Source organism: uncultured Marinobacter sp. (assembly GCF_913055835.1).
Classification (GTDB): Bacteria; Pseudomonadota; Gammaproteobacteria; order Pseudomonadales; family Oleiphilaceae; genus Marinobacter.
This window is the reverse complement of the sequence record NZ_CAJXKQ010000034.1, coordinates 1-50,051: the sequence shown is the minus strand read 5'-3', so window position 1 is coordinate 50,051 and position 50,051 is coordinate 1. Positions and strand designations below refer to the sequence as shown.

45 protein-coding genes, 1 tRNA gene and 1 pseudogene are annotated in these 50,051 nt (G+C 60.5%); 16 read left to right on the top strand and 31 right to left on the bottom strand.

Annotated features, from left to right (window positions below; translation table 11 throughout):
• Positions 1-398: TetR/AcrR family transcriptional regulator (locus QZ534_RS15825; protein WP_296935772.1), on the top strand; the 398-nt coding region annotated here is incomplete at its 5' end.
• Between the two features lie 240 nt (positions 399-638).
• On the top strand, positions 639-1,949 hold the full coding sequence (locus QZ534_RS15820) for an NAD(P)/FAD-dependent oxidoreductase (RefSeq protein ID WP_296935770.1): 1,311 nt from the start codon (positions 639-641) through the stop codon (positions 1,947-1,949).
• Here QZ534_RS15820 and nuoN read toward each other — a convergent pair.
• From nuoN to QZ534_RS15750, 14 genes are all read right to left on the bottom strand, one after another.
• Positions 1,912-3,369: an NADH-quinone oxidoreductase subunit NuoN gene (gene nuoN, locus QZ534_RS15815; RefSeq protein WP_296935768.1), complete on the bottom strand. Its 1,458-nt coding sequence runs from the start codon at positions 3,367-3,369 to the stop codon at positions 1,912-1,914. The genes QZ534_RS15820 and nuoN overlap by 38 nt on opposite strands.
• Complete coding sequence (gene nuoM, locus QZ534_RS15810; protein ID WP_296935767.1) at positions 3,369-4,904, bottom strand: NADH-quinone oxidoreductase subunit M; 1,536 nt, start codon at positions 4,902-4,904, stop codon at positions 3,369-3,371. Before nuoM ends, nuoN begins: the two co-directional genes overlap by 1 nt.
• Positions 4,901-6,772, bottom strand: a complete 1,872-nt coding sequence (nuoL, locus tag QZ534_RS15805; RefSeq protein ID WP_296935777.1) for an NADH-quinone oxidoreductase subunit L — start codon at positions 6,770-6,772, stop codon at positions 4,901-4,903. The genes nuoM and nuoL overlap by 4 nt, the downstream gene beginning before the upstream one ends.
• On the bottom strand, positions 6,772-7,080 hold the full coding sequence (gene nuoK / locus QZ534_RS15800; protein ID WP_296935765.1) for an NADH-quinone oxidoreductase subunit NuoK: 309 nt from the start codon (positions 7,078-7,080) through the stop codon (positions 6,772-6,774). The genes nuoL and nuoK overlap by 1 nt, the downstream gene beginning before the upstream one ends.
• Positions 7,080-7,598, bottom strand: coding sequence for an NADH-quinone oxidoreductase subunit J (gene nuoJ, locus QZ534_RS15795; RefSeq protein WP_296935763.1), 519 nt, complete (start codon positions 7,596-7,598; stop codon positions 7,080-7,082). Before nuoJ ends, nuoK begins: the two co-directional genes overlap by 1 nt.
• 18 nt (positions 7,599-7,616) lie before the next feature.
• The gene (gene nuoI / locus QZ534_RS15790; protein ID WP_296935761.1) at positions 7,617-8,186 is read right to left on the bottom strand and encodes an NADH-quinone oxidoreductase subunit NuoI; all 570 of its coding nucleotides are present in this window, start codon (positions 8,184-8,186) and stop codon (positions 7,617-7,619) included.
• 13 nt (positions 8,187-8,199) lie between these two features.
• On the bottom strand, positions 8,200-9,183 hold the full coding sequence (gene nuoH, locus QZ534_RS15785; RefSeq protein WP_296935760.1) for an NADH-quinone oxidoreductase subunit NuoH: 984 nt from the start codon (positions 9,181-9,183) through the stop codon (positions 8,200-8,202).
• On the bottom strand, positions 9,180-11,942 hold the full coding sequence (nuoG, locus tag QZ534_RS15780) for an NADH-quinone oxidoreductase subunit NuoG (protein WP_296935759.1): 2,763 nt from the start codon (positions 11,940-11,942) through the stop codon (positions 9,180-9,182). The genes nuoH and nuoG overlap by 4 nt, the downstream gene beginning before the upstream one ends.
• Before the next feature lie 38 nt (positions 11,943-11,980).
• The gene (gene nuoF / locus QZ534_RS15775; RefSeq protein WP_296935758.1) at positions 11,981-13,351 is read right to left on the bottom strand and encodes an NADH-quinone oxidoreductase subunit NuoF; all 1,371 of its coding nucleotides are present in this window, start codon (positions 13,349-13,351) and stop codon (positions 11,981-11,983) included.
• Complete coding sequence (nuoE, locus tag QZ534_RS15770; RefSeq protein ID WP_296935756.1) at positions 13,348-13,857, bottom strand: NADH-quinone oxidoreductase subunit NuoE; 510 nt, start codon at positions 13,855-13,857, stop codon at positions 13,348-13,350. The genes nuoF and nuoE overlap by 4 nt, the downstream gene beginning before the upstream one ends.
• Before the next feature lie 2 nt (positions 13,858-13,859).
• The gene (gene nuoC, locus QZ534_RS15765) at positions 13,860-15,620 is read right to left on the bottom strand and encodes an NADH-quinone oxidoreductase subunit C/D (RefSeq protein ID WP_296935754.1); all 1,761 of its coding nucleotides are present in this window, start codon (positions 15,618-15,620) and stop codon (positions 13,860-13,862) included.
• A 49-nt stretch (positions 15,621-15,669) separates the two neighbouring features.
• A complete protein-coding gene (locus QZ534_RS15760; RefSeq protein ID WP_296935752.1) occupies positions 15,670-16,347 on the bottom strand; it encodes an NADH-quinone oxidoreductase subunit B family protein in 678 nt (225 codons plus the stop codon).
• 77 nt (positions 16,348-16,424) lie between these two features.
• Positions 16,425-16,835, bottom strand: a complete 411-nt coding sequence (ndhC, locus tag QZ534_RS15755) for an NADH-quinone oxidoreductase subunit A (protein WP_296935751.1) — start codon at positions 16,833-16,835, stop codon at positions 16,425-16,427.
• Between the two features lie 168 nt (positions 16,836-17,003).
• Positions 17,004-17,077, bottom strand: a tRNA-Gly gene (locus QZ534_RS15750).
• 70 nt (positions 17,078-17,147) lie between these two features.
• Between QZ534_RS15750 and QZ534_RS15745 the strand changes: the two genes are divergently transcribed.
• From QZ534_RS15745 to QZ534_RS15735, 3 genes are all read left to right on the top strand, one after another.
• On the top strand, positions 17,148-18,872 hold the full coding sequence (locus tag QZ534_RS15745) for a potassium/proton antiporter (RefSeq protein WP_296935749.1): 1,725 nt from the start codon (positions 17,148-17,150) through the stop codon (positions 18,870-18,872).
• A 108-nt stretch (positions 18,873-18,980) separates the two neighbouring features.
• A complete protein-coding gene (locus QZ534_RS15740) occupies positions 18,981-19,544 on the top strand; it encodes a L,D-transpeptidase family protein (protein WP_296935746.1) in 564 nt (187 codons plus the stop codon).
• Between the two features lie 206 nt (positions 19,545-19,750).
• Positions 19,751-20,032: an Lpp/OprI family alanine-zipper lipoprotein gene (locus QZ534_RS15735; protein ID WP_064229359.1), complete on the top strand. Its 282-nt coding sequence runs from the start codon at positions 19,751-19,753 to the stop codon at positions 20,030-20,032.
• Between the two features lie 41 nt (positions 20,033-20,073).
• Here the strand turns inward: QZ534_RS15735 and QZ534_RS15730 are convergent, their stop codons facing one another.
• From QZ534_RS15730 to QZ534_RS15700, 7 genes are all read right to left on the bottom strand, one after another.
• Positions 20,074-20,877, bottom strand: coding sequence for a slipin family protein (locus tag QZ534_RS15730; protein ID WP_296935743.1), 804 nt, complete (start codon positions 20,875-20,877; stop codon positions 20,074-20,076).
• Between the two features lie 37 nt (positions 20,878-20,914).
• Entirely contained in the window at positions 20,915-22,402 is a 1,488-nt protein-coding gene (locus QZ534_RS15725) for a nodulation protein NfeD (protein WP_296935741.1), read from the bottom strand.
• A gap of 105 nt (positions 22,403-22,507) precedes the next feature.
• Entirely contained in the window at positions 22,508-23,554 is a 1,047-nt protein-coding gene (locus QZ534_RS15720; protein WP_296935739.1) for a L,D-transpeptidase family protein, read from the bottom strand.
• A gap of 52 nt (positions 23,555-23,606) precedes the next feature.
• Positions 23,607-24,176: a TMEM165/GDT1 family protein gene (locus tag QZ534_RS15715; RefSeq protein ID WP_296935736.1), complete on the bottom strand. Its 570-nt coding sequence runs from the start codon at positions 24,174-24,176 to the stop codon at positions 23,607-23,609.
• A 227-nt stretch (positions 24,177-24,403) separates the two neighbouring features.
• Positions 24,404-25,795 carry an MDR family MFS transporter gene (locus QZ534_RS15710; RefSeq protein ID WP_296935734.1) on the bottom strand — a complete coding sequence of 464 codons (1,392 nt, stop codon included), beginning with the start codon at positions 25,793-25,795 and terminating at the stop codon, positions 24,404-24,406.
• 3 nt (positions 25,796-25,798) lie between these two features.
• Positions 25,799-26,224, bottom strand: a complete 426-nt coding sequence (locus QZ534_RS15705) for a MarR family transcriptional regulator (protein ID WP_296935732.1) — start codon at positions 26,222-26,224, stop codon at positions 25,799-25,801.
• A 162-nt stretch (positions 26,225-26,386) separates the two neighbouring features.
• A complete protein-coding gene (locus QZ534_RS15700; RefSeq protein ID WP_296935730.1) occupies positions 26,387-27,670 on the bottom strand; it encodes an MFS transporter in 1,284 nt (427 codons plus the stop codon).
• A 272-nt stretch (positions 27,671-27,942) separates the two neighbouring features.
• On the opposite strand from QZ534_RS15700, the gene QZ534_RS15695 reads away from it, so the two are divergent.
• From QZ534_RS15695 to QZ534_RS15680, 4 genes are all read left to right on the top strand, one after another.
• Positions 27,943-28,845, top strand: a complete 903-nt coding sequence (locus QZ534_RS15695) for a WYL domain-containing protein (RefSeq protein WP_296935775.1) — start codon at positions 27,943-27,945, stop codon at positions 28,843-28,845.
• A gap of 9 nt (positions 28,846-28,854) precedes the next feature.
• Positions 28,855-30,618 carry an ExeM/NucH family extracellular endonuclease gene (locus QZ534_RS15690; RefSeq protein ID WP_296935728.1) on the top strand — a complete coding sequence of 588 codons (1,764 nt, stop codon included), beginning with the start codon at positions 28,855-28,857 and terminating at the stop codon, positions 30,616-30,618.
• Between the two features lie 128 nt (positions 30,619-30,746).
• Positions 30,747-31,631: an alpha/beta fold hydrolase gene (locus QZ534_RS15685; protein ID WP_296935726.1), complete on the top strand. Its 885-nt coding sequence runs from the start codon at positions 30,747-30,749 to the stop codon at positions 31,629-31,631.
• A 160-nt stretch (positions 31,632-31,791) separates the two neighbouring features.
• The gene (locus QZ534_RS15680; protein ID WP_296935724.1) at positions 31,792-32,859 is read left to right on the top strand and encodes an AraC family transcriptional regulator; all 1,068 of its coding nucleotides are present in this window, start codon (positions 31,792-31,794) and stop codon (positions 32,857-32,859) included.
• On the opposite strand, the gene queE is transcribed toward QZ534_RS15680, so the two are convergent.
• Both queE and queC read right to left on the bottom strand, forming a co-directional pair.
• Positions 32,860-33,516 (bottom strand): 7-carboxy-7-deazaguanine synthase, encoded by a 657-nt coding sequence (gene queE / locus QZ534_RS15675; RefSeq protein WP_296935720.1) that lies wholly within the window; start codon positions 33,514-33,516, stop codon positions 32,860-32,862.
• Complete coding sequence (queC, locus tag QZ534_RS15670) at positions 33,516-34,181, bottom strand: 7-cyano-7-deazaguanine synthase QueC (protein WP_296935718.1); 666 nt, start codon at positions 34,179-34,181, stop codon at positions 33,516-33,518. The genes queE and queC overlap by 1 nt, the downstream gene beginning before the upstream one ends.
• A gap of 185 nt (positions 34,182-34,366) precedes the next feature.
• On the opposite strand from queC, the gene QZ534_RS15665 reads away from it, so the two are divergent.
• A complete protein-coding gene (locus QZ534_RS15665; RefSeq protein ID WP_296935716.1) occupies positions 34,367-34,900 on the top strand; it encodes a hypothetical protein in 534 nt (177 codons plus the stop codon).
• 15 nt (positions 34,901-34,915) lie between these two features.
• Here the strand turns inward: QZ534_RS15665 and QZ534_RS15660 are convergent, their stop codons facing one another.
• Positions 34,916-35,170, bottom strand: a complete 255-nt coding sequence (locus tag QZ534_RS15660) for a hypothetical protein (RefSeq protein ID WP_296935713.1) — start codon at positions 35,168-35,170, stop codon at positions 34,916-34,918.
• 532 nt (positions 35,171-35,702) lie between these two features.
• Here QZ534_RS15660 and QZ534_RS15655 point away from each other — a divergent pair.
• Complete coding sequence (locus QZ534_RS15655; RefSeq protein WP_296935711.1) at positions 35,703-35,975, top strand: hypothetical protein; 273 nt, start codon at positions 35,703-35,705, stop codon at positions 35,973-35,975.
• A gap of 25 nt (positions 35,976-36,000) precedes the next feature.
• On the opposite strand, the gene QZ534_RS15650 is transcribed toward QZ534_RS15655, so the two are convergent.
• Genes QZ534_RS15650 through QZ534_RS15640 form a run of 3 tightly spaced genes read right to left on the bottom strand, consistent with a single transcriptional unit; the run spans position 36,001 to position 40,507 of the window.
• Positions 36,001-36,414 (bottom strand): response regulator, encoded by a 414-nt coding sequence (locus tag QZ534_RS15650; protein ID WP_296935709.1) that lies wholly within the window; start codon positions 36,412-36,414, stop codon positions 36,001-36,003.
• A 14-nt stretch (positions 36,415-36,428) separates the two neighbouring features.
• Positions 36,429-36,986 carry a hypothetical protein gene (locus tag QZ534_RS15645; protein WP_296935708.1) on the bottom strand — a complete coding sequence of 186 codons (558 nt, stop codon included), beginning with the start codon at positions 36,984-36,986 and terminating at the stop codon, positions 36,429-36,431.
• Between the two features lie 32 nt (positions 36,987-37,018).
• Positions 37,019-40,507, bottom strand: coding sequence for a response regulator (locus QZ534_RS15640; RefSeq protein WP_296935773.1), 3,489 nt, complete (start codon positions 40,505-40,507; stop codon positions 37,019-37,021).
• Positions 40,508-40,679: 172 nt separating this feature from the next.
• On the opposite strand from QZ534_RS15640, the gene QZ534_RS15635 reads away from it, so the two are divergent.
• On the top strand, positions 40,680-41,750 hold the full coding sequence (locus tag QZ534_RS15635; protein WP_296935706.1) for a hypothetical protein: 1,071 nt from the start codon (positions 40,680-40,682) through the stop codon (positions 41,748-41,750).
• Here QZ534_RS15635 and QZ534_RS15630 read toward each other — a convergent pair.
• Complete coding sequence (locus QZ534_RS15630; protein WP_296935704.1) at positions 41,747-41,998, bottom strand: hypothetical protein; 252 nt, start codon at positions 41,996-41,998, stop codon at positions 41,747-41,749. The two genes, QZ534_RS15635 and QZ534_RS15630, sit on opposite strands and share 4 nt — an antisense overlap.
• A gap of 196 nt (positions 41,999-42,194) precedes the next feature.
• Here QZ534_RS15630 and QZ534_RS15625 point away from each other — a divergent pair, with 196 nt between their 5' ends.
• The gene (locus QZ534_RS15625) at positions 42,195-42,539 is read left to right on the top strand and encodes a hypothetical protein (RefSeq protein ID WP_296935702.1); all 345 of its coding nucleotides are present in this window, start codon (positions 42,195-42,197) and stop codon (positions 42,537-42,539) included.
• Between the two features lie 10 nt (positions 42,540-42,549).
• On the opposite strand, the gene QZ534_RS15620 is transcribed toward QZ534_RS15625, so the two are convergent.
• Together QZ534_RS15620 and QZ534_RS15615 are read right to left on the bottom strand one after the other, a co-directional pair.
• Positions 42,550-43,836: a serine hydrolase gene (locus QZ534_RS15620; RefSeq protein ID WP_296935699.1), complete on the bottom strand. Its 1,287-nt coding sequence runs from the start codon at positions 43,834-43,836 to the stop codon at positions 42,550-42,552.
• Positions 43,837-43,962: 126 nt separating this feature from the next.
• Positions 43,963-45,150 (bottom strand): sensor domain-containing diguanylate cyclase, encoded by a 1,188-nt coding sequence (locus tag QZ534_RS15615; RefSeq protein WP_296935697.1) that lies wholly within the window; start codon positions 45,148-45,150, stop codon positions 43,963-43,965.
• A 215-nt stretch (positions 45,151-45,365) separates the two neighbouring features.
• Between QZ534_RS15615 and ybaK the strand changes: the two genes are divergently transcribed.
• Both ybaK and QZ534_RS15605 read left to right on the top strand, forming a co-directional pair.
• Positions 45,366-45,836, top strand: a complete 471-nt coding sequence (gene ybaK, locus QZ534_RS15610) for a Cys-tRNA(Pro) deacylase (protein ID WP_296935694.1) — start codon at positions 45,366-45,368, stop codon at positions 45,834-45,836.
• A gap of 3 nt (positions 45,837-45,839) precedes the next feature.
• Entirely contained in the window at positions 45,840-47,033 is a 1,194-nt protein-coding gene (locus tag QZ534_RS15605; protein ID WP_296935691.1) for a cation:proton antiporter, read from the top strand.
• Between the two features lie 96 nt (positions 47,034-47,129).
• On the opposite strand, the gene QZ534_RS15600 is transcribed toward QZ534_RS15605, so the two are convergent.
• Complete coding sequence (locus QZ534_RS15600; protein ID WP_296935688.1) at positions 47,130-49,373, bottom strand: NADP-dependent isocitrate dehydrogenase; 2,244 nt, start codon at positions 49,371-49,373, stop codon at positions 47,130-47,132.
• A gap of 406 nt (positions 49,374-49,779) precedes the next feature.
• Between QZ534_RS15600 and QZ534_RS15595 the strand changes: the two are divergent.
• A pseudogene (locus tag QZ534_RS15595) lies at positions 49,780-50,051 on the top strand (copper-binding protein); the annotation flags it as partial.

Genomic DNA, 50,051 nt, shown 5'->3' with positions numbered 1-50,051 from the left:
TGGCCGCTCACCTCAAGGGTTTTGATTCAATTGTTGACGGTCTTCAGGACTATCTGCGCGGCATCGCCTGCAGTTGCGGCGATGAAAACGCAGCGCCCTCCAGAGCCTGTATGATCGTGAAAACGCTGCTGGAATCCAGCAATACCCACCCGGCTCTGGCTGACCAGGCCAACAGCATTCTTGCCGCGATTGAGGAATCCATTGCCGGCCTGGTCGAGCAGGCAAAGATGAAAGGCGAGCTGGTACAGTCCGCAGACAGCCGGCGGCTTGCCCGGCTCCTTCAGGCGCAGATCATGGGCCTGAGATCCATGGGTGAACGCCACCTGGACCCGCAAGCCATGAAGGCCCTGGGTGACGATATGGCCGCCATTCTGGACGGATACCGCACCCAGCATTGAACCTCCGTCCCGGGGACCGGCGAACGTGCCACCCCCGGGGTGGCTGATGCCGGGGCTAAAGGAAGCAGCACTTCCGTAGAATTGTACCCACAGGCCCCGCCACGTTAACATTGGCGCCCGGTTCAGAACCTGCCCTGTTTCCTGACCGAATTCTGGCTGCACGTCTGGCTCCCAGTGAGGACAGCCAAGCATTCTTGCCTGAAGAGTGTTTGGCTCTCTTCACTTACAGGTCTGATTGTCATGGAAAACCTTCATCACATTGTTGTGGTCGGCGGAGGCGCCGGCGGTCTCGAACTGGTTACCAGCCTCGGCAACAAACTGGGTAAAAAACGAAAAGCCAGAATCACGCTGGTGGATGCCGGCCTGACCCACGTCTGGAAACCCCTGCTGCACGAAGTGGCCTCCGGCTCCCTGGATGCCAGCGCGAATGAGATCAACTACCGCGCTCACGCCCGCAAACACCATTACGAATTCCAGCTGGGCCGCATGAGTGGCCTGGACCGCCACAACAAACACGTGGTCATTGCCCCGTTTCACGATGTCGATGGCACGGAAGTGGTCCCCGAGCGCCACATCCAGTACGACACCCTGGTGATTGCCGTGGGCAGCACCGCCAACGATTTCGGCACCCCCGGCGCCCAGGACAACTGCCTGTTCCTGGACAGCCTCAAGCAGGCCCGGCGCTTCCACAACCTGATGCTCAATGCCTTTCTGCGCAAGAATCACGAGGCTTTTCAGGGGGCTGAACACACCCTCAATATCAGTATTATCGGGGCCGGTGCCACCGGCGTGGAGTTGGCGGCGGAACTGCGCCTGGCGTCCCGCGAGTTGCCGGTTTACGGCATGAACCATCTCCAGCCCTCGGACGTTTCGATTACCGTGATCGAGGCGGCCGACCGCATTCTTCCTGCGTTGCCCGGCCGGCTGTCCGCGGCGGCCACGAGGGAACTGGAACACCAACGGGTGAAAGTAATGACCGGCCAGCCGGTCAGTGAAGTGCGTCAGAATACCGTCGTGATGAAAGACGGCACCGAACTACCCTCGGAGATGACCATCTGGGCAGCGGGTATCAAGGCCCCTGCGTTCCTGGCCAAGCTTGAGGGTCTGGAGGTCAACCGGAGTAATCAGCTGGTGGTGGAACAGACCCTGCAAACCACCCAGGATGCGGACATCTTTGCCTTTGGCGACTGCGCCGCCTGCCCGCAGCCGGATTCCGACCGGCCGGTTCCACCCCGGGCCCAGGCCGCGCATCAGCAGGCAGACACCCTGTTCAAGACCCTTTGCAACCGCCTGGAAAATGGCGAGGCCGTGCCCTTCGTCTACAACGACCACGGGTCGCTGATCAATTTCAGCCGCTACACCACCGTCGGCAATCTGATGGGCAACCTGTCCGGTCGCAGCATGTACATCGAGGGCAAGGTGGCCCGCATGTTCTATCTGTCTCTCTACCGGATGCATCAGGTGGCACTGCACGGCATGTTCCGCACCGGCATCATCTGGCTGATGGACCGGATCAGCCGCGCCATGCACCCGAGACTGAAGCTGCACTGACGCTCAGCTCCTGCACCCAGTCGATCATCGGGGCGGGGTAGATGCCCAATACCAGAATAACGACCGCCAGGGTGACCAGGGTTATGCCGCCAAGGCGGCTGCCCCAGTCATTGGTGACATCCCGGCGCCGCATCCCCGGTTCGGGCAGATACAGGGTTACCATCACCCGCAGGTAGTAATACAGACCAATGGCACTGCCGGCGACAACACCGCCAACCAGCCACCAGCGACTGTCGGCAACACCCAGGGCAATCACATAGAACTTGCCGATGAACCCGGCGGTCAGGGGAATCCCGGCCAGCGACAGAAAGCTGACCGTCATCACTGCCGCCAGATAGGGACGCCGCCAGAACAGGCCGCGATAGAGCGGCAACCCATCGGCGTCCTCGCCGCCGAACGGGCTGGAGACAAGAGTCACCACGCCGAACGCCGCCAGCGTCGTCACCAGATAGGTCACCAGGTATACTCCGGTGGTCTCGATGGCCAGCGCGTTACCAACGGCAATGGCCACCAGCAGATAGCCGAAGTGGGCAATGGACGAGTAACCCAGCAGCCGCTTGAGGTTTGCCTGGAACAGGGCCAGCAGATTACCGCCCAACATGGTTAACAGCGCCAGCACCGTGACCAACGTCTGCAGCCAGTCGGCCTGGAAAACCGGCGCCGCCAGCACCAGCCGCAACAACACCACGAACACTGCCAGTTTGCTGACCGTCGCCAGGTAGATCGTCGCCGGCGCCGGGCCACCCTGATAGACATCCGGCGTCCACAGATGAAACGGCACCACCGACAGTTTGAAACCAAGCCCCACGATCATCAGTGCGGCACCTGCGAGCATCCAGGCGTCCGGAGATTCAGCCAGAGCGACTGCGATTCCCGTCAGGTCCAGGTGGCCGGTGCGGGCATAGATCAGCGCCATGCCAAACAGCAGGAAGGCAGTGGCGGCGGCTGACAACAGCAAATATTTGATGCCCGCTTCCAGGGAGCGCTCGGCCCTGAAGCTGTAGGCAAGCATGCCGTACAGGGGCATCGACAATAGCTCCAGACTGATGAACAGCATGGCCAGATGGTCACTGGCCACCAGCCCCAGTGCGCCTGCGGTAGCGCACAGTAGCAGCAGGTAGAACTCTTCCCGGGGGCCGATATAACCGGTCAGGTAGTGATGGCTCAGGATCACGGTAACCAGCGCTGACAGCAGAACCAGTGTCGACGCCATTTGAGCCAGCCCATCCACTTGCATGAGTGGAGGGGAACCCGTAGATGCCACCGGCAGCAACAGCAGTGCGAGCACCAGGCCCGCTCCGGCGATCAGGGCTGTACCCGCATGGTGGCGCCGCCAGGCAATAACCAGCATGGCGACCACCGCCGTGGAGCCCACGACGATCAGCGGCAGCAGTGTGTACAAATCCGCCAGGGTCATCATCAGCGCACCTCCCCGGCCGTTTCCGCCAGATTCTGGGCACCACTGGCAAACAGTTCGACCACCCTGCCGGACATGCTGGCCGTGGTATCCAGCAGCGGCTGCGGGTAGAGACCGACAACCAGCACCAGCGCCAGCAGGGCCAGCATCATGCCATATTCCCGCCAGTCCGGGCCGGCGAGCGCGCCGTCACGATAAGCCGGGCCGAAATGGACCCGCTGCATCAGGATCAGCGAATAAATCGCGGCCATGACCAGCCCCGTGCTGGCAATAACCACCACCACCGGCGCACTCGGGAAGGTGCCGAACAGAATCATGAACTCGCCAACGAAGTTGGCCGTGGCCGGCATCCCCAGGGACGCAGCGACAAAACACAGCGTGAACCCCGGCAACGTCGGTATCCGACCCCAGAGCCCGCCCATGATGCGCATGTCACGGGTATGGATGCGTTCATACAGCTGGCCGCTGAGAATGAACAGGCCAGCGGAGGAAAAGGCGTGCGCCACCATCAGCACCACCGCGCCCTGGATGGCCAGCTCCGAACCGGAATAGATCGCGATCAGGACAAAGCCCATGTGGGAGATGCTGGTGTATGCAATCAGCCGCTTGATGTCCTGCTGGCCACAGGCCAGCACGGCGCCGTAAACGATGCCCACCAGCCCGAGCACCATCGCCACGGGTGCGAAGGCGGCGGACTCTTCCGGGAACAATGGCAGTGCAAAGCGCAGCATGCCGTAGGCGGCCGTTTTCAGCAGGATACCCGCCAGATCCACACTGCCCGCCGTCGGCGCCTGGGCATGGGCATCGGGCAGCCAGCCGTGGAAGGGCACCACCGGCAGTTTCACCGCAAAGGCCACGAAAAAGCCCAGCATCAGCCAGGGGGCGATGGCCTCCGGCACCTGGGTATCGAGCAGAACCTCATAGCTGAAGGACAGCTCGCCCGTGTTGCCAAAATGGATAAACACCAGCGCCAGAATCGCCACCAGCATCAGCAGACCACTGGCCTGCGTGTAGATGAAGAACCGGGTGGCGGCCCGAATGCGGGTCTGGCCGGCCGAGCCGCTGTGGCCCCAGAGCGCAATCAGGAAATACATGGGCACCAGCATCATTTCCCAGAACAGGAAGAACAGGAACAGATCCAGGGCCAGGAACACACCGACCACACCGCCGAGGATCCACAGCAGGTTGAGGTGAAAAAAGCCGATGCGGTGGCCGATTTCATGCCAGGAGCAGAGCACTGCAAGCGCGCCGAGGAAGCCTGTGAGCGCGACCAGAATGAGCGAGAGCCCGTCCATCGCCAGATGGATTTCAATGCCGAACCGGGGAATCCAGTCGGCCCGCCATTCCAGCAGCCAGGGCGTATCCGCCCCCGAGTGCAGGGCAAAATCTCCGGTTACCCAGAGCCAGAGGCTGATCACCAGGACAAACAGCATGGTGCCCAGGGCAATCCAGCGCGGTGCCTGCTCACCCCAGCGATCGGCCTGCCAGCACAGCAGACCACCCAGAAACGGAATCACGATCAGCCACACCAGGATCACGCGACACCTCCCGGGCCGATGGCCAGCGCCAGCAGAATCAAAGTTGCCCCCAGGATCATGGCCGTGGCATAGCTCCGAATCCGGCCATTCTGGGCCCGCACCAGACCGCTGTTGAGCAAACGCGCGAGCACTGCCACCAGGTTGATGGTGAGATTGATCAGGTCATGGCGCAGCATGCGCACCAGCAACTGCCAGGGCCGGACCAGCAGCCGGTCATACAGCGCATCGAACCCCCAGGCCCGGTGCCAGAGAGTCCAGAGGAAGGCACCCGGGCCACCGCGGACCTGCTCCCGTAGCCATTCGCGCCGCTTCACGAACAGCCAGCCCGCCACCGCAAGACCGGCAATCACGGTGCCACTGGCCAGCAGCTGCAACAGGGTATGGCCCGCGTCCGTGCGCTCACCGGGTGCCACCGGGAACAGGCCGCCAAGGTGGGGATAGAGCATGGCGCCCACAAAGGTGGACAGCACCGCCAGCACGGCCAGAGGCAGGTGGTGGGTCAGAACATGGCTACCCGGTTCGACGTTCCGGGCCTTGTCGCTGCCGCAGTCTCCGTGGAACGTGCCGAGAATCAGTCGAACCGTGTACAGGCAGGTCAGGAATGCGCCCAGAAGACCCGCCAGAAGGAGCCCCTGCTGGTCTGCCGCCATGGCCTGCCAGAGAATCTCATCCTTGCTGTAGAAACCGGCCGTTACCAGCGGCAAGGCCACCAGCGCGGAACCGCCCACTAGGAAACCGGCATAAGCCACGGGCAGGCGCTTTCTCAGCCCGCCAAGATTCGCCATGTCCTGTTCGTGGTGGCAACTGGTAATCACCGCCCCGGCGGACAGGAACAACAGCGCCTTGAAAAACGCATGGGTGACCAGGTGAAAGATGGCGGCATCGAAGGCGCCCACACCGAGGGCCAGGAACATGTAGCCGATCTGGCTCATGGTGGAGTAGGCCAGCACCCGCTTGATATCGGTCTGGGCCAGGGCCGCGAACGCGGCCAGGAGCAGCGAGACAGCACCGATCATCCCGACCAGCCACAAGACCTCGGGCGCCAGCAGGAACACGCCATTGAGCCTGGCGATCAGGTAAACGCCGGCAGTGACCATGGTGGCAGCATGGATCAGCGCCGAGACCGGGGTCGGCCCCGCCATGGCGTCCGGCAGCCAGGTATGCAGCGGCACCTGGGCGGATTTACCCAGGGCGCCGCCCAGCACCAGCAGGGCTACGAGAGTCGCCGTCGGGTCGCCCGCTGACCAGACCTCGCCCGCCCGGACCATCACCTGCTGGATATCCAGGGTGCCCAGGTCCCGGAAGATCAGGAACAGCCCCAGGGCCAGGAACACGTCGCCGATCCGGGTAACCACAAAGGCCTTGAACGCCGCCCGGCCGTTGGCGCTGTCCCGGTAGTAGTAGCCGATGAGCAGATAACTGCACAGACCAACCCCTTCCCAGCCGAGGAACAGCAGCAGCAGGTTGTCTCCGAGTACCAGCATGAGCATGCTGAATACGAACAGGTTCATCCAGGCAAAGAAGCGGGTAACACCGGCCTCGCCGCCCATGTACCAGACCGCAAACAGATGGATGAAGAAACCGACGCCGGTGATCACGGCCATCATCACCAGTGCCAGGGCATCCACCGCCAGACCGATCGTTGGCTGGAAGGCCCCCACCTGGATCCAGGTCCAGAGCGTGAAACGGACCGCGCCATCGCCGCCCGCATAGAGCGCGATGGCCCAGGCCGTCGCCAGGGCAGCGATGCCGACACTGCCGACACCGATGGCAGCGCCGGCCCGCGGCCCCAGGCGACCGCCGGACAACGCGAGCACCAGGGTGCCAACCAGGGGCATGACAAACGACAGGGTGACCGCCAGCTCCATCATCCGCGCATCCTGCTTACCAGATCGAGATTAAGGGACCTGACCCGCTGAAAGAGCTGGATCATCAGCGCCAGCCCTACCGCCGCCTCGGCGGCCGCCAGGGTAATTACCAGCAGGAACATCGCCTGGCCGTCGGGTTGATTCCAGGCCGTGGCGCCAACCACGAACGCCAGTGCCGAAGCGTTCAGCATCACCTCAAGGCTCATCAGAACAAACAACATGTTGCGGCGCAGCATCAGGCCGACCAGGCCCAGCACGAACAGAATGGCCGCCAGAATCAGGCCGTGCTCCATGGGAATACCCGTCATCAGGGCCGCCTCCTCTGTCGTAACGGATTCGACCGCCGCCCCACATGGGAAGCGGACACCAGCGCGCCAAGCAAGAGCAGGCCCGCCAGCTCCACCACCATCAGCCAGGGACCGAACAGGGTCAGCCCCACCGCCCGTGCGGTCAGCAGTTCGCCATCAATGACCCTGGCCATGTCGCCCCCGGTGATCAGGTGGAACAGTACACCCAGAAGCACCAGGGCAAGTGCCGAGGGGCCTAGCCAGTGCCGGGGGTGGCGCCAGCCTGCTTCCTCGCCATCCTGGTCCGGTCGGAGGTTAAGCATCATCACCACAAACACGAACAGCACCATGATGGCACCGGCGTACACGATGATTTCCAGGGCGCCAGCGAAGGGCGCACCCAGTGCAAAGAAAACCAGGGCGACGGCTATCAGCGAGACAATCAGGTACACCACGGCATGCACCGGGTTGCTGCCGGTAATCACACCGACCGTCGCCAGTACCGCCACCAGGCCACTCAGATAAAACGCCAGCTCCATGGGTCTTTACCTCCCGCTCTAGGGCAACAGGGAACGCACGTCCACAGGCTCCTCCTCGTTCAGAGCCTGACCCTTGTCCTTGCCGCCGATGGCCATACCGGCCACCTTGTAGAAGTGATAATCGTGATCCTTGCCCGGGCCGTTGATCAGCAGGTCTTCCTTCTCGTAGACAAGCTGTTGTCGGTCGTACTCGCCCATCTCGAAGTCCGGCGTCAGCTGGATCGCCGACGTTGGGCAGGCCTCCTCACACATGCCGCAGAATATGCAGCGGGAGAAGTTGATCCGGAAAAACTCCGGGTACCAGCGACCATCCTCCTGCTCCCCCTTCTGCAGGGAAATGCAGTCCACCGGGCAGGCCACCGCACACAGGTTGCAGGCTACGCAGCGCTCTTCGCCGTCCGGATCGCGGGTCAGCACGATGCGGCCCCGGTAACGGGGCGGCAGGTAGACCTCCTCATCCGGGTAGTTGACCGTCTCCCGCTTGCGAAAACTGTGCATGAACACCATGCCCAGGGTGCGCAGCTGGCTCCAGGTGGCCGGCACCAGCCAGAGCACGGACTTTATGAACGGGACCTTTTCTTTCTCCATTACCTGGTCCTCCTCAGCCTTCCGGGCTAACCAGCAAAATCACCGCGCCGGTTGCCAGCAGATTGATCAGTGTCAGGGGCAGGCATACCTTCCAGCCGAAGCTCATCACCCGGTCATAGCGGGGCCGCGGCAGCGAGGCCCGCAGCAGGATGAACAGCAACAGGAAGAAGCCGGTCTTGATCGCGAACCATAGGATTGGCGGCAACCAGGGGCCGTGCCAGCCACCAAAGAACAGGGTGACGATGAGGGCGGACACCAGCACCATGCCCACGTACTCGCCAATGAAAAACAGCCCGAACTTCATCCCCGAGTATTCAATGTGGTAACCGTCGGCCAGTTCCTGCTCGGCCTCCGGCTGGTCGAAGGGGTGGCGATGGGTCACGGCAATACCGGCGATCAGGAAGGTACAGAAGCCGAAGAACTGGGGTACCACGAACCACAACCCCTCCTGCGCGGCGACAATCTCGCGCATGTTGAAGGAGCCGGCCAGCGCCACCACGCCCATCAGCGACAGCCCCATGAACACCTCGTAGGAGACTGTCTGGGCGGAAGAGCGCATGGCGCCCAGCAGCGCATACTTGTTGCCGCTGGCCCAGCCACCCAGCAGCACGGCGTATACGTTGATGCCCGCCATTGCCAGGAAGAACAGCAATCCGATGTGCAGGTCGGCGATGCCCCATCCAGGGGTAATCGGTATCACGATGAAGGAAAGCAGCAGGGAGGCAAAGGCAATCACAGGCGCCAGCAAGAACAACGGCCGGTCTGCAAACGGCGGAATCCAATCTTCCTTGAAAAAGATCTTGATCATGTCCGCAACCAGCTGGAGCAACCCGAACGGGCCGACCCGGTTGGGGCCGTAGCGATCCTGCCATAGCCCGAGCAGACGACGCTCGACAATGGTCAGCGCGGCGCCCAGCAGCACCGCGCCCAGCAGAATCACCAGGGCCTGGAACATGGCCCAGAGAATGGCCTGCCATTCCGGGGTCAGCCAGCTCATGGCCGCACCTCACAGGCGGTGCCAGGCGTGGATCCGGGGCCAGCGGTCAGGGTAACCGGTCCAGAGGCGATGCCCGCCGGAGCGCACCCGGCAGGCAAGCCCACCAGTCCCCGGGGCCAGTCCTGCTGAACACGGGCAGGAAGCGTCACACAGGCCTGCCCGCCCGTGACCGTCACCAGTCCCCCCAGCTCGGCACCGAGCGCAGTGGCGTCGGTTTCCGAAAGCAACAGCACCGGTGTCTCCATCCGCTGGCGAATGGGCTCCGCCAGGGCCGAGGTTTCCTCGCCACCGAAAAGACGCGGCAGAACGATGGCACGGTAATCCGTTCCGGACGGCTGAAAGGCCGCCGGAATACTGCCCTCGTAGCGGTAGTGCCCGGGTCGGGTTTCCCACAGCCGGATACCCGGGTCACCACCGCGCAAATGACCGCCCACTTCGTCCGTGAACTTGTTCCACGCCTGGGGCGAATTCCAGCCCGGCGCCCAGGCAAAGGGCACCTGCTGGTGCGGATGGCGGAACCCGCTGTAACCCTCCATGGAAAAGGCCAGTGCGGTGTCAGGGTCCTGGGGGACCCGCGGTTCACTGACGCTCCGGTTTGCCCGCATGGAGGTCCGGCCACTGTAGCGATGGGGCTCACGGGCCAGTCGCAAACCCTCGATCCGGAAACCGGCATCAGGGGCGGCCGCGGTAATCAGTTCAAGATCCGGACAGGCGCGGCTGCACGCCATCGTTACCTGGTCCAGGGTAATGTCCCCCGGTGTCTCGCCGTTCAGTTTGGCCGAGAGCCCGTGCAGCCAGCGCCAGCTTTCGTGAATCCTGGCTTCCGGGCGCATATAGCCCGGTTCGAACACCTGGAAGAACCTCTGGGCCCGTCCTTCCAGATTGACCAGAGTGCCATCGCCTTCGGCAAAGCTGGCTGCCGGCAGTGAGAAGGTTGCCCGGTTCAGCGTGGGTGTGCGCTGATGGTCCAGCACCACCAACGTATCTACCCTCGCCAGGGCTTTATCAACCAGGGCTTCCGGCAGTCGCTGGTAGAGGTCATTCTCGAGGATCACCGCCGCATCGGCGCTTCCGTCCGCCATCTGGTCCAACGCCCACTCCAGGGGCTGGCCGCCCAGTAATGCCAGGCCGGTGCTGTTCACTTCCCGGCGTACAAACAGCAGCCCGCCACGTTTGGCGCGCCGGGCCAGGGCCCGGGCAATGTTGCCGGCGGCCCGGATGATGGCCGGGGAGTCAAGGGCACCGCCACTGACCACCAGTGGACGGTCGGCAGCCATAAGTCCGCTGGCAATCTCCCTGGCCCGGGAGCGCAGCCGCTCGGCCAGGTCCGGCACGTCCGGGGCGGCCGGGTCGATGGCGTGGGCAACCGCAAACCCGAGCCGGGCAATGTCGTCCGGGGCCAGCGCCAGACGGCTCCGGGCAAGGGCATCCAGCTCGGTTTCTGCCGGATAAACAATAAACAGCGGCTGACGATGATCCTGTGCCAGGGTTTTCATGGCATCGGCATGCCAACGGGGAATACCCAGCCTGGCGGCGTACTCCGCCGGAGGCGCGGTAATCGCCTGGCGAATGGACAGGCCAAGCCGCGCGGCGCTTTCCATGGGATCCTCTCCAAGCAGGAGCACGGCATCGTGCCCCTCCACCTCCCTCAGTGTGGGCGCTGGCAGTCCACAGCTTCGCCCCTGTTCGTCCATCAGATTGAGGCAGGCCTGCTCGTTCTCATTGATGCCGGTGGAAAAGTTGGCCTCACCCACCAGTTCCCGGAGCTGATGATTGCTTTCCAGGCTGGCCCGGGGCGAACCGATGCCGATGATCCGGTTAGCGTGGCGCAGGGCCTCGGTTATCCGTGCCAGGGCCGTATCCACCCCGAGTTCCTCCGGCTCCTGCTCCCGCTCCTGCGCTGACCGGAACTCCGGCACCCTGGGCCGGTCCTGGCGGTTCACGTAGCCATAGCCAAAGCGGCCCAGATCACACAGGAAATAGCCGTTCACCTCGCCATGGTAGCGGTTCTCGATCCGCCGGATGTCGCCATAGCGTTCGCCCGGGCTTATGTTGCACCCCACCGCGCACTGGTGGCAGATGCCCGGCGCGAACTGCAGGTCCCATTTGCGGGTGTAGTGGTCAGAGTGACTCTGGTCGGTAAAGACACCGGTTGGGCAGACTTCGGTCAGGTTGCCGGCGAAGCGGCTTTCCAGGGTGCCCTCCTGATGCCGACCAAAATAGACGTTGTCCTTGGCCCCGAATGCACCCAGGTCAGTCCCGCCAGCGTAATCGTTGTAGAAACGCACGCAGCGGTAACAGGTGATGCAGCGATTCATTTCGTGGGCGATGAAAGGGCCCAGGTACTGGTTGCGACGGGTGCGTTTGCGGAACCGGTAACGACGGCGGTCGTGGCCGGTCATCACGGTCATGTCCTGGAGGTGGCAGTGGCCGCCTTCCTCGCACACCGGGCAATCGTGGGGATGGTTGATCATCAGCCATTCAACAACGCTGGCCCGAAACGCCCGGGCCTCTTCGTCTTCAATATCGATGCGGGTGCCGTCGGCGGCCGGCGTCATACAGGACATCACCAGCATACCCCTGTCGTCCTCGCTGTCCTTGTACTGGCGTACCGCGCACTGGCGACAGGCGCCGACACTGCCCATGGCCGGGTGCCAGCAGAAATAGGGGATATCCAGGCCCAGGGACAGGCAGGCCTGAAGCAGGTTGTCTGCCCCGTCCACTTCGTAGCTCTGGCCGTCCACGTGGATGGTTGCCATGGTGCCGGTTTACTCCCTGTTGGCCGTGAGTGTTCGTTTCATACTTGCCCCGCCGGTATGGCATCGGCATGGGGCTTCCCCTTCGGCTGGCCCACACCCTGTTCGAATTCATGCCGGAAATGCCGCAATGCGGTCTGAAGCGGCATGGCCGCGCCCGGCGCATGGGCACAGAAGGTCAGGCCCGGGCCGCAATCGGCTGCCAGCTTGTCCAGCAATTCCACATCGCCGGCTTCACCCTCGCCCCGTTCCAGCGCCAGCAACAGCTTCACGGTCCAGGGCAGCCCATCCCGGCAGGGCGTGCACCAGCCGCAGGACTCCCGGGCAAAGAACTCTTCCAGATTCCGCATCAGCGCGACCATGCTCTGATCCTCGGTCACCACCGTAATCAGGCCGGTACCCAGGCGGCTGCCCTCCTTGCCGACGGTGTCGAAATCCAGCGGCAGGTCCAGGTGTTCCGGCAACAGGAAGCCGGTGCTGGCGCCCCCGGGCAGCCAGGCCTTGAGCTTCCTCCCCTCCCGCAAACCATCGGCCAGTTCCAGCAGCTCCCGGCCGGAGGTGCCGATGGGCAGTTCCCAGAGTCCGGGGCGGTTCACCAGCCCGGAAGCGCCGTACAGTTTGGTGCCGCCATCCCCGGTGCGATCCCCCGACAGTTCCTGGTACCACTGTGCGCCGCGAAGCATCACGGCGGGCACGTTGCACAGGGTTTCCACATTGTTCACTACCGTGGGCTTGCCCCAGGCCCCCGACTGGCCGGGAAACGGAGGCTTGGCCCGGGGATTGGCCCGGTGGCCCTCCAGCGAGTTGAGCAGGGCGGTTTCCTCGCCGCAGATGTAGCGCCCGGCTCCGGTGTGCAGGGCAATATCAAAATCAAAGCCGCTGCCGGCGACGTCCGGACCCAGCCAGCCGGCCTCCCGGGCCTCGGCAAGCGCTGCGGTGAGAACCCGGGCCGACTCCACGTACTCTCCGCGCAGGAAGATGTAGCCATACCGGGCGTTGTTGGCGAAGGCCGCCAGAATCATGCCCTCAATCAACAGATGGGGCTGCTGTTCCATCAGCAGGCGATCCTTGAAGGTGCCCGGCTCCATCTCATCGGCATTGCAGACGATGTACCCGCGAGGGATATTGTTCCCCTGCAGGGTGAGGCTCCATTTCAGACCGGCGGAGAAGCCAGCGCCACCGCGCCCGCGCACGTTGGCCTCCTTCATGGCGGCGATGACGGCGCCGGGATCCCGCTCGTTCAGAACCTGCGAGACTGCCTGATAGCCTTCTTTCGATTCGTATTCTTCCAGGCCCACCACCTGGCCATCATCCCGCAGTCGCCAGGTCAGCGGATGGGTGTCCGGCGAGCGCTCGTCGGCGGGCTGCAGCAGACGGCTTCTGTAGATCGGGGACTGGCGCTGGCTGTTCACGGATAGCCCTCCAGAATGTCTGCCAGATCCTCTTCGCCCACGGGGCCGTAGACGTCGTCGCCGATCATCATGGCGGGCCCACCATCGCAGGCGCCCAGACAGCAAACCGGCAACAGGGTGAAGCGGCCGTCGGCCGTGGTCTGGCCAAGGCCAATACCGAGTCTGTTCGTCAGGTGCTCCCTCAGCTGGTCAGATCCGGTGAGGAAACAGGAACTGCTGTCGCACACCAGGATGACATGACGCCCCACCGGCTGACGGAAGATCAGGCTGTAAAAGGTGGCTACGCCTTCCACGCTGGCCGGCCCCACGCCCAACACCCGGGCAATGGCCGGGATCGCCTCATCCGGTACCCAGCCATGGCGGCGCTGGACCATCTTCAGCGCCTCGATGCACGCAGCCTGGGGCTGCTCGTAGTGGCTGGTTTCCGCGCGCATGGCAGCCTCATCCTCCGGGTGGAGCCGGAAGCCATCAGTGGCAATGTTCTGTGGTGTCGGTGTCGTTTCCATCGTCATCGGTCCACGTCGGCCATTACGAAATCAATGCTCCCCAGGTGGGCAATCAGGTCCGGCACGAAGCCACCGCGCATCACGCTGGGAATCTGCTGCAGGTGCGGAAAACTGGGCGTCCGGATCCGTGTCCGGTAACTCATGGTGTTGCCATCACTGGTCAGGTAATAGCTGTTGATACCCTTGGTGGCCTCCACCATCTGCATCGATTCCTGGGGCTTGAGCACCGGGCCCCAGGACACCTGCAGGAAATGGGTAATCAGGGTCTCAATATGCTCCAGCATCCGTTCCCGGGGTGGCGGCGTGGTCAGCGGATGGTCCGCCTTGAAGTCCCCGGTGGGCATGTGATCCACACATTGTTGGATGATCCGCAGGCTCTGGCGCATCTCGTCGATCCGGAGCTGGCCGCGGTCGAAGACATCGCCCCGGTCACCCAGGGGCACCTCGAATTCGAAGTTGTCATAGCCCGAGTAAGGGCGCTGCTTGCGCAGGTCGAAATTGCAGCCGGTGGCCCGCAGGTTCGGGCCGGTGACACCCCAGGCCAGCGCCTGGGCAGTATCAAAGGCGGCGACATTGCGGGTGCGCTCTCTCACCAGGGCGTTCTCCATCATGGCCCGCTCGTATTCCCGCAGCCGGGGCGGCATCCAGTCGAGGAATTCCTGCACCAGTTTTTCCCAGCCCCGGGGCAGGTCCTGCATCACCCCACCAATGCGATACCAGGCCGGATGCATGCGAAAGCCGGTGATGCCCTCGATCACCTTGTAACCGCGCTGGCGGTCGCTGAAGGTGAAGAATACCGGTGTCATGGCGCCCAGATCCTGCAGGTAGGTCCCGAGAAACAGCAGGTGACTGGTGATTCGGAACATCTCGGCCATCATCACCCGGATGGTTTTCACCCGGTCTGGCACCTCGATGCCGGCCAGCTTCTCCACCGCCAGCACGTAGGGCAGGTTATTCATCACCCCACCGGTGTAATCGATGCGGTCGGTGTAGGGAATGAAACTGTGCCACGACTGACGCTCGGCCATTTTTTCCGCGCCCCGGTGGTGATAACCAATGTCCGGTACGCAATCGATGATCTCCTCGCCATCCAGTTGCAGCACAATACGGAAGGCGCCGTGGGCGGAGGGATGGTTGGGGCCAAGATTCAGGAACATAAACTCAGCGCCGTCCCGCTCCCTTGCCATGCCCCAGGCTTCGGGCACGAACTGGAGGGCGTGCTGCTCGGTCTCCTGGCCTTCCACGGTCAACGTGTAAGGATCAAACTCCGTGGCCCGGGCGGGGTAATCCTTGCGCAGGGGATGGCCGGTCCAGGTGGGCGGCATCAGGATGCGTTCGAGGTGGGGGTGGCCGGCAAAACTGATGCCGAACATGTCCCACACCTCCCGCTCATACCAGTTGGCCGCCGGAAAAACACCGGTGGCGGTGGGAACACTCAGATCTTCCTCAGCCAGACCGATCTTGAGCATGATGTCCCGATTGCGGTGAATGGACATCAATTGGTAGAAAACCGTGAAATCGGAATCCGGCAGGCCGCTGCGATTGCCCCGCAACCGCTCATCTATCGCCGACAGGTCGTACAGCAGGTCATAGGGCGCATCCAGCCCCTTCAGGTAGCCCAGAATGTCAGTCAGAGCCATCCGCGACACCCAGAGCACAGGCATACCGGTACGAGTCTTCTGGCAGCACAGCACGGCCACGCCGAAGTCCCGCTGCAGGGCTTCGACCAGTTCTACGTCGGCGTTTTCTGCGCTACTGCTCATGCTCGTGGTTTGACTCCTGACACTCAGTTGTAAACGACGGCAAGCGGCTTTAAAGCTTGTCGGGGCTCCTCAATTCCGTGGCCTGGATTCGCTGGTCCCGCCACTTCTCGCGCTGCGAGGGCATCTCGGCCCGGTAAACGCCCTGGTCACCAACCACCCAGGACAATGGCCGGCGCTCCTCCTGGATGGAGTCCTGCAACAGCTGCAACCCCTGCAGGAACGCCTCTGGCCGGGGTGGACAGCCGGGCACGTACACATCAACCGGCAGGAATTTATCCACCCCCTGGACCACCGAATAGATGTCGTACATACCACCGGAGTTGGCACACGAACCCATGGAAATCACCCATTTCGGCTCCAGCATCTGGTCGTAAAGCTGCTGGATCACTGGCGCCATCTTGATGAAGCAGGTGCCGGCAATCACCATGAAATCTGCCTGCCGGGGGGAGGCCCGGATCACCTCGGAGCCGAACCGGGCAATGTCGTGGGGCGCGGTAAAGGCGGTGGTCATTTCCACGTAGCAGCAGGACAGCCCGAAGTTGTACGGCCACAGGGAATTCTTGCGGCCCCAGTTGACCGCCGAATTCAGCACGTCGCTCAGCTTGCCGGTGAACACGTTGCGTTCAAGCTGTTGTTTGACCGGGTCCTCGACCCTCTCCCGCCGATCTACCGGATAACGGGTATTGCTTCCCTCAGGACCCTCTGCCCGGGTCAGGGTATAGGCCATGACAACCTCCCTTGATGGTCACACTATCCCGCTCCTCTCCCGATTCGGCGGAATCCGGAGAGCCGGGAAGTGTCTATCTATGCGCCGCGCTTGCGTGCCGGGCTTTGCTCGGGCGCCCAGTCGAGGGCGCCGGTGCGGCTGTCGTATATGAGCCCGGCCAGCAGGATGAAGATGAATACAGCGGCTCCCCAGAAACCGGTCCAGCCGACATCCGGAATGACGATGGCCCAGGCAAACAGGAAAACCGCTTCAATGTCGAAGATGACAAACAGCATTGCCACCAGGTAGAACTGAACAGAAAACCGCTGGCGGGCACTGCCGGCGCCGACGATGCCCGATTCGAAGGGAAGAGACTTGCTGATACCGCGGCTGCGGCCACCCAGAAGACTGGATGCACCCACCATGAAGGCGCAAAGCCCCGCCACCGCCAGGATGAAAAAGCCGGTAGCCCAGTATTCGGCAATGCCATTTGCCGCGCTTTCAGCCATGGAGTTTCCCCTCGACAGCACACAGCTGTCGTGTTGGATACCTGTCTTAAAAGCTAGCAATGGGCCCGGCATTGCGCAAACCCGGGTGCAAAATCAACGGGTAAACACGCAACCGCATGATGCAAAAGATATTACGGGTGAGGCAGGGGAGTATGAGAAGATAAGAATTGGAGCGGGTGAAGGGAATCGAACCCTCGTATGCAGCTTGGGAAGCTGCCGTTCTACCATTGAACTACACCCGCAATAAAATGGCCGCGACAGCAATATAAGCGGTCAGCCCGGCAATGGGCAAGCATTCTGTCTGGAGCAACAATGGACCCAACCTTGACCCTGATTGGCGCCCTGATGCTGGTCATCAGTATCGTGCTAAGCCCGCTTTCCAGCCGGGTGGGCATGCCTGTGCTGCTGATCTTTCTGGTCGTGGGCATGATGATGGGTGAAGACGGCCCGGGTGGCATCCAGTTCGACGATTTCGAGCTGGCTTTCCTGATCGCCAACCTGGCTCTTGGGGTGATTCTGCTGGACGGTGGCATGCGTACCCGGGCGGAAACCTTCCGCGTTGGCCTGAGACCCGCACTGGTACTGGCCACCCTCGGGGTCGCCATGACCGCCGCTGGCGCCGCTGTTGTGGCCTGGTGGGTATTCGATCTGCACTGGCTGACGGCCCTGCTGGTTGGCGCCATCATTTCCTCCACCGATGCCGCCGCGGTTTTTTCCCTGCTGCAGGGGCGGGGGCTGCACCTGAACGAGCGAGTCAGTGCGACCCTGGAAATTGAATCCGGCAGCAACGACCCCATGGCGATCTTCCTGACGCTCATGCTGGTTACGCTGATCGGCAACGACGGTGACCAGGCGGGCTGGGCCGCTCTTTCCATGCTGGTACAGCAGTTCGGCATCGGCGCTGTAGCAGGCATTATCGGCGGTTTTGTCGTGGTGGAGCTGGCCAATCGTATCCGCCTGACACCCTCTCTGTACCCTTTACTGGTAGCAGCCGCAGGCATCTCGGTGTTTTCCGCTACCAACGCCCTCGGCGGCAGCGGGTTTCTGGCCATTTACCTGACCGGCGTGGTGATCGGTAACCGTCACGTCCGGATGATGCCGATGATCCTCCAGGTTCACGACGGCCTGGCCTGGCTGGCCCAGTTGTGCCTGTTCCTGATGCTGGGGCTGCTGGTAACGCCATCAGACCTGATCCCGCTGGCTGGCGGAGGATTGATACTGGCCCTGGCCCTGATTTTCGTCATCCGCCCGCTGACGGTCATGCTTACCCTCTGGCCTTTTGCCTTTAACCGTCGCGAGATGGGTTTTATTAGTTGGGTTGGACTGCGAGGCGCTGTCCCCATCGTTCTGGCCCTGTTTCCGATCATTGCAGACTTGCCGGAAGCCCAGCTGGTATTCCACGCCGCTTTCTTTATCGTTCTGGTATCTCTTCTGGTTCAGGGCACCACCATGACACCGCTGGCCAGAAAGCTCCGTCTGGAGGTGCCGGCTGGCGAAGATCCCTATCGAAGACTCCCCCTGGACGCCCCGGCGGCGGGAGACCATGAGCTGATGCTGTTCCCGCTGCGCGGCGAAACCTGGCAAACGCCACGCCGATTGGGTCAGCTGCGCTTTCCGGAGAACACGGCAGTGGCCGGGGTTTTCCGCAACCGGGTGTGTCTGCAGCCAAAAGCGGACCTGGAAGTATCCAGTGGCGACATGGTCGCAATGTTCGCGACGCCCAGCGTTCTGCCGGAGCTGGGCAAGGCTCTGAGTGGCCGCCATGCGCCCAAATACCTGGCGGAGCGAGCCTTCTTCGGTGATTTCGTGCTCAACGGCGATGCCCTGCTCGGGGACGTCGAGCAGGTCTACGGCATTGAGTTTGACGACCTGCCCCCGGAGCTTTCCCTGGCCGAGTGCTTTGCGAAACGAACCAAGGGGCATCCGGTTGTTGGTGACGTGGTTACCCTTGGCCCGGTAACGCTGGTTGCAAGGGCCACCAGTGCCGACAAGGTCACCAAGGTGGGCCTGAAGATGGACAGTTCACAAAATGTCTGAAGAGCAAACCAGATAGCCAAAAAAGTTAACAAAACCCCTTAACAGATCCCTGGCGGGCTATGGTATAAAACCACCTGTACAAAGATTAATCATTGGTAAGTTAAGGACATGAGTATCTCCCGCGCGCTGTTATCCAGCCTAGCCCTGCTCTGCATGGCTTCTGCTCCAAATGCCTTTGCATCCGAGCTGCTGGCCAAAGCCGACACCCGGATGCCGGTTGCCACGATGTATGAGCAGGCGGCTATTCAAAACGTCAGTAAGGTTGTGGTTCGCAAGGGAGAACGCCGCCTGTACCTGATGGATGGTGAAGACGTGGTTCGCAGCTACCGCATTTCCCTGGGCGACAACCCGGAAGGCCACAAGCTGTATGAAGGCGACGAGCGCACGCCCGAGGGCGACTACACCCTGGACTGGCGGAATGCCGAGAGCGATTTCTACAAATCCATTCACATTTCCTACCCCAGCGAGCGGGATCGGGAACTGGCATCGGCCTGGGGCCTGGATCCCGGCGGCAGCATCATGATTCACGGCCTGCCCAATAACGTCGGCGACATGGCGTTTGCCTACACCGGGCTGGACTGGACAGATGGCTGCATCGCAGTTACCAACGAAGAGATGGACGAGATCTGGCAACTGGTGTCCAACGGAACCCCCATCAGCATTCATCCCTGAGCCAAACCTGACCGCAGTATTAAGTTGTTGTCATATGCTTAGCAAATTTACGTATCTGTAGTTAACATTCCTGCTTACAGTGTTTTACACTGTTTAACGACTCCGGTAGTCACTGCCTGACAAACGTTGCTGCGCAGGTTGACAGGAAGTCGTCTATACTGACTTTCGGATCACAGGAAATAACTCGACCAATAAGGGGATTTACAATGCGTAAACTGACGATCGCCGGGATTGCACTGGCTACTGCCCTGACTGCAGGTTGTGCCACAACTGACCAGGGCGCTATCGACGAAGCAAATGCAACCGCCAGCTCCGCTGAGCGCACTGCAGAGAATGCACTGAACACCGCTAACAGCGCTGCCAGCTCCGCCCGCACTGCCCAGCAGACTGCGGAAGAAGCCCTGGCCGCTGCTCGTGCAGCACAGAAAGCTGCTGACGAAGCAAACGAGCGTGCCAAGCGCATGCTCGAGCGTGCCAGCCAGAAATAAGGCTGATACGTAACAGAAAGGCCGGCATTGCCGGCCTTTTTTTATGCCTTGGAATCGGGCTTTTCCGGTTCGGGTTTGTCCGGCGTGAAGGGCTTGTTCTCTTTCAGGAACGTGGTCATCAGTTCCATCGGCAGCGGGAAGACAATGGTGGATGAGTTGGTGTTACTCATGTCCGCCAGAGTCTGCAGGTAACGCAACTGCATGGAACCGGAGTTGGTGGACATGACATCCGCCGCTTCCACCAGCTTCTTGGACGCCTGCAATTCACCCTCTGCGTGGATGACCTTGGCACGACGCTCACGTTCGGCCTCGGCCTGGCGGGCAATGGCACGAATCATCGACTCATTCAGGTCCACGTGCTTGATTTCAACGTTGGCCACCTTGATGCCCCATTCCTCGGTCTGGGCATCAATAATTTCCTGGATATCGGAATTGAGCTTGTCCCGCTCTGACAGCATTTCGTCGAGGTCGTGCTTACCCAGCACCGACCGAAGCGTAGTCTGCGCCAGTTGGCTGGTTGCGGAATTGAAGTCTTCCACCCGGATAATGGCACGTTCCGGATCCACGACACGGAAGTACAGTACGGCATTTACCCGCACCGTCACGTTGTCGCGGGAGATAACGTCCTGGCTCGGAACGTCCAGAGTGATTACCCGCAGGTCTACCCGGACAATCTGCTGAATGCCAGGAATAACAATGATCAGCCCCGGGCCTTTAACGCCCTGGAAGCGCCCCAGGAAAAACACAACGCCCCGCTCGTACTCCGGCAGGATCTTGATGGCCGAAGCAAGAATCAGCAGTAACACCACCGTGGGTGCCAGATAGGGAATCAGATCACCAATCATACGGCCTCCTTGTATTGCCGTTACTTTGTCTGCCGGTTCAGCCGTTGTCCGGAATGACCCTGACAGTTACCGTTAAACCCTCTATCGCTGTCACTTGAATTCGGTCGCCTTCTTTGACGGCCTCCTCGCTGATCGCATTCCAACGCTCACCGCTGAGCCGAACATGGCCGCGGTAATGGCCATGTTCTTCGGAGAATTCATCCAGTGCCACGCCTTCTTCATGGGTCAGCTGTTCGGTACCACTGACCGGATGCCGTCGGCGCAGTCCGATGAACCGGGTCACTGTCCACAGGATAAAGCCGGCCGCTACAACGGCCGTCCCGCCGATGGTCGGCAGGGAAATGTCCCGGTGACTGCCATCCATCAGGATAATCGAGCCGGTCACAAAGGCGACAATCCCGCCGACCCCCAATATCCCGAAACTGGGCACAAAGGCTTCCCCCACGATGAACGCCAACCCCAGGATGATCAGTGCCAGGCCAGCGTAATTCACCGACAGTACCTGGAAAGCAAAGAGCGCAAGAATCAGGGAGATGGCACCAATCACGCCTGGCACCACGGCGCCGGGGTTGGCCAGTTCGAAGATGATGCCGTAGAAACCGATGATCATCAGGAAATAGGCAACGTTCGGATTGGTAATCACCGACAACAGGCGCGTGCGCCAGTCCGGCTGGGATCTGACGATTTCCAGATTGGCCGTGTTCAGGGTCTTGTCACCGGACGCCATGCGAACAGTGCGACCATCCACCTGCTGAAGAAGATCCCGGATGCTGGGTGAAACCACGTCTATAACGTTCTTCTCAAGAGCCTCATCGGCACCAAGATTTACGGCTTCACGGACCGCTTCTTCGGCCCAGTCGGCATTGCGGCCATGCCGCTCCGCCAGCCCGCGAATGTAACTGACCGCGTCCTCCAGAACCTTGCGCTCCATTGCAGTACCACCGCGACGTTTTCCGTCATCATCGCTGGCTTGCTGGTCACTGTCAGATGACGAGCCGGAGGTGGAATCCGAACCTTCCTCGGATTTCGGTTCGCCGGTGGCCGGATCGCTCTCCGGTTCCGGGCTACCCGGCAGACCGCCCATCTGCACAGGCGTGGCGGAACCCAGGTTCGTCGCCGGTGCCATGGCAGCAATGTGACTGCCATAGAGAATATAGGTGCCGGCACTGGCCGCCCGGGCGCCCTGGGGGGATACATAGGTCGCGATGGGCACGTCAGAGGCAAGAATTGCCTTGATGATGTCCCGCATGGAATCCATCAGCCCCCCAGGCGTGTCCATTTCGATAATCACCAGACCGGCACCTTCGGATTCCGCCCGGCGAATGCCCCGGGTGACATAGTCCATGGTCGCGGGGCCGATCGCACCCTCAACCGTGAGTACCAGAGCAGTGTCGGAGGATTGCTGTTGCGCAAAAACCTGATGGGCCAGGGATGCCAGCGCGAGCAGCACACCTGTCAGGAATACCAGAGCCCAGGCCCGGAGGCGGGCGGGATTCTCTGATCGCATGGGACGGTGTGCCTGCATAAAGCCTCCCCGGATCCGGAAGAAATTCAACTTGATACAGATACGATGGCAGCAGGGCCGCAGTTCTGTGCTACAAACGACGACAACCGTATTCAGCGCACCGCATCAGAAGTATAGCCGCTGCTCCGGCTCCTTGGCCGATTCCGGCGACTTCTCTTCCACGGTCTTGTCTGCGGCCACCCGGGTCACCCGCTCGCCAATCATGGTCGGCAGGCCGTCCGCCTGGTCGACGGCCAGTTCAATGGCACCGCGCTTGACCTCGACATCCGGATGACGGGCCCGGAACGCTTCAACTTCGGCAAACACCTGCTGCCATAAGCGCTCTCGATCTTCGCGGGGATAGTCTTCGTGGGGGCGATGTACCTCAAGCCAGACTTCACCATTCGAGAAACCAATCTTGACGGCATCGTGCACCACCTGGACCGGCGTACCCTTCTCAACCTGGTAAACAAACCTCGAGATATCCTCGTTATACATTCGGAAACAGCCGTGACTGACCGGCATGCCGACACCAAACTTCTTGTTGGTACCGTGGATCAGATAGCCTTTCTCGCTCAGCATCAGGGCATGGGTACCGAGCGGATTGCCGGGGCCGGGAGGAATCATCCGGGGCAAATATTCACCAGACGCTTCATACTCCGCGCGAATGCTGGCAGGTGGGTACCAGGCTGGCGATTCCAGGGGCATGGTGACTTCGGCATCAGTCAATGGAGAGGGATTCTCCGCAGTTCCTACTCCAACCGGGTACACCTGTACCCCACCATCGGTGAAGTAGTACAGACGGTACTCTGCAAGGTTGATGACAATACCCTCGCGCCGGGAGTCGGGGAGCACATACTGGCGCGGAAGTGTAATCATGGTGCCTTCCCCGGGTAGCCAGGGGTCCACGCCGGGGTTAGCCTTCACCAATTCCAGATAGCCCATGGCCAGACGGTTGCCGATACCGGCAAAGGTATCCTCGTAACGGGTCTCGAACACGCCAAGCTCGCCCGCCAGGTCGCCCTGAATCGGGAAGGTGGGTACACGAGGGCTTCTGTCCGGCTCCTCCTGGGCTTCCGGATCCTTGGCAGTATCCAGAGGCTCCGCAAACCCTGTGGCCGGGAACACGAGGAACTGCGCAAGAGAAAAAACCGTTAAGAATCTGAACCACATAAACAACATTCCGAAAGCATCAGGCAACCGGGTACAGTGACAGCAAGTACCCTCAGGAGTTCATAAAGGTCGCCCATACTGTTACGACGGCAAGCGCTACGAAAAGCACACTTGCACCAATCCGGGCTGTGGCAAGGGGCAACCGTTCCATCAGCCAGCGTCCCGCCATGATAACCGGTATGTTAGCCAGCAGCATACCCACTGTGGTGCCCAGAATAACCCAGAAGGTCTCGGCAAAGCGGGCCGCGAGAACGACGGTTGCCACCTGGGTCTTGTCGCCGATCTCCGCCAGGAAAAACATGATGGTGGTGGCCATGAACGCCCCCATGCCCAGAAATTTCGAATCGTCGCTGTCATCCTTGTCCGGCACCAGCAGCCACAGAGCGATGACGACGAAACTGACCGCCAGAATCCACGGCAACCAGGCTTGTGGAATGAAGGAAGCGATCCAGGCACCGAGCCAGGCAGATAAGGAGTGATTGAGAACCGTTGCGACAAAAATGCCGAGAATAATGGGCAGGCGAGTGGCGTAGCGGGCAACCAGGAAAAGCGAGAGCAACTGGGTTTTGTCACCAATTTCCGCTATGGCAACAGCAACCGTTGAGGCGAGGAAAGCGTCCATGAAAAACTCCAGGGCGGATAACCAGACATGAGGCAGCCCACCTTCCGCCCAATGGAGGTGAAACCGCCTCAGGTCTTGCCAATATCACCGGTGTTGCGGTGATACATGATAGCCACGGGGATTTGGCCCCAAGTGTGTTGACTACCATCCGACCGGCAGTTCCGGTTCGGAGGCTACTCCCCTGAAGAGATGTCGGCATAGTAATGAATCCGGAGCACGGCCGCAACCTACGCCCGCATTCTCCAAACCGGAATCGCAGCCACCGCCACGAATAGCGCCACCAGCCACCAGGCAGAATGGAACGCGTTGATTGTGGGCATCCCGGAGGCGTGCTCGCCGAATTCCACAGTCAGTGCCACCAGGTTGACACCAAACGCGCCCCCCAGCTGGCGCATGAAGTTCAGGGTGCTGGAGCCGGCCCCCAGCTCCTGAGACTCCAGAGGATTCAGGGCGCCGGTGGACAGGGCAGGAAGCATGAAACCGATCCCGATTCGGCCGAGGACCGTCCAGAGCACCAGCCAGCCGAAAGCAAGTTCAAGGTCAGACAAGGCGAACAGCATGGCGGAAAGGGCAAAGGCAGCAATTCCAAAGACCACCAGAACCCGGGCGCTGTGCCTGTCCGCCAGCCGACCGGCTAGGGGAAACGTCATACCCAGGACAATCCCTGCCGGTAGCATCAGCAAACCGGCCTGGGTCGCACTGAAACCCAGTGCCGTTTGCACGAACAGAGGAATGAGGTAGGTGGATCCGAACAGTGCCAGCCCGAGGGCCATGGCACCCAGACAGGCGAACAGAAAGACCGGTTTGCGCAGCAGAGCCATGTTCACCAGCGGATGCGCTGTCCGTCGCTCACGCAGCACGAAGAGCAGCAACCCGGCAAACGCCAGTATCCCTTCAGCGAGAATCCACTTCTCCTGCCCCGCCGCCTGTTGCAGACGGTTCAGGGTGTCGAGTGACACGGCGATGGTGAACCCGAGCAGGATCAGGCCAGGCAGATCGAAACGATAGGGCGCCGGCCGGGAAACCGGCAACGGCAAGAATCGCCAGGCCATCAGAACACCCACCAGGGTGACGGGAGCCGGCGCGAACATTACATAACGCCAGTCCAGCTGATCAACAAGGAAGCCTCCCAACACCGGACCCAGAGCCGGTGCCAGGATCACCCCCATACCATAGATACCCATGGCCTGGCCGCGGCGATCGCGGGGAAAGATCCGGAACACCAGGTACATGCCCATGGGCTGCATCAGGCCCGCCATGGCGCCCTGGCCTATCCTTGCAGCGATGAGCTGTCCCGGTGTCTCGGCAAAACCACCGGCAAGGGAAATCAGGGTGAAGAGAAACATGGCTACGGCGAGGGTCTTGCGGACCCCGAAGTGATCCAGTAGCCAGGAGGAGGCAAGCATGGTGGTGGTCATGGCGGCGATGAAGCCCGTTGCCAGCCAGTGAACCTGGCCCTGGCGAATGCCGAACTCCAGCATGATATCGTGCAACGCCACGTTTACCACGGTGGCGCTGAGTACGGTAGCCATGGTGCCTATCATCACCGTGGCCACAGCCAGCCAGCGCCAGCGATCCCCGTAACGGGCTTTCAGGCCCTCAACTGAATTATCAGCCAAGGATCACTTCTGCTTTTCAGCGTTTTCCAGGATCTTGTTGAAGACCTTTACGGTGCACTCGATCTCTTTGTCGCTGATGCCCTCGAGCATTTCCTCGCGCAGCACTTCTGCTCGCTCGGAGAGATCATCCATAAATGCCCGACCGGCGCTGGTCAGATGCAGGCGACGCGCCCGGCGATCGTTCGGGCAGGGCCGGCGTTCGATCAACCCTTGCTGTTCGAGACTGTCAAGCAGTCGAACCAGGGTCGGATTCTCGATCGCCATCAGGCTGGCCAGCTCCCGCTGGGTAAGCCCTTCACCGCCTTTCTCCAGGTACACCATGGTGCTCCAGCGCGCCTGGGTGACGCCCAGATCCTTCAGGCGCTCATCGAGCATTTTTCTCCAGCGCCGGGTAACCCGGGCTACCGCAAAAGGAAACTGGTCTCTCATTTGTCGTCACTCCATTTCAGAAAAGGGCATGGCCCCGGACCGGCGCACTTGCGCACTCGGCCAACTAATCACATTATCGGAAAGTCACCAATAGTATGCTAACCATTGAAATAAAAACAGATACGGAAGTAAAAACAAAATCGGGGAAAACCGAAAGCAGCGTCAGCTCGCCTGACGCTGCTCCTGATGAATCTCCTCAACTTCCGGAGACTCGTGAAATTCTGTATTTCGTGGGTCGATCTCGGCGAGAACCGGCGATGCTTCCGGCATGGCCGGCACGAAGTGCTCCTGATCCGCAACGGCAACGTCCTCGGTATTGCTAATGCGGTAACTGGTAATCACCGCCAACAACAGCAGGAAGCCGGCATTGCCGAAAAACAGGCCTTTCGGGCCCAGCAAGTTGATCAGTTCCGCCATGACAACCGGCCCGATAACACTGCCAACCCCGTAACTGAGCAGCAGCGTGGCGCTGGCGGCAACGATGCGGGTACTCTCCATACGGTCATTGGTAATGGCAACGGCTACCGGATACAAAGCGGCTGAAAGCCCCGTGAACACACCAACCAGAAGGGTCAACAGCCATGCATTATCGGCCCCGAGGACCCCAACACCGCCTGCGGCGGCGGCCGCCATAACCGCGATCCAGAACATCACCCGGCGCCGGTCAAACTTGTCACAAAGCCGTCCCAGCGGCCAGGCAAGGATCATGGCCGCGACAATGGCACTGGCCATGAACGTGGACGTTCGGGCAACGTCCAGGCCAACCAGGGTTGCGTACACCGGCCCAAGCGCATAGAAGCCCCCGATCATGACACCACAGATCAGGGCGCCGGCAACCCCGCTAAAGGACTCCCTGGCCAGGGTAAAGATGGAAATACGTTGAACTTGTTCAATGACCGGTGCTTCCATCCGGGTCATTGAGAGCGGCACCAGAGCCAATGTCAGCAGAATGGCTGCAATCGAGAACGGCATGAAGTTGGCCGGATCGCCAATGTTGACGATGAGCTGTCCCCCGGCGGCGGACAGGTAAAACACAATCTGGTAAACCGCGAACAACGCACCGCGGTTGGCATTGGTGGCACGACTGGAGAACCAGCTCTCGATCACCACCAGCACACCGGCAATACTGAACCCTGACAGCACCCGCAGCACCGCCCAGAAAATCTCGGAAACGGCCATCGGGTAGAGCAGTGACGTAACGGCAGCGGCAGCGGCAAACACGGCAAAGGCACGAATGTGGCCAACCCGGCCTATAATCCGGTGAACGTACAGAGTGCCCAGCACAAAACCGATGGAGTAGCAGACCAGAATCCAGCCGATAATATCCGGCGAGATCGCCTCGATACTCAGGCGAATACCCAACAGCGTCATCAGAAACGCATTACCGCTGACCAGCAGAACAATGCTCAGAATCAGGGCAGACAGGGAGGTGACCATTCGGGTCATTACAGCGGCTCCGGGGCGTTAACGGGTATTTTCAATTGGATGACAGACAAAATAGCAGCAAGTCCCGGACTTTGCCGGCTGCGTATTAGATCAGGAGCGGGAAGCGAAACCACTAGGCACTTCCCGAAACCTGTTAACCGCGTCACAAAAACCCGCAAAGGCCGCCGTAGAGCCGTTTAACAGGGTTTTACATTAATGTGCCGTAACAGACCCTGCGGACCGGAGCAGGTAACATGAAGTCGAGCTATTCATTGGACCGTGAGCGCCTGGTTATGAAAAAAACGGACTGGCCCATCCGCTGGGATCTGCTGCTTCGCTATCGACTCATCGAAACCATTGCCCTGTGGGAAGGTCGCCTGACCACCAACCACATTTGCCACAGTTTCGGCATCGGTCGTCAGCAGGCGTCCAAGGACATCAATACCTACCTGCGCGAATTGGCGCCGGGCAATCTGGTTTACGACCGTCACCTGAAAGGCTATGTGCCGGCGGAGAAATTCCGTCCGGTGGTTACCCGGGGGGTGGTGAACGAGTATCTGGATCTGCTTGCCCGCCAGCAGAATCTGAGCAACACGTTCGAATCCCTGAACATTGGTCTGCCGGACAGCACCGTGGTTCAGGGTCCGAACCGCGTTATTGCTCCGGAAACCATGCGTGCCGTGGTGACGGCAACACGGCAGGGCAGACAGTTGCGCGCCAGCTATGCCTCCCTGAGTCGCCCGGAAGCCGTGGAGAGCATTCTTGAACCTCATACTCTGGTATGTGCCGGCAACAGCTGGCACTTGCGGGCCTGGTGTGACTCCAACAGGGAGTTCCGGGACTTTGCCCTGAGCCGTTTCCGGACCTCGCCCGAAGCTTTACGGCAGCGAGCCAGGCACAGCCGGGATCAGGATGAGCACTGGAACCGGGAGGTAACCCTGGTGGTCACCCCTGACCGACGCCTGACCGAAGCCCAGCAACAGATTATCGCCCGGGACTACGGTATGGAGCATGGCCGCCTGGAAGTTGCCACCCGTGCCGCCCTTGCACCCTACGTGCTGTCACGGCTCGGCATTACCTTTGACAACCAGCATCCGGATCCGCTGGTACAGCAGCTTGAGCTGGCCAATCCGGATCAGCTTGGGTTTGGCAGCAAGCGGGAACAGGCCCTGAAAGCCGTTGCCGGCCTCAGTTAAACTGCCTGTGTGAACTCTCAAGTCCGGCGGTATTGCTTTGTCTGTTTCCTGATTCCGCTGTTTCTGCCCGCAGCAGCAACGGCGGAAGAATCGGCCTGTGGTGATCCCGCAACCCCCATTTCACAGGTACAGGGCACTGGCCCCGCCTCGCCCATGGCCGGCGATACCGTCACCGTCGAAGGGATTCTGACCCAGGATTCCCGGGCAAAGGGCGGCTTTGGCGGTTTTTACCTGCAGCAGGCCGACCATCAGACCGACGGGGATCCCACGACTTCCGAAGCCCTGTTTATTTACACCGATCGTGGTATCGCCGATGTCGGCGTGCGACTGCGGGTCACCGGAACGGTGAAGGAATACCACGGGTTGACCGAACTGGTGTCTGTTCGGAGCATCCGGACTTGCGGGCGTGAGACGCTGCCAGCGCCGGTTCCGGTAAGCCTGCCCTGGACCGTCGATCCGGAACATCTGGAGAACATGCGGGTGACCTTCCGTCAGTCCCTGACGGTGGTCGACAACTACAATCTCGGCCGCTACGGCGAACTGGCGCTGGCTGCCTCCGATCAGATCCAGCCCACCGAGTATCTTCCCCCTGGCGACGATGCGCACAGGGCTTCAATCCGCAACCGCGAGAACCGCGTGCTGCTGGACGACAACCGGTCTATCAGAAACCCGAGGCCCATACCCTGGCCCCCCGGAGGTTTGTCCTCAACAACCGCACGCTCTGGCGACCAGATCGAGGGGCTACTCGGGGTGCTGGACTTCCGTTTCGATGCATGGCGAATCCAGCCCGCCCGGGAACCGGTTTTTCTCGCGACCAACCCGAGAAAAGCCGCACCGCCGCCGCTGTCCGATGACCCCGTGCGGATCCTGGCAATGAATCTCGGCAACTTTTTCAATGGCGATGGTCGTGGCGGCCAGTTTCCGACCAGCCGGGGTGCAGAGACATGGGCAGAGTTTCAGCGCCAGCAACAGCGGCTGGTGCACACGCTTCTGGCCCCGGACCCGGACATTCTTGCGGTCACGGAACTCGAGAACGACGGTTACGGCCCGCACAGCGCTATCGCCAGCCTGGCCGAAGCCCTGGGCAGCCCGTGGCGGTTTGTCCGCACGCCAGGCCGGGATGGCGATGACGAGATCCGTACAGGTTTGCTCTACCGCGGCGACCGGGTCAGCGCCATTGGTGAACCGGAACGGCTGGCCAGCGGGCCTTTCGCATCAGGCGGCCGACCTCCGTTGGTCCAGGATTTCAGTCGTGTCGATGGTGATACAACCATCCGGGTGATCGTTCCGCACCTGAAATCAAAATCCTGTCGCGGTGCCCATGGAGATGATCGGGATCAGTCTGATGGCCAGGGCTGTTACGCCAGCCGGCGGACGAACGAAGCACAAGCGCTGGCCGGATGGCCCGGCCTTGAAGCCGGGGGCGCCAAATCGGCCGGCACCCTGATTATCGGTGACCTGAACAGTTATGCCCGTGAACAACCCATCAGGGTGCTGGCAAAAGCCGGCTTTATCAGCATGGTGCACCACTTCCACCCCTGCACTGAGACCCGCTGTCGCCACTACACCTACCGATACCGCGGCGAGAAAGGGTCGCTGGATTACGTTCTCGCCTCTGAGACGCTGAAACCAAGGGTGGTGGGCGCCTGGAGCTGGCTGGTGAATGCCGATGAGCCGAGGGTGATCGGCTACCAGGGGGATCAGCCGGCCTCCGGCCGGGGACCCTGGCGCTCCAGCGACCATAACCCGGTGATTGTCGACCTGAAACTCTGACTTCCGACAACCAGGCACAGGTAATTTGTTGCCCATCCGCCGACCCCGACGGGCATTGTGGCCAAGGCTCCGGATGCTGGTCCCGGTAGACTGGGTTCAGGCCCCAAACCCGGTGATCGCACACAACCATGAGAATTCCTGCTCCCAACCTCTGGCCCGCTGCCCGCACGGGACAGCGATTTCTTCTCCAGGCCCGCCGCCGCGAAGCGGTCGTGGATGGTCACAAGATGATTTTCCTCGAGCGGGGAACGCCCGGCGCGGGCAACCCCACGGTCGTTCTGATTCACGGCTTTGCCGCCATGAAAGAAAACTGGGGGCTGTGGCTACAGCGGCTACCCAGGCACTGGCATCTTCTGGTGCCGGATCTGCCAGGATTCGGAGAGAGTGATTACCGGTCCGAAGCCTGTTACCGCTATGAGACCCAGGCCCGGCGACTAGGCCAATGGCTTGCCGGCTTTGACACGGACAACCTGCATCTGGCCGGCAGCTCCATGGGTGGCGCGATTGCCGCAGTGCTTGCCCACAAGCTGGATCCGGCGCCCCGCTCGGTGACCCTGCTTAACAGTGCCGGCATCCCGGAACATAAAGAGGTCGACATTCATGCCCCCTTGAAGTCCGACCGCGACGGCATCCTGATTCCCCGGGACTGGAAAGGCGTCTACCGAATGTTTAACAGTGTTGGCACTGGCAAGCCCACGGTCTCCGGGCTCGCCATGGCCGGCCTTCTCGGGCCGGACCTCCTGGGCCGCACCGACGCCCTCCGGCACATCTTCCGGGACATGGTGGCGGACGCCCTGGCACCGGCCCGCTATCTGGGCCCAGGGACACCGCCACTGCAGGTTCAATGGGGTGACCGGGACGTGATTACGCCCACACGCTGCGTCGACTGGTTCGGATCGGCCACGCCACATGCAGAAATTCATATGTTCCCGGGTGTCGGCCATCTTCCCATGCTGGAAACACCCGTGCGTTCGGCGGCGGTTCTCGAGGACTTTGTTCGCCGCCACGGCTAGTGAACCGGCCCCGCTGATCCCTGCGAGTGGGCCAATGATTGGCCTTTCAGGCCATTTATTTCGTCAGCGAAGTCATGGGGGAACGATCCGGGAGACGCCATAATCGTCTAAATCACGCGTTCTGCGACATAACAAGAACAGAATCAGACGAGGAAATCCCATGCGCGCCTCCGTTCCAACGGCACAGGACCTGGGCATGCCGGCCATCTACCTGCACCTTCTGGCCGAACTGCTTCATACCATCGGTGTTGATGAAAAGGATCTGCTACTCCGGGTCGGACTCGACCCAAGCCGCCTGCAATCCACCGATCTACGGGTCAGCCAGACCCAGGCCAGCGAGTTTGTCACCCGGGCCATCATCGAAAGCGGCGAGCCGGGACTCGGAATCATGCTCGCCCGGGAACTGAAACTACCACTGCATGGCGCACTGGGTACGGCGGTCATGAGCAGCCGCACATTGGGTGATGCCATGGAGCTGATGACCCGGTATCTGACACTGCGGGTGCCCCACCTGCGGGTCAGCAAACGGGAAACCGGCAACCTGGCCTGGTATCTTGTCAGCTGCGACATCGATCTCGGTCCCCTGCACGGCTTTATCATGGATGCCATGCTGTTCGGATGCGTTGCCATGGGGGCGCAGCTGACGGGTTCCGTGGTTGACGGCTTGCGCATTGTTCGCCGGGGGCCGGAGCCGGCCTATTTCCAGCGGTTCCGCTCACAGATCCCGGTACCGGTGGAGTTCGGCGCCACGGAGAATGCCCTGGTGATCCCGGCCTCCAGGCTGGATCTGCCCGTGCGCTTCACCGACGATCAACTGGCCGCCTCATCAAGGGCCCAGTGCGAGGAGGCGCTACGGCAACTGACCGAAGACGCCGGATTTGCCTGTCGGGTCCGGCGGGTTATTGAAACCAGTTACCCCTTCCCACCGAAACTGGCCCGGGTTGCAGGCACCTTGTTTGTCTCCGAAAGGACACTCAAACGGCGGCTTCAGGAGGAAGAAGCCAGCTTCCAGCAGTTGGTGGACCAGGTCCGCCTGGAGCGGGCACAGGATCTGCTCCGCAGCACCGGTATGAACCTGAGCCAGATCGCCGACGCCCTCGGCTACGCTGACGCGGCGAACTTCACCCGCGCCTTCAAGCGCTGGACCGGCACCAGCCCCAGTCACTACCGCAGTGTACCGGCCAGATCCGCCTCGATGCCCGCTGAACGGGCACTGGCAACCGGATGATCAGTCAATACCGATAATCTTGTGCATCTGGAGGGTAAGCCGCCACTGGGGGTGCGCGAGACAGTAGTGGGTAGCGCGCCGGGTATTGCTTTGCTTGATCTCATCCACCGCCGCTTCCGGGGTTGAAGGAGAGGCCATGGGCGACAGGAAATAATGGCTCGCGCGAATGCCCAGGAATCGCTCCGGCATCGCCAGGGGCTGCGGATACACCAGTTTCAGCTCGTCACAGGTCTCGATCACCACAGGAGCATCGGCCTTGGGGCTGACGCAGAGCCAGTCGATACCTTCGGGGGCTGGCAGGGTGCCATTGGTCTCTACTCCCACCTCGAACCCTTCCCGATGGAACGCCTCAATCAGGGCTGAATCCAGCTGCAACAGGGGCTCTCCGCCGGTGCAGACCACATAGGGCTTGCCGGGCGCGTCCGGCCAGAGTTTCCGTATGTGACGGGCCAGCGCTTCCGGGGTTTCAAAGCGGCCACCGTTCTGGCCGTCGGTACCGACAAAATCGGTATCGCAGAAATTGCAGACCGCACTGGCACGGTCCTTCTCACGTCCGGTCCAGAGATTGCACTTGCTGAACCGGCAGAATACGGCCGCCCGACCCGCCTGGGCACCCTCGCCCTGCAGGGTGTAGAAAGCTTCCTTGACCCGATACATCAGCCTGCGTCCTCGTATTCCAGAGGATCGCTCACACCATTGGCGGCAAAGGCCTCCAGACGCTCAACGCAGGAGCCGCAACGGCCACAGGCCTGTTCACGGCCGTTGTAGCAGGTCCAGGTCTGCGAATAATCCAGGCCCAGGCGGAGACCCTCGGCCAGAATCTGGCCTTTGTCCATGGCCATGAAGGGCGCCTCAATGGCCACCGGTTCGTAGTTGGCGACCCGGCAGACCGCGTCCATTTTTTCGACGAATTCCGGGCGACAGTCGGGGTAGATGGCGTGGTCGCCACCATGAGCGCCGTACCAGACAGCGCCAGCACCCACCGTCACGGCGTAACCGGTTGCCAGCGACAGGAGGATCATGTTGCGGTTCGGCACCACGGTCGCCTTCATGCTGTCCTCTTCATAATGGCCTTCCGGGACTTCCAGATCCGAGGTCAGCGATGAACCGGCCATCACCTCGCTCATGGCGCGGATATCGATCACTTTGTGGGGAATACCCTGCGCCTCACAGACTGAACGCGCGCACTCCAGCTCCCGGACGTGACGCTGCCCATAATTGAAAGACAGCGCCTGAACCTGGTGCCCACGTTCCCTGGCCAGGTGCAGCAGAGTGTAGGAGTCCATGCCTCCGGAATAGATTACAACCACGGTGTCTGTCATTCGGGCTCCCCGTATGGTGCGATTGGGTGTGGGCTGGTTTACTGTCGCGCCCGACGCCTGTTGCTGTCATCGGGCTTTTACAATGAATGGACATATTGTAACAGTGCAGGCACAGGTTGGGTTCGCGTCTCGCTTGCGGGGCGGGTAAACTCAGCGAAAAACAACTCATCAGCTACACTGACTCCATGACCACTATCCAGCCGGCATTCATCGATTTCGAGGCATCCAGCCTTGATCTGATCGCGAGCTACCCCATTGAGGTAGGGATCTGCATGCCGGATGGCTCTCTCCATAGCTGGCTGATCGCTCCCCATGTCCTCTGGCAGGACTGGTCACAAAGCGCTGAACAGATACACGGCATTACTCGTGAGACCCTGGAAGCGGACGGCATTGCTGTGGCTGAAGTGGCGGGGGCCCTGAATGAACTGCTGCCAGAGCAGGTTTTTTGCGATGCCTGGACCTTCGACAGCTTCTGGCTGCACCGGTTGTTCAGGGCGGCCCGCATCACCCCGGCTTTTCAGCTGGAATCCATTTCAGCGCTGCTGGACACCCGCCAGGTCCGCCAATGGTCGGCACTTCGCCAGCAGGTGATTACCGAACTTGGCCTGCCAGTGCACAGGGCGGCAAACGACGCCCTGATCCTCCACAAAACCTGGGAGCGGATTGCCGGGGATCATGAGGCCCTGGAGCCTTTAACCAGTCAGAGCCGTCGGGCCTGAGCCGGTATCAGGCGATCAGTGCCTGGCTTGGCGTACACGCAATGCGATGACTTCAAGACCATCCCTGAGGGTATTAAGGGTCCAGTAGGTCAACAGCGCCATGAGCGCGGCGCCCGTGACTGTAAACACCAGGTTCTCGCCCACAACCTGCTCCTGCGCGGCCAACAGGTATAGCCCCAGCGCTACAATCAGGGCGAGTTCAATCAATGCGTGGGAACGGAACTTTCTTCTGGCAGATCCGGCTTCGTCGGACATTTTGCTAGGTTTCAACCTCTATCTGTCTATGGCGATGAATGAAAAGGTAGTGTGCAAATTATCGCCAGAACAGCCGGAAAGATCTGTACGAAGTAGTGGCTACGAAGATTCCACTACCGCAAAAAAAACGCAGCCATAGAGGCTGCGTAGAAAGGAGAGATCCATTGACTGCCTGACGCGGCAGGCAGTCAGGATTGCACAACGTAAAACACGTGACGCTGGAAATTATGCCAAGCGCCCACGGGGCCGTCTGTAGGGGTTTGCCGAAGATGCAGACCTATTGCAAACGGCCCATTAGCCTATACACTGGTAGTCGAACCGAAACACAAGAGCCGGTATGAACAGAATGATTCCACAGTTTATTGCTTACACAGCAGCAGGTTGCCATGCAGTGCAGTCTGTGCGCGCGATGGTGAAAGACATCTAACGGCTTTCGGTCAGTCCCGGGAGCCTTTGTAGCGACCGGGTCAGCTTCTCCGCGAAACCCCGGTTGCTTCAGGCGCCGGGGTTTTTGTTTTTGCAGCCGCAAAACGACAAGGAGAACATCATGAAAAGACATCCGACAACTCGTGCAGCAAACCAGCCCATGAACAATCGTCAGGGCCCGATCAAGCGCCCGGAGAAGCTGCCGCTGCTGGATGCGATCTGTAAAAAACTGAATCAACGCGTCAACCTGGATGACGAACAGCGGGTGCTTGGTGTTTATGAGCGGGGCTGGATCTTCAAGGGCGTTCTGGGCAACCTGAATGACGCCGAGGCGAGGTACGTGAGGGCGCTGGCAACCCGTTACAATTCGTGGATTGCCCGGCAGGTCGCCTGATCAGACGTTGGTAGTTCTGAACCGGTCAGTGGCGCCGGTTCAGACCCTGCATCATCGCCATGTCGCCGCCGTGAACCATGGCATAGTTGTTCACCACATCGTGGATCTTTTCCTGGGAATAGGGCTTGACCACGTACCCGTTAGCGCCGGCACTGATCGCCCGCTGAATACTCTCGATGGAATCGTCGGCCGTCACCAGCACAATGTGCTGCTCCTCCCGGGCATCCTTGAACTCCAGCATCAGCTCGTGGCCGTCGCCATCCGGCAGGCCCAGGTCCAGCAGGATAATGTGAAATTCCCCGGCCTTGAAAGCTGCCCTGGCGGAAGCCGCATCAATACACTCGATCACCTTGGTGGCGCCCGCCTTGTAGAGCATGTCCACCAACCGCTCTCGCATCACTGGCTCATCTTCCACTACCAGCACTTTCAGATCCGTCATGAGGGTTGCTCCTGTCAAGCTGTTGGGTCGTTGCCTGTGCGCCGCGGCAGATCCAGCGGCGCCGGGCGCGGCTCGCCCATTTCGCTGTCGTCAGACCGTGGCGAGTTATCGTCAATAACCGTGTTCGCGTCTTCCATGCCAAATCGTGTGAGGATATTGCTGATGCTCACGGCCGTGGTGTAAAGGGAAATGGCAATGATCAGAAGAATCGGCTGAACGAAGGTTACGAAACCGGGAACATCCGCGCTCCCCAGTATACTCAAAATCAGGATGATTGCCGGACCCAGTACCACGAAAAGGGTCAGGGCGATGAAGAAGACGATCCGCTCCTTGTAGCGTCCAAGATCCCGATTGGTCACCAGGCCCAGGACAAACTTGCCGATGGCAAGGCCGGCCAGAATGGCGGCGGCGATACTCAGATCGGGTCGCAGCAGGGTTTCGTACAGCCGACCTTCCCACAACCGTTGCATACCAATGACCAAAAACGGAAACAGCACAAACAGGATGTCCGCGTAGGTTCCGTACATCATGCTCAGGGAATGGTGTTCTCGGCGTTCTGGCAGCTCACTCATCGGGTTCTTCCTGTTGGTTGTTCTCAAGCACGTCAGCCCGGGGTTTCGGCAGCGTCGAGGGCACGGCCTATCATTTCACTGAGTACCTGCAGCTCGCTGCGAACCCGGTCCCAGTCCGGTTCGGTGACTTTCAGAAGTTCTTCCACGGTACCCGCCTGTCGGGTCATCAGCGGATAGCCCATAGCCCCCGCGGTGCCCTTGATCTGATGGGCTTCGGTTTTCATTGCCTCACGATCGGCTTTCGCCAGCGCCGCTTCCATTCGGGCCCGGCGGCCAGACAGGCCGTCAAGGAACTGCGCAACCAGGTGGGCAATTTCAGCATCCTCCCCGGAGTCCGTGGCGGTTACCGATCCAGTACCAAGCAACCGATCCAGCAGGGTCCTCAGGTGGGACTGATCAATAGGCTTGTTCAGCACCCCGTCACAACCGGCATCAAGCAGGGCATCGGTTTCCTGCTGGTCACCCGCCGTAAAGGCAATCACCGGTCGCCGGAACCCGGCCTGGCGCAGTAATCTGGTTGCAGCAACGCCATCCATACCGGGCATGTGACGGTCCATCAGCACCAGGTGAACGGTATCGGACAATGCCGCCCGGACCGCCTCCTCGCCACTGGTAACAGACAGCACTTCCAGCCCCTCCCGACGCAGCATGCGCTCCACCAGCTGGCGGTTCTCGGTATTGTCTTCGGCGACCAGCACGGTGCCCTGAAAGCGCGGCGCGGGACTTTGGGCCATGTCGGGGGCAACCGACAGGTACCGGGCCAGGGCCTCATAGAACCGCTGCTTGTCGATGGGCTTGGCCAGATGCTCGTTGCAGCCCGCCAGCCGGTAATCGGCAATGTCTTCGGACATCACATTCGCGGTCAGGGCGATGACCGGCGTATTGACCCCGGCTTCCCGCAGCGCCGCCGTGGCATCACGGCCGTTCATCACCGGCATCTGGATGTCCATCAGTATCAGATCGAAGGGCTCACGTATGGCAAGCTCCAGGGCTTCGGCGCCATTGTTCACATGGATCAGATCGGCGCCGGTTCGCGACACCAGCAGGGAGACCAGACGTCGGTTCACGTCGTTGTCTTCGGCACAGAGGATTCGGCCGGACAATCTCGGTGCCACCACCATGGGTATGGCCCTGCGGCGCTGGCTGAGCTCCGACGCATCACGCAGGAAATGCACCTGATCCAGTGCTCCGGTCCGGATCGACAGCTCAAACTCGCTGCCCTCGCCATAGGTGCTGTTAACCCGGATACTGCCACCGAGCATTTCTGCCAGACGCCGCGAGATACTGAGCCCGAGGCCGGTGCCACCATACTGCCTGGAAATGGCAGCGCTGCCCTGGGCAAACGGATCAAAGAGCCTTCCCAACTGCTCCGGTTTCATACCAATGCCGGTATCCACCACCCTGGCCACCAGCAGTTCCTGCTCGCGGTCGCAGCGGACCACCAGGGAGATGGAACCTTTGTTGGTGAACTTCAGGGCATTGCCACACAGGTTGATAATGATCTGGCGCAGTCTGGTGGGGTCAGTAAGGATCTGCTCCGGCAAGGGGTACTCGCAGATGATACTGAAATCCAGCCCCTTCTCCCGGGCCCGGGGGGCAAAAAAGGCGCGGATTTCGTCAAGGAGTTCCGGCAGATTGACCGAGACGATATCCACGTCCAGTTTGTTGGCGTCGATCTTCGAATGGTCGAGGATGTCGTTGACCAGGTCCAGCAAATGGCGCCCACTTCGTACCACGGTCTCGGCGCTGCTTCGTTTCTCCGGCTCGCTGAGATCCGGATCAAGCAGGGTTTCACCGTAACCGATGATAGCCGCCAGCGGCGTACGGATTTCATGGCTCATATTGGCCAGGAACTGACTCTTTGCCTCCGCCGAGTTGCGGGCCAACTCCTTTTCCAGCCGCTCCTGCTCACGCTCCCGCTCGATTCGCTGGCGGTTGTGGCTTTCGGTTGCATCGATGCAGGTACCTTCCAGATGGGTCGGTTCGCCTTCGGTGTCATAAACCGTATGCAGTGAGATGGTGGCCCAGCGCTCGTCGCCGTCCCGGGTCAGGTAGCGGGCCTCAATGCCCTTGACCGTTCCCCGGGCCTCCAGCTGTTCGATCACCAGCCGCCGCAGGCGGTCATCGGCGATGCAGGTTTCCAGTACGTCCGGATTCCGCTTGAGCAGTTCCCGGCTGCTGTTGTAGCCCAGCAAACGCGCCATGGCCGGATTGGCAGTGACAAACCGCCGGTCCGGGGACATCTGGAAAACCCCCTCGATGGCGTTATCGAACAGCGACTGATAACGCTGCAGATTCGACAGCGCCCGCTGGCTCCAGCCCAGTGCCTCGCCCTGGACCTGTTTTATCCGGTCCGCCAGGGCAAACGAGAACAGGATAATCTGGGCAGTCAGGCCAAACTGGGGCGAGTAGGCGGTGAAGGTGTTAAGGGGCAGTATACCCATCACCGTCAGGGCGTAGATGCCGAAGCCTACCAGCGCCAGAGTCCAGGCAAAGAAGTAGGAACGGGCCGCCGGGTTGTAATAACGCCAGGACAGATAACTGACGACGATCAGGATCAGGCTCAGCAGTACGGAACCAACCACAATCCATTCCATGGCCACGTGGTACGGCAGGAACAGGGACAGCACGAAGGTGGCAACCACCGAATAGAGACAGAGGCGGATGACCTGGTCCAGGTCGGCAGACCGTTCCCGTGTCTCCAGAAGTGATCGTGCCATCAGCAGGCCCCAGAACCAGGTCAGGATGATCTGGAAGTGAAGGAACTGCTTGTCGAAAATCGCCGGCCGGCTCTCAAGCAACTGAATACCGTGGACCTGTTCGGTAAAGATAAAGATGGTTGCGAACACCAGGTAGAGCACGTAATAAATGTTGCTCCGCTCGCGCACGGAGACCGCAACGAACAGGTTATAGGCGAGAATGGCGAGCACCGCACCGAGCAGGATGCCCCGCACCAGTTCATCCACCGAGACTTTTTCAATGTAGCTGTCCGGGTGCCACAGGCTGATCGGTAAACGGAAGGTGTTGGTGTTGACCACCCGAAGATAGACGTGGTTGAGCGTATCCGGTGCCAGCGAAAGGCGGAATGTGGGGTTCGGCACCGCCAGGTCCCGTTCAACCCAGTTATCCTCGTAGCCGGCCTGGCGCTGCTCGATCAGGGCTCCGTCCCGGACCATGAACAGGGCGACTTCATCCACCAGTGGCAGGGCAAGCTCCAGGATCCATCCGTTCTGGTCGAGGTTTCGGGCGGAGCGCAGATCCAGTCGCACCCAGTATGCCGACTCGGTGTAGCCGAAGTTCAAGACGCCGCCTTCGTGGCGGGTAAAGGCGCCCGATTCCAGTTTGCGAACCTCATCCAGGGTCAGCGCCTGGCCGGGATCCTCCAGGTACCAGATACAGCCGCCAAGATCACGGATACTCTCAACGCCGGCGTCCAGGACAACTTCACCATCACGGCAGGGCCCGGCTGCACCGGCCGAAGACGGCAGCAGGGCCGAGGCCAGGAACAGCAGGACTACCATCAAAGACGTCACCGCTGGGAGCGCCGATTCAAGCCGTTGCCGCAAAATGTGATCTCCGCGAGGGTAGATACCTGTTTTTTGTTTTACTGTCAGTACCCGCACCGGGGCTATATCGTCCTGGTGACTCACTTTAGCCGTTTACACCGTTTTTCGCATCCCGGGGCCTTCTGAAATGAGACATTCCTGCATTTTCGCTGCTGTTTCCGTGACCACGCTTGCCCTGAGCGGCTGCGGGCTTGAGGACACCGGCCCTTCGGCGTTCAATCCCGCCACCAATGTGGATCTGACTTTCTCGAGCTTCAATCTGGAAAACACCGAGGTGGCCCCGGACAATCTCGGCAACACCCGTTTCTGGGATTTTTACCGGGGCATCCAGCCCGCGGCAGACGACCCCGACGACCTGGCAACCACCGGCGAAATACGCAGCCACATCGAGATTTTCACCCGTGCCACGCCAACGGACATGGGGACCAGTTATGACAGCGTTCGCAATCCGCTGGACCTGATGAATCAGGTGCTGGCCTCTGGCGAAGTCACCAACTTCCAGGAAGGCAAACGGTATATCAGTCAACGAATTGCCGATGGCGCCGCGGGCACCTACAACACCCGGGGTAACGGTGCCCGGATCCGGTTCACAGACCAGTCGGCGGTGATTGCCGATCTTCCGCTGAACGACCAGCTCTGGATCTACCCAACCCTGGACTGGCGCTATCTTCCGGATGGCCCGGAAGGGTCGGATCTCGAGAACAAGGTGTACCGTACCATCCAGTATGTCAGCCGCAGCGTGGCCGAAGAGGATCAGGCGGACCAGCCGGAACTGGTCAGCGTGCTGGCAGGCAGCCGGTTTGATGCCAACAGCTTCATGACGTTGGGCTACAGCCCAACCGAATTCGCCACTGCCGACTACCTGAGCCGGAGCCATGGCAGTATTGAACTGCGCCAGGATTTCATTGACGAAAACACCGACACGCTGTTTATCAAGAATGACGAATCCGAGGTCATCAAGCTCGACCGCTATCCGGGGTATACCGGGGAAGACAACCATCCCGACTGCCTGAGAATCGAGCTGGATTACAACGTGGAGCTGGTCAGGATTTTTGCCTCCGACGGCGAACCGGCGCGCATAGACGACCCTGACTCAACAGACGACCAGGACACCATCCCGAACCCGGCCAATTGCACCTACCAGGAAGATGCCGATGCAATTACCAGCTGGACAACGGTGGCCATCACCGAACGCTAGCTGGGGCCCCGGTCCCTGAGATCCCAGTTTTGCAGGAAACCCTTCTTGCGGTCGATCATCCGTTCATAGGTGGAGATCATGATGGCCGCATGAGGCGCTTTGACAAGACGGAGGGTTTCAATGCGGCGTTCAAGCCGTTCAACTTCCGAGCGCACCTGCTGGTGCACATGGTTGCGAACGCTGTCGTGGTGGTCCAGCTTCACCTCGCGGGAGGCGGTCTGGTCGCTGGGGGGTGTGGGCTTGTCCATTCGGCTTCTCGTCCATTGAGTCGTGATAGATCCATTTCCCATCGCGCAAGTCTGCACAACTGTCCGACAGAGTGCAATTAAAATGAATAGAGTTTCATTTTTATTTTGAGCCTTGCCGATCCTTCTGTCATCCACACGACAGAAGCCCTGCTATAGTTCCCTGTAGATACAACATTGTGCACCGACAGGAGCTCCCATGACCCAGACATCCGTGGCGGATACACTTCGTGAATATCTGTCGCTGCTGGAACTGCTGGATGACGCCTACTGGGAAGCCAGCAGCATTCACCACAAGGACATGCTGTACGACATTATCAGCATCTTCAGCCAGGAGGTGGCCGAGATAAACAAGCTCAGTGTCCAGGACCACCATTATCCTTATGAGGTGATTACCGAAGGCATCCGCCGGGTCGTGCCGAAACTGGAGCGGCTCGATGAAAACCGCGAGGACGTGATCCAGCGCACCCAGACACTGACAGATTTCCGGGACATCCTGTCATCAGTGCTGGGTATCCTGGAAGCCCAGCTCAGAACACTCTAGGACCGACGCCTCAGGCGGCGATCAGTGGTCGCCGGTGCTCCGGTATCAGCGGAAAACGGTTACCCACGGTATACACGAATTTCGCCAGCGCCGGCAGATGGTGGCCAACAATCGGGATGCCCGTGTTCAACAGGCTGACGGAAATATCACGGGCAGCGTCTGCCCAGCACAGCTTGTTAATCAGACCAACATGACCAAAGGCAAACCGGCTGTTCTGACCCCATAGCCCCACCGGGTTGCCACCCAGCATCATGCCCGCACTGAAGCGCATGGGTATCATCATGGTGCGGTCTATCTGCAGGGAACCGAACTGCTGGATGGCCCGGCGGATGGTAATTTCACTGCAGATTCTCCGACCGTTCCAGAGTCCGCCGTTCAACATCATCTGGAAGAAACGACTCATTTCCTCGGCAGTCCCGCACAGGTTTCCCGCCGGAATCACCGCCTCCTGGAACCGTGGATCATTGGTAACCCGCTCAACCGTGCGGATATCGCCGCCAAGCGCCCGGTTGACGATCCAGGACACCGGAAAGCGGGGTGTTGGCCCGGTGGCATAGTTGCTGGCCAGATCATTCAGGTGCTCCGGGGCAATACCGTAGGTAAACCACTTCATACCCATTGGCCGACGCAAATGCTTGTCGAGATAGTTCTCGATGGTGTCGCCAGTCACCCGTTCCAGTACCCGCTGGAGCACAAAACCGCCGGTGATTGCGTGATAGGCCACCTTGGCACCGTCCACTTCCACCGGCCGGGCCGCGCAGAGCAGACGCCAGATTTCGTCGTTGTCCCAGAGCACATCAATCGGTGTTTCCCGGGGAATCGCAGGAATGCCACCCCGGTGTGAGAGTATCTGGTGAACGGTGATTGTCCTCTTACCATTTACCCCGAACTCCGGACAGTAGTAGGACACCGGATCCATCAGGTTTACCAGCCCCTGCTCTGCCAGCATGTGCATCAGCAACGCAGTCACCGCCTTGGAAGCAGAGAAGTAGCAGATCGGCGTATCGGTGGTCATCGGGACTTTCACTGCATCTCGCGGATCATGGGGGCCGTTGCCACTGGCATGGCCAATGGCCCGGTGCAGCACCTGCTCGCCCCTGTGGCGGATGGAAATCTGGATCCCCGGGTGCACGCCCGTCCGGTACAGGTTCTGGACGCTGTGCCACAGAGCATCCACCGTTTCCTGGCTGACGCCCGCAGCGGCAGGGCTTTCACCGGCATCATCCCGGAAGGTGACGGATTCGAGATCCTCGGGAATCTGACTGCTATGGAGGGCACGGCGGGCAAGTCGGTTCATCAGTTCAAACCTTTATCTGTACGATTGTTGTTTTTCTATCTTTAATGGAACAAACCGGGCACGCATTGGCCGGGCCGCATTGAGGCGGGCGTCACTGCCTCCACCCCGTCCGAAATACTGATCTCATTACTGATTATGGACCGGGTCGTGCAGGTGCGCCATGGCGACACAGTTTCGGCCGCGGTCCTTGGCCAGATACATGGCCTTGTCTGCGGCGGCACACAGCGCAGAGGCAGTCTGCCCGTGGTCGGGATACACCGCAACACCGACACTGATGGTCAGGGGCACGACCTCGCCATTGCCAAGCGGCTGAGGCTCTTCGGCCACTTTGCGTCGGAGCCGCTCGGCCGTCTCCTGAGCTTCGCCAAGATCCATTTCCGGCAACACAATAACGAACTCCTCACCACCGAACCGGCCGATGGAGTCGACACTGCGCACACTGCCCAACAACAGGCGACTGATAGAACGGAGAACCGAATCGCCGGCAGCATGACCGAAGGTGTCGTTTATATCCTTGAAATGATCGAAATCGATCCAGAGTACAACCATGGGCCTCTGATACCGGCGGGCCCGTTCCAGCTCCTCCTCCAGAACCCTGGACATTTCCCGGCGGTTGAAAAGGCCGGTCAACGGATCACGGGTGGCCATTTCTTCCAGCTCGTTTTCAAGGGTCTTTCGATCTGAAATATCAAGGACGATGCCCTCAAGCACAACGGAGCCATCGTCTTCTTCGATGCCCCGGCCACGCTCCCACACCCATATCCGGCTGCCATCCTGTCGGGTAAGGCCGTATTCCAGCGAAAAGGATTCATCCTTGTCCAGAGCCGCCTGTACTTCCTGCAGGATCCGTTCGTTGTCCTCTTCATCCAACAAGCTGGCGTAACTGGTCACCCGGTTATTGATGAGGTCGTCAGGCTCGTAGCCGGTCAGACGGGCGCAGCCCTGTGAAACAAACAGCATGGTCCAGTGCCGATCATAACGGCACCGGTATGCCATACCGGGGAGGTTGTCCATGAGAACCTGTAGCTGACGTTCCCGTTTGCGCAGGGCCTGGCGCTGGTTGTGTTGCAGGGTAAGCAGGGCCCGGTCCTTCGTCAGCTGACGCAAGAGCACCAGGAACAACACCAGGCCCGTGGTCAGGACAAACAGGAAGCCCTTCCAGGTCTGAATCAACGCATAGGTCTGAGGGTCCGGGAACCACGCCTCGGCGGCGGTATCGGAAAACGCAATCCAGGCAAAGCCAGCGATCAGATAGACCAGTGCAGCCCAGCCTGCTCGCCGCAGGGGTGTCCGGTTATCTTCCAATGTTTTCATTCCTTGAGGGTCTGGCCGCGAAGGCTCCATGAATACACAGCCGTTGGTGTTTGGACGTTTATAATGTACGAAAAATAGTCATAACGGGTCCTTAAGTCGAGCGGCAAATGTCATGCTCGGTAAAATCGCTTTCTGCCCCATGGCTCCGGGCAGTTGTTGCAGTGGCGCTTAGCTGCTTTAATTTCCGGTCTCTGGACGCCTTACGGGAGTTGAGCATGACACCTGGCATTAATGCGGCACGCAAGGCTGCAGTGCCCCACACAATTCACGAGTATGATCACGATCCGGCCAGCGAAAGCTATGGCACGGAGGCTGCCGAGAAAACCGGCGTGGATCCGGCCCGGGTGTTCAAGACGCTGGTTGTGGCCATCGATGGCAAGGAACTGGTGGTGGGTATCGTGCCGGTGACCACCATGCTCAACATGAAACTGATTGCCCGGGCGGCGCACGGAAAGAAAGCGGCCATGGCCGACAAACAGGCGGTTGAACGCACCACCGGCTATGTTCTGGGCGGTGTAAGCCCACTGGGGCAGAAGAAGAAGCTGAAAACCTTTATCGACGATTCGGCCCTGGGCTTTGACACCATTTACGTCAGCGCCGGGCGACGGGGCCTGGAGATTGAGCTTGCCCCCCGGGATCTGGCAACACTGGTGAACGGCGGTTTTGTCCCCCTCCATCAGGAGTAAGCCTTGAACCACGCAACGGACCTGCTATTAGTCGGCGGCACCCTGCTGCTGGCGCTGGCCGCGCATGGTATCGGCCAACGCATACACGTGCCCAGGGTCACCCTGTTGCTCTTGCTTGGCGCGCTTGCCGGGCCGGACCTGCTGGACCTTCTGCCCCAGGGCTCCGACGCCCACTTCGGCTTCATTACCCAGCTCACCCTGGCCATGGTCGGCTTCCTGCTGGGTGAACGGATGGCGGTGAAGAATCTGGCAGAGGGTCGGGAAGCGGTGATAGTAAGCCTTGCCGTCACACTCGTGACGGCGGCGTTTGTTGCCGTCGCAGTCTGGCTGGTTACCCGGAATCTTCCCGCTGCACTGCTCCTTGGTTCCATCGCAACGGCAACGGCGCCGGCAGCAACACTGGATACGCTGAAAGAGGCGGGTGCCAACGGTCCGTTGACTCGACTGGTGTTTCAGGTGGTCGCCATCGACGACGCCTGGGGCGCGATCCTGTTCAGTGTCTGCCTGGTCGGCGCCCAATTGCTGCTGGGCAATGGCGGCACCGGGCTTTCAACCCTTGGGATCGGATTGCTGGATGTTGGAGGGGCGGTTCTGCTGGGCATTATCCTGGGATTGCCCATGGCCTGGCTCACCGGACGACTGCGGCCCGGAGAGCCCATGTTGCTGGAATCTGCCGGTTTCGTCTTCGTGGCCGCCGGCATTGCGTCGTTTCTTGGCCTTTCCTACCTACTTACCTGCATGACTCTGGGCATCGTGGTCGCCAACCGGGCAAGGCATCATGTGCGCCCATTCCGCTCGATAGAAGGCATTTCCGAGCCTTTCCTGGCGCTGTTCTTTTTCATGGCTGGCTACCAGCTTGAATGGGAGATGCTGCCAACCCTTGGCGCGCTTGGCCTCGCCTATGTTGCCGCCCGGATTGCAGGCCGACTGGCCGGCGGGCGGTTTGGCGGCTATCTGGCCGGTTCCGCTCCCCACACCCGCAAACGGATTGGCGCCTGCCTCATGCCCCAGGCCGGTGTTGCCCTGGGCCTGGCACTGCTGGCCACCGAACGGCTGCCAGAGCTGACCTATATTCTGCCCCTGGTCATTGGTGCCACCGTGATCTTTGAACTGGTGGGGCCGCCGCTTACCCTCATCCAGTTGCGGCGCGCCGGCGAGACCGGCAAAGGCTTCCAGGACGAACCGGACGAGGACTGACCGACCGGGATAGCCGCAAAAAAACCGGAGAACCCGCCAGGGTTGTCCGGTTTTTTCGGATCGCATCCGGGCGGACCCGGATGCTTTGACGCTGATTTACTTCACGGATGCACGGGCATCCTCGAGGATCTTGTTCAGCGTGGCACTGGGCTGCATCACTTCGCAGACCTTTTCCATCGGCGGGTGGTAGTAACCACCGATATCCGCCGGGTGGCCCTGAACCACAGTCATCTCTTCCAGGATCTTGTCCTTGTTCTCTTCCAGCTGTGCGGACAGCTTGGTAAAGAACTCCTTCAGCTCCTTGTCGCTGTCCTGGTTGGCCAGCTCTTCGGCCCAGTAACGGGCCAGATGGAAGTGGGAACCACGGTTGTCCAGCTCGCCGGTCACCCGGGACGGAGACTGGTTATTTTCCAGCAGGCGCTCGGTGGCCTTGTCCAGGGTCTGACCCAACAGGCGCGCACGCTCGTTGTTCTGCTTCTCGCCCAGCTCGTCCAGGGAGACCGCAGTAGCCAGGAACTCGCCCAGGGAATCCCAGCGCAGGTGGTTCTCCTGGATCAGCTGCTGCACGTGCTTGGGCGCGGAACCACCGGCACCGGTCTCGTACAGGCCACCGCCGTTGAGCAGGGGAACGATGGACAGCATCTTGGCGCTGGTGCCCAGCTCCAGAATCGGGAAAAGGTCGGTGAGGTAGTCACGCAGAACGTTACCGGTCACGGAGATGGTATCCAGGCCACGAATCAGACGTTCCATGGTCCAGCGGATGGCGCGAACCGGCGACATGATGCGGATATCCAGGCCTTCGGTATCGTGATCCTTCAGGTAGGTGTTCACCTTCTTGATCAGCTGGGCATCGTGGGCACGCTCGTCGTCGAGCCAGAACACCGCCGGCATGCCGGTGGCGCGGGCGCGATTGACCGCCAGCTTGACCCAGTCACGGATCGGCAGGTCCTTGGTCTGGCAGGCGCGCCAGATATCGCCCTTCTCGACGTTATGCTCGGTCAGAACGGTGCCGTCTTCGGCAACGATGCGAACAATACCGTCTTCCTTGATCTCAAAGGTCTTGTCGTGGGAGCCGTACTCTTCGGCTTTCTGGGCCATCAGACCGACGTTCGGCACGGTACCCATGGTGGTGGGATCGAAGGCGCCGTGGGTCTTACAGAAGTTGATCACTTCCTGGTAGATGGTGGCGTAGGTGGACTCCGGCATAACCGCCTTGGTGTCCTTGAGCTTGTTGTCCCGGGCCCACATCTTGCCGGAGTTACGGATCATGGCCGGCATGGACGCATCAACGATAACGTCACTGGGCACGTGCAGGTTGGTGATGCCCTTGACCGAATCCACCATGGCAATTTCCGGACGGTGCTCGTAACAGGCGTGCAGGTCTTCCTGGATCTGTTCCTGCTTGGATTCCGGCAGTTGCTTGATCTTCTCGACCACGCTGGAAAGGCCGTTGTTCGGGTTCACGCCAATCTCGTCGAACAGCTCACCGTACTTGTCGAACAGGTCCTTGTAGAAAACCTTCACCGCGTGACCGAACACGATCGGGTGGGAGATTTTCATCATGGTGGCTTTCACGTGCAGGGAGAACATGACACCGGTCTTTTCGCAGTCTTCGATGGCATCCTCGAAGAACTTCACCAGCGCCTTCTTGCTCATGAACATGCCGTCGAGCACTTCGCCTTCCTGCAGGGGCAGGTCGGATTTCAGAACGGTCTGCTTACCCTGCTTGTTCTCGAACACGATGTTGGCTTTGGTGGCCTTGTCGAGGGTTACAGACTGCTCACTGGAGTAGAAGTCGCCACCGCGCATGTGGGCCACGTGGGTGCGTGAGGCCGGGCTCCATTCACCCATGGTGTGCGGGTATTTGCGGGCAAAGGCTTTGACGGCCGCCGGCGCGCGACGGTCGGAGTTGCCTTCACGAAGCACCGGGTTTACGGCACTGCCCAGAACCTTCGCGTAGCGGGACTGGATTTCTTTCTCTTCGTCGGTCTTCGGGTGCTCGAGGTACTCCGGCACCTTGTAGCCCTGCTCGTTCAGCTCTTTGATAGCTGCGCGCAGCTGCGGGATGGAGGCAGAAATATTCGGCAGTTTAATAATATTGGCGTCCGGGTCCTTGGTGTATTCACCCAGTTCGGCCAGGGCATCCGGAACCCGCTGATTTTCTTCCAGAAAGTCCGGGAAATTCGCCAGAATACGCGCCGCGAGAGAGATGTCGCTGGTTTCGAACTCAATACCAGCCGGCTTGGCGTAAGTTTCCAGGATGGGAAGAAGCGACCGTGTCGCGAGGGCTGGGGCCTCGTCGGTCAGTGTGTAGACAATCTTGGCTTTGGATGATGTCATTTTCGTCCTCAGGCTAATGGGTGGGTTCAGGACGGTCATGGCGGGGTCAGGCGTCTTTTGAACGTCCGACCTGAGCAATGACTGATTAGGAACTTTTGATAGACCTACTAAGATACCATTTTTTCGTTAATTTTGGTTACGATCTTAGTATAAGAACGGACTAAAAATGCCTGATCTTCGGTTACAAGACGATGAAATGGCGGGAATTTACGAAACTTTCTAACATTGACTCGGTGGTGACGCGGGGCGGGCAAGGCCTTCCAAAACACGCTCCTGGCGGCACATCCCTGTGGCGCTTGGGCTCCGCCATCCATGGCTCCGCACAGTTTTGGAAAGGGCTTCCCTCTTGGTTCGCCAAGCTTGAGTGCAGGCCTCTGCAACCTTTTCGCTTTATAGAGAGACATTGATGTATCCACAGTTGCGTTATGGAGTGGCCCTGACAGTCGCTCTGTTATCGCTGACCGCGCAAGCGGACCTGCAAGAACAGCTTGATGCCCTGGAGCCGGGCGTGAGCTTTGAGCTTCCCCCTGAGCAGATGTCGTCTCTGGCAATCCGGGTACCCGGGGTGTCTGTGTCTTGCCATGCCGCGACGGTGATTGACCCGGGCGGGCAGGGCAATGCGGTGGATATTGTCGCCGAGGGGGTGACGTTTTCCGGCTGTGCCGTTCGCAACTGGGG

What these genes read in the sequence shown, in the direction of transcription:
- QZ534_RS15705 (WP_296935732.1), bottom strand. Translation starts at nt 26,224, where the DNA reads ATGAGAGACCAGTTTCCTTTTGCGGTAGCCCGGGTTACCCGGCGCTGG.
- QZ534_RS15680 (WP_296935724.1), top strand. Translation starts at nt 31,792, where the DNA reads ATGCGCGCCTCCGTTCCAACGGCACAGGACCTGGGCATGCCGGCCATC.
- QZ534_RS15635 (WP_296935706.1), top strand. Translation starts at nt 40,680, where the DNA reads ATGAGACATTCCTGCATTTTCGCTGCTGTTTCCGTGACCACGCTTGCC.
- QZ534_RS15720 (WP_296935739.1), bottom strand. Translation starts at nt 23,554, where the DNA reads ATGTGGTTCAGATTCTTAACGGTTTTTTCTCTTGCGCAGTTCCTCGTG.
- QZ534_RS15735 (WP_064229359.1), top strand. Translation starts at nt 19,751, where the DNA reads ATGCGTAAACTGACGATCGCCGGGATTGCACTGGCTACTGCCCTGACT.
- QZ534_RS15615 (WP_296935697.1), bottom strand. Translation starts at nt 45,150, where the DNA reads ATGAAAACATTGGAAGATAACCGGACACCCCTGCGGCGAGCAGGCTGG.
- ndhC (WP_296935751.1), bottom strand. Translation starts at nt 16,835, where the DNA reads ATGGCTGAAAGCGCGGCAAATGGCATTGCCGAATACTGGGCTACCGGC.
- nuoH (WP_296935760.1), bottom strand. Translation starts at nt 9,183, where the DNA reads ATGAGCTGGCTGACCCCGGAATGGCAGGCCATTCTCTGGGCCATGTTC.
- queE (WP_296935720.1), bottom strand. Translation starts at nt 33,516, where the DNA reads ATGTATCGGGTCAAGGAAGCTTTCTACACCCTGCAGGGCGAGGGTGCC.
- nuoK (WP_296935765.1), bottom strand. Translation starts at nt 7,080, where the DNA reads ATGACGGGTATTCCCATGGAGCACGGCCTGATTCTGGCGGCCATTCTG.
- nuoC (WP_296935754.1), bottom strand. Translation starts at nt 15,620, where the DNA reads ATGAGCAGTAGCGCAGAAAACGCCGACGTAGAACTGGTCGAAGCCCTG.
- QZ534_RS15740 (WP_296935746.1), top strand. Translation starts at nt 18,981, where the DNA reads ATGAGTATCTCCCGCGCGCTGTTATCCAGCCTAGCCCTGCTCTGCATG.
- QZ534_RS15715 (WP_296935736.1), bottom strand. Translation starts at nt 24,176, where the DNA reads ATGGACGCTTTCCTCGCCTCAACGGTTGCTGTTGCCATAGCGGAAATT.
- nuoI (WP_296935761.1), bottom strand. Translation starts at nt 8,186, where the DNA reads ATGGAGAAAGAAAAGGTCCCGTTCATAAAGTCCGTGCTCTGGCTGGTG.
- QZ534_RS15655 (WP_296935711.1), top strand. Translation starts at nt 35,703, where the DNA reads ATGAAAAGACATCCGACAACTCGTGCAGCAAACCAGCCCATGAACAAT.
- QZ534_RS15665 (WP_296935716.1), top strand. Translation starts at nt 34,367, where the DNA reads ATGACCACTATCCAGCCGGCATTCATCGATTTCGAGGCATCCAGCCTT.
- queC (WP_296935718.1), bottom strand. Translation starts at nt 34,181, where the DNA reads ATGACAGACACCGTGGTTGTAATCTATTCCGGAGGCATGGACTCCTAC.
- QZ534_RS15700 (WP_296935730.1), bottom strand. Translation starts at nt 27,670, where the DNA reads ATGACCCGAATGGTCACCTCCCTGTCTGCCCTGATTCTGAGCATTGTT.
- nuoN (WP_296935768.1), bottom strand. Translation starts at nt 3,369, where the DNA reads ATGATGACCCTGGCGGATTTGTACACACTGCTGCCGCTGATCGTCGTG.
- QZ534_RS15695 (WP_296935775.1), top strand. Translation starts at nt 27,943, where the DNA reads ATGAAAAAAACGGACTGGCCCATCCGCTGGGATCTGCTGCTTCGCTAT.
- ybaK (WP_296935694.1), top strand. Translation starts at nt 45,366, where the DNA reads ATGACACCTGGCATTAATGCGGCACGCAAGGCTGCAGTGCCCCACACA.
- QZ534_RS15685 (WP_296935726.1), top strand. Translation starts at nt 30,747, where the DNA reads ATGAGAATTCCTGCTCCCAACCTCTGGCCCGCTGCCCGCACGGGACAG.
- QZ534_RS15625 (WP_296935702.1), top strand. Translation starts at nt 42,195, where the DNA reads ATGACCCAGACATCCGTGGCGGATACACTTCGTGAATATCTGTCGCTG.
- QZ534_RS15630 (WP_296935704.1), bottom strand. Translation starts at nt 41,998, where the DNA reads ATGGACAAGCCCACACCCCCCAGCGACCAGACCGCCTCCCGCGAGGTG.
- QZ534_RS15820 (WP_296935770.1), top strand. Translation starts at nt 639, where the DNA reads ATGGAAAACCTTCATCACATTGTTGTGGTCGGCGGAGGCGCCGGCGGT.
- QZ534_RS15640 (WP_296935773.1), bottom strand. Translation starts at nt 40,507, where the DNA reads ATGGTAGTCCTGCTGTTCCTGGCCTCGGCCCTGCTGCCGTCTTCGGCC.
- QZ534_RS15725 (WP_296935741.1), bottom strand. Translation starts at nt 22,402, where the DNA reads ATGCAGGCACACCGTCCCATGCGATCAGAGAATCCCGCCCGCCTCCGG.
- nuoJ (WP_296935763.1), bottom strand. Translation starts at nt 7,598, where the DNA reads ATGGAGCTGGCGTTTTATCTGAGTGGCCTGGTGGCGGTACTGGCGACG.
- QZ534_RS15745 (WP_296935749.1), top strand. Translation starts at nt 17,148, where the DNA reads ATGGACCCAACCTTGACCCTGATTGGCGCCCTGATGCTGGTCATCAGT.
- QZ534_RS15650 (WP_296935709.1), bottom strand. Translation starts at nt 36,414, where the DNA reads ATGACGGATCTGAAAGTGCTGGTAGTGGAAGATGAGCCAGTGATGCGA.
- nuoE (WP_296935756.1), bottom strand. Translation starts at nt 13,857, where the DNA reads ATGGAAACGACACCGACACCACAGAACATTGCCACTGATGGCTTCCGG.
- QZ534_RS15600 (WP_296935688.1), bottom strand. Translation starts at nt 49,373, where the DNA reads ATGACATCATCCAAAGCCAAGATTGTCTACACACTGACCGACGAGGCC.
- QZ534_RS15620 (WP_296935699.1), bottom strand. Translation starts at nt 43,836, where the DNA reads ATGAACCGACTTGCCCGCCGTGCCCTCCATAGCAGTCAGATTCCCGAG.
- QZ534_RS15730 (WP_296935743.1), bottom strand. Translation starts at nt 20,877, where the DNA reads ATGATTGGTGATCTGATTCCCTATCTGGCACCCACGGTGGTGTTACTG.
- nuoL (WP_296935777.1), bottom strand. Translation starts at nt 6,772, where the DNA reads ATGGAGCTGGCGGTCACCCTGTCGTTTGTCATGCCCCTGGTTGGCACC.
- nuoG (WP_296935759.1), bottom strand. Translation starts at nt 11,942, where the DNA reads ATGGCAACCATCCACGTGGACGGCCAGAGCTACGAAGTGGACGGGGCA.
- QZ534_RS15645 (WP_296935708.1), bottom strand. Translation starts at nt 36,986, where the DNA reads ATGAGTGAGCTGCCAGAACGCCGAGAACACCATTCCCTGAGCATGATG.
- QZ534_RS15760 (WP_296935752.1), bottom strand. Translation starts at nt 16,347, where the DNA reads ATGGCCTATACCCTGACCCGGGCAGAGGGTCCTGAGGGAAGCAATACC.